This window comes from Cupriavidus sp. 05L411, from assembly GCF_056398045.1.
The window spans coordinates 55,889-113,559 of record NZ_JBFTOQ010000020.1; the positions used below are offsets into that span (position 1 = coordinate 55,889).

46 protein-coding genes and 1 pseudogene are annotated in these 57,671 nt (G+C 66.8%); 22 read left to right on the plus strand and 25 right to left on the minus strand.

The window, feature by feature from the left end; translation table 11 throughout:
* Positions 1-121: 121 nt before the first annotated feature.
* From AC1DQR_RS22925 to AC1DQR_RS22935, 3 genes are all read left to right on the plus strand, one after another.
* The gene (locus AC1DQR_RS22925) at positions 122-811 is read left to right on the plus strand and encodes a helix-turn-helix domain-containing protein (RefSeq protein ID WP_416050774.1); all 690 of its coding nucleotides are present in this window, start codon (positions 122-124) and stop codon (positions 809-811) included.
* 93 nt (positions 812-904) lie between these two features.
* Positions 905-1,534 (plus strand): DJ-1/PfpI family protein, encoded by a 630-nt coding sequence (locus AC1DQR_RS22930; RefSeq protein ID WP_477133852.1) that lies wholly within the window; start codon positions 905-907, stop codon positions 1,532-1,534.
* Between the two features lie 177 nt (positions 1,535-1,711).
* The gene (locus AC1DQR_RS22935) at positions 1,712-2,077 is read left to right on the plus strand and encodes a hypothetical protein (protein ID WP_477133853.1); all 366 of its coding nucleotides are present in this window, start codon (positions 1,712-1,714) and stop codon (positions 2,075-2,077) included.
* 177 nt (positions 2,078-2,254) lie between these two features.
* Here AC1DQR_RS22935 and mdeB read toward each other — a convergent pair whose 3' ends face one another.
* Both mdeB and AC1DQR_RS22945 read right to left on the minus strand, forming a co-directional pair.
* The gene (gene mdeB, locus AC1DQR_RS22940; RefSeq protein WP_477133854.1) at positions 2,255-4,930 is read right to left on the minus strand and encodes an alpha-ketoglutarate dehydrogenase; all 2,676 of its coding nucleotides are present in this window, start codon (positions 4,928-4,930) and stop codon (positions 2,255-2,257) included.
* 366 nt (positions 4,931-5,296) lie between these two features.
* Positions 5,297-6,817: a CoA-acylating methylmalonate-semialdehyde dehydrogenase gene (locus AC1DQR_RS22945; protein WP_416050778.1), complete on the minus strand. Its 1,521-nt coding sequence runs from the start codon at positions 6,815-6,817 to the stop codon at positions 5,297-5,299.
* A 135-nt stretch (positions 6,818-6,952) separates the two neighbouring features.
* Here AC1DQR_RS22945 and AC1DQR_RS22950 point away from each other — a divergent pair, with 135 nt between their 5' ends.
* A complete protein-coding gene (locus AC1DQR_RS22950) occupies positions 6,953-7,888 on the plus strand; it encodes a LysR family transcriptional regulator (protein ID WP_477133855.1) in 936 nt (311 codons plus the stop codon).
* A 9-nt stretch (positions 7,889-7,897) separates the two neighbouring features.
* On the opposite strand, the gene AC1DQR_RS22955 is transcribed toward AC1DQR_RS22950, so the two are convergent.
* Together AC1DQR_RS22955 and AC1DQR_RS22960 are read right to left on the minus strand one after the other, a co-directional pair.
* Positions 7,898-8,395 (minus strand): hypothetical protein, encoded by a 498-nt coding sequence (locus AC1DQR_RS22955; protein WP_477133856.1) that lies wholly within the window; start codon positions 8,393-8,395, stop codon positions 7,898-7,900.
* Positions 8,392-8,940 carry a hypothetical protein gene (locus AC1DQR_RS22960; RefSeq protein WP_477133857.1) on the minus strand — a complete coding sequence of 183 codons (549 nt, stop codon included), beginning with the start codon at positions 8,938-8,940 and terminating at the stop codon, positions 8,392-8,394. The genes AC1DQR_RS22955 and AC1DQR_RS22960 overlap by 4 nt, the downstream gene beginning before the upstream one ends.
* Before the next feature lie 204 nt (positions 8,941-9,144).
* Here AC1DQR_RS22960 and AC1DQR_RS22965 point away from each other — a divergent pair, with 204 nt between their 5' ends.
* Positions 9,145-10,140 carry a 5'-nucleotidase gene (locus tag AC1DQR_RS22965; RefSeq protein ID WP_416050782.1) on the plus strand — a complete coding sequence of 332 codons (996 nt, stop codon included), beginning with the start codon at positions 9,145-9,147 and terminating at the stop codon, positions 10,138-10,140.
* Entirely contained in the window at positions 10,137-10,454 is a 318-nt protein-coding gene (locus tag AC1DQR_RS22970) for a YnfA family protein (protein ID WP_416050783.1), read from the plus strand. The genes AC1DQR_RS22965 and AC1DQR_RS22970 overlap by 4 nt, the downstream gene beginning before the upstream one ends.
* Positions 10,455-10,542: 88 nt before the next feature.
* Here the strand turns inward: AC1DQR_RS22970 and AC1DQR_RS22975 are convergent, their stop codons facing one another.
* A complete protein-coding gene (locus AC1DQR_RS22975) occupies positions 10,543-14,103 on the minus strand; it encodes an indolepyruvate ferredoxin oxidoreductase family protein (protein ID WP_477133858.1) in 3,561 nt (1,186 codons plus the stop codon).
* Positions 14,104-14,219: 116 nt separating this feature from the next.
* Between AC1DQR_RS22975 and AC1DQR_RS22980 the strand changes: the two genes are divergently transcribed.
* The 4 genes from AC1DQR_RS22980 (at position 14,220) to AC1DQR_RS22995 (ending at position 18,484) form a co-directional block, all read left to right on the plus strand.
* The gene (locus AC1DQR_RS22980; RefSeq protein ID WP_477133859.1) at positions 14,220-15,167 is read left to right on the plus strand and encodes a LysR family transcriptional regulator; all 948 of its coding nucleotides are present in this window, start codon (positions 14,220-14,222) and stop codon (positions 15,165-15,167) included.
* Positions 15,168-15,385: 218 nt separating this feature from the next.
* Positions 15,386-16,906, plus strand: a complete 1,521-nt coding sequence (gene adh, locus AC1DQR_RS22985) for an aldehyde dehydrogenase (RefSeq protein WP_477133860.1) — start codon at positions 15,386-15,388, stop codon at positions 16,904-16,906.
* A 112-nt stretch (positions 16,907-17,018) separates the two neighbouring features.
* Positions 17,019-18,047: an alcohol dehydrogenase AdhP gene (adhP, locus tag AC1DQR_RS22990; protein WP_174424598.1), complete on the plus strand. Its 1,029-nt coding sequence runs from the start codon at positions 17,019-17,021 to the stop codon at positions 18,045-18,047.
* A gap of 44 nt (positions 18,048-18,091) precedes the next feature.
* Entirely contained in the window at positions 18,092-18,484 is a 393-nt protein-coding gene (locus AC1DQR_RS22995) for a DUF779 domain-containing protein (RefSeq protein WP_150985023.1), read from the plus strand.
* A gap of 50 nt (positions 18,485-18,534) precedes the next feature.
* Here the strand turns inward: AC1DQR_RS22995 and AC1DQR_RS23000 are convergent, their stop codons facing one another.
* Positions 18,535-20,469: a sigma-54-dependent Fis family transcriptional regulator gene (locus AC1DQR_RS23000; protein ID WP_477133861.1), complete on the minus strand. Its 1,935-nt coding sequence runs from the start codon at positions 20,467-20,469 to the stop codon at positions 18,535-18,537.
* Between the two features lie 216 nt (positions 20,470-20,685).
* Here AC1DQR_RS23000 and AC1DQR_RS23005 point away from each other — a divergent pair, with 216 nt between their 5' ends.
* Positions 20,686-21,093 (plus strand): VOC family protein, encoded by a 408-nt coding sequence (locus AC1DQR_RS23005; protein ID WP_043356554.1) that lies wholly within the window; start codon positions 20,686-20,688, stop codon positions 21,091-21,093.
* Between the two features lie 25 nt (positions 21,094-21,118).
* Here AC1DQR_RS23005 and AC1DQR_RS23010 read toward each other — a convergent pair whose 3' ends face one another.
* Positions 21,119-21,382: a hypothetical protein gene (locus AC1DQR_RS23010; protein ID WP_174424594.1), complete on the minus strand. Its 264-nt coding sequence runs from the start codon at positions 21,380-21,382 to the stop codon at positions 21,119-21,121.
* Positions 21,383-21,595: 213 nt separating this feature from the next.
* Between AC1DQR_RS23010 and AC1DQR_RS23015 the strand changes: the two genes are divergently transcribed.
* Genes AC1DQR_RS23015 through AC1DQR_RS23025 form a run of 3 tightly spaced genes read left to right on the plus strand, consistent with a single transcriptional unit; the run spans position 21,596 to position 25,982 of the window.
* Positions 21,596-22,552 carry an alpha/beta hydrolase gene (locus AC1DQR_RS23015; protein WP_477133862.1) on the plus strand — a complete coding sequence of 319 codons (957 nt, stop codon included), beginning with the start codon at positions 21,596-21,598 and terminating at the stop codon, positions 22,550-22,552.
* A gap of 9 nt (positions 22,553-22,561) precedes the next feature.
* Positions 22,562-24,694, plus strand: a complete 2,133-nt coding sequence (locus tag AC1DQR_RS23020) for a penicillin-binding protein 1A (RefSeq protein ID WP_477133863.1) — start codon at positions 22,562-22,564, stop codon at positions 24,692-24,694.
* 28 nt (positions 24,695-24,722) lie between these two features.
* Positions 24,723-25,982, plus strand: coding sequence for an arsenic transporter (locus tag AC1DQR_RS23025; RefSeq protein ID WP_416050790.1), 1,260 nt, complete (start codon positions 24,723-24,725; stop codon positions 25,980-25,982).
* A gap of 12 nt (positions 25,983-25,994) precedes the next feature.
* Here AC1DQR_RS23025 and AC1DQR_RS23030 read toward each other — a convergent pair whose 3' ends face one another.
* Together AC1DQR_RS23030 and AC1DQR_RS23035 are read right to left on the minus strand one after the other, a co-directional pair.
* Positions 25,995-26,303 carry a nicotinamide mononucleotide transporter gene (locus tag AC1DQR_RS23030; protein ID WP_150985017.1) on the minus strand — a complete coding sequence of 103 codons (309 nt, stop codon included), beginning with the start codon at positions 26,301-26,303 and terminating at the stop codon, positions 25,995-25,997.
* A 354-nt stretch (positions 26,304-26,657) separates the two neighbouring features.
* The gene (locus AC1DQR_RS23035; protein ID WP_477133864.1) at positions 26,658-28,466 is read right to left on the minus strand and encodes a hybrid sensor histidine kinase/response regulator; all 1,809 of its coding nucleotides are present in this window, start codon (positions 28,464-28,466) and stop codon (positions 26,658-26,660) included.
* Positions 28,467-28,787: 321 nt separating this feature from the next.
* Here AC1DQR_RS23035 and arsN2 point away from each other — a divergent pair, with 321 nt between their 5' ends.
* The 5 genes from arsN2 to AC1DQR_RS23060 all read left to right on the plus strand — a co-directional run bounded on the left by arsN2 (position 28,788) and on the right by AC1DQR_RS23060 (position 32,284).
* On the plus strand, positions 28,788-29,216 hold the full coding sequence (gene arsN2 / locus AC1DQR_RS23040) for an arsenic resistance N-acetyltransferase ArsN2 (protein ID WP_416050792.1): 429 nt from the start codon (positions 28,788-28,790) through the stop codon (positions 29,214-29,216).
* 281 nt (positions 29,217-29,497) lie between these two features.
* On the plus strand, positions 29,498-30,223 hold the full coding sequence (folE, locus tag AC1DQR_RS23045) for a GTP cyclohydrolase I (RefSeq protein WP_416050793.1): 726 nt from the start codon (positions 29,498-29,500) through the stop codon (positions 30,221-30,223).
* A 45-nt stretch (positions 30,224-30,268) separates the two neighbouring features.
* Entirely contained in the window at positions 30,269-30,712 is a 444-nt protein-coding gene (locus tag AC1DQR_RS23050; RefSeq protein ID WP_150985014.1) for a BLUF domain-containing protein, read from the plus strand.
* A 79-nt stretch (positions 30,713-30,791) separates the two neighbouring features.
* On the plus strand, positions 30,792-31,589 hold the full coding sequence (locus tag AC1DQR_RS23055) for a fumarylacetoacetate hydrolase family protein (RefSeq protein WP_416050794.1): 798 nt from the start codon (positions 30,792-30,794) through the stop codon (positions 31,587-31,589).
* A 161-nt stretch (positions 31,590-31,750) separates the two neighbouring features.
* Positions 31,751-32,284: a hypothetical protein gene (locus AC1DQR_RS23060; protein ID WP_416050795.1), complete on the plus strand. Its 534-nt coding sequence runs from the start codon at positions 31,751-31,753 to the stop codon at positions 32,282-32,284.
* A gap of 34 nt (positions 32,285-32,318) precedes the next feature.
* On the opposite strand, the gene AC1DQR_RS23065 is transcribed toward AC1DQR_RS23060, so the two are convergent.
* From AC1DQR_RS23065 to AC1DQR_RS23080, 4 genes and pseudogenes are all read right to left on the minus strand, one after another.
* Positions 32,319-32,615: a YciI family protein gene (locus tag AC1DQR_RS23065; RefSeq protein WP_416053306.1), complete on the minus strand. Its 297-nt coding sequence runs from the start codon at positions 32,613-32,615 to the stop codon at positions 32,319-32,321.
* A 426-nt stretch (positions 32,616-33,041) separates the two neighbouring features.
* Positions 33,042-33,125: pseudogene (locus AC1DQR_RS23070) on the minus strand (mechanosensitive ion channel family protein); the annotation flags it as partial.
* A gap of 5 nt (positions 33,126-33,130) precedes the next feature.
* Entirely contained in the window at positions 33,131-34,522 is a 1,392-nt protein-coding gene (locus AC1DQR_RS23075) for a dihydrolipoyl dehydrogenase (protein ID WP_416053307.1), read from the minus strand.
* A 204-nt stretch (positions 34,523-34,726) separates the two neighbouring features.
* Complete coding sequence (locus AC1DQR_RS23080; RefSeq protein WP_150985009.1) at positions 34,727-35,458, minus strand: glutathione peroxidase; 732 nt, start codon at positions 35,456-35,458, stop codon at positions 34,727-34,729.
* Positions 35,459-35,880: 422 nt separating this feature from the next.
* Between AC1DQR_RS23080 and AC1DQR_RS23085 the strand changes: the two genes are divergently transcribed.
* The gene (locus AC1DQR_RS23085; protein WP_416050796.1) at positions 35,881-39,264 is read left to right on the plus strand and encodes an ATP-binding protein; all 3,384 of its coding nucleotides are present in this window, start codon (positions 35,881-35,883) and stop codon (positions 39,262-39,264) included.
* A gap of 73 nt (positions 39,265-39,337) precedes the next feature.
* On the opposite strand, the gene AC1DQR_RS23090 is transcribed toward AC1DQR_RS23085, so the two are convergent.
* Both AC1DQR_RS23090 and AC1DQR_RS23095 read right to left on the minus strand, forming a co-directional pair.
* Positions 39,338-40,033, minus strand: a complete 696-nt coding sequence (locus AC1DQR_RS23090; RefSeq protein ID WP_477133865.1) for an Hpt domain-containing protein — start codon at positions 40,031-40,033, stop codon at positions 39,338-39,340.
* Positions 40,034-40,137: 104 nt separating this feature from the next.
* The gene (locus tag AC1DQR_RS23095) at positions 40,138-40,776 is read right to left on the minus strand and encodes a response regulator (protein ID WP_477133866.1); all 639 of its coding nucleotides are present in this window, start codon (positions 40,774-40,776) and stop codon (positions 40,138-40,140) included.
* Positions 40,777-41,387: 611 nt separating this feature from the next.
* On the opposite strand from AC1DQR_RS23095, the gene AC1DQR_RS23100 reads away from it, so the two are divergent.
* Complete coding sequence (locus AC1DQR_RS23100) at positions 41,388-42,113, plus strand: response regulator (protein ID WP_416050799.1); 726 nt, start codon at positions 41,388-41,390, stop codon at positions 42,111-42,113.
* A gap of 220 nt (positions 42,114-42,333) precedes the next feature.
* Positions 42,334-43,194, plus strand: a complete 861-nt coding sequence (locus AC1DQR_RS23105) for a transglutaminase-like domain-containing protein (RefSeq protein ID WP_416050800.1) — start codon at positions 42,334-42,336, stop codon at positions 43,192-43,194.
* A gap of 15 nt (positions 43,195-43,209) precedes the next feature.
* On the opposite strand, the gene AC1DQR_RS23110 is transcribed toward AC1DQR_RS23105, so the two are convergent.
* From AC1DQR_RS23110 to AC1DQR_RS23155, 10 genes are all read right to left on the minus strand, one after another.
* Positions 43,210-44,163, minus strand: coding sequence for a LysR substrate-binding domain-containing protein (locus AC1DQR_RS23110; RefSeq protein WP_416050801.1), 954 nt, complete (start codon positions 44,161-44,163; stop codon positions 43,210-43,212).
* A gap of 119 nt (positions 44,164-44,282) precedes the next feature.
* On the minus strand, positions 44,283-46,751 hold the full coding sequence (locus AC1DQR_RS23115; RefSeq protein WP_416050802.1) for a polysaccharide biosynthesis tyrosine autokinase: 2,469 nt from the start codon (positions 46,749-46,751) through the stop codon (positions 44,283-44,285).
* Between the two features lie 51 nt (positions 46,752-46,802).
* Positions 46,803-47,588: a Crp/Fnr family transcriptional regulator gene (locus tag AC1DQR_RS23120; protein ID WP_416050803.1), complete on the minus strand. Its 786-nt coding sequence runs from the start codon at positions 47,586-47,588 to the stop codon at positions 46,803-46,805.
* A gap of 58 nt (positions 47,589-47,646) precedes the next feature.
* Positions 47,647-48,807 (minus strand): polysaccharide biosynthesis/export family protein, encoded by a 1,161-nt coding sequence (locus tag AC1DQR_RS23125; protein WP_416050804.1) that lies wholly within the window; start codon positions 48,805-48,807, stop codon positions 47,647-47,649.
* Positions 48,808-48,982: 175 nt separating this feature from the next.
* Positions 48,983-50,725, minus strand: a complete 1,743-nt coding sequence (locus tag AC1DQR_RS23130; protein ID WP_416050805.1) for an FAD-dependent oxidoreductase — start codon at positions 50,723-50,725, stop codon at positions 48,983-48,985.
* A 148-nt stretch (positions 50,726-50,873) separates the two neighbouring features.
* The gene (locus AC1DQR_RS23135; RefSeq protein ID WP_416050806.1) at positions 50,874-52,082 is read right to left on the minus strand and encodes a glycosyltransferase; all 1,209 of its coding nucleotides are present in this window, start codon (positions 52,080-52,082) and stop codon (positions 50,874-50,876) included.
* On the minus strand, positions 52,079-53,581 hold the full coding sequence (locus tag AC1DQR_RS23140) for a hypothetical protein (RefSeq protein WP_477133867.1): 1,503 nt from the start codon (positions 53,579-53,581) through the stop codon (positions 52,079-52,081). Before AC1DQR_RS23140 ends, AC1DQR_RS23135 begins: the two co-directional genes overlap by 4 nt.
* 13 nt (positions 53,582-53,594) lie before the next feature.
* Entirely contained in the window at positions 53,595-54,869 is a 1,275-nt protein-coding gene (locus AC1DQR_RS23145) for an acyltransferase family protein (RefSeq protein ID WP_416050808.1), read from the minus strand.
* Between the two features lie 101 nt (positions 54,870-54,970).
* Positions 54,971-56,275 carry a glycosyltransferase WbuB gene (locus AC1DQR_RS23150; protein WP_416050809.1) on the minus strand — a complete coding sequence of 435 codons (1,305 nt, stop codon included), beginning with the start codon at positions 56,273-56,275 and terminating at the stop codon, positions 54,971-54,973.
* 208 nt (positions 56,276-56,483) lie between these two features.
* Positions 56,484-57,659, minus strand: coding sequence for a glycosyltransferase family 4 protein (locus AC1DQR_RS23155; RefSeq protein ID WP_416050810.1), 1,176 nt, complete (start codon positions 57,657-57,659; stop codon positions 56,484-56,486).
* Positions 57,660-57,671: the final 12 nt, after the last annotated feature.

Below are 57,671 nucleotides of genomic sequence, written 5' to 3' on the forward strand. Positions count from 1 at the left end.
GCGAGCGGCGCCAAAACGGCCTGGGCAACAGACGCCGCGCAACAAGGCTTACAATTCCAACCGGGAAACTTGCCCAAGTTTCCCATTCCCCTACCAGACGGGCGAACGGAACTTGCAAGCCATGACGGCAAAAAAACTCGATAAAACACTGCTCGCATCACGGCAGAAACAAGCCGCTCAGGAAGTGAGCACGGCGCCGATAGATGATGAAGAAGCCGTCTGCCTGCGCCTGCGCACAGCACGCATCGAGCACGGCCTCACGCTTGAAGCCCTTGCGGAGCTATCCGGATTCACAAAAGGCTATCTATCCAAGATCGAGAATGGGAAAAAGGCACCGCCAATTGGTTCGCTGGCTCGCATCGCACGCGCCATGGGCATGGAGCTGAGCTATTTCTTTGTCGACGCGGATGCCGCGGACGCAGTCTCACCCGAAAGTGCCGACGCTCCCGTCTCCGTGGTACATCATTGGGAGCGCAAACCCGTGTTTCGCGGCGGCAGCGCCTACGGGTACGATTATGTGAGCCTGGCGCACAAGAAGCAGCGCAAGCACATGGATCCCTTCATGTTTACCTTCCCCTCCGAGATAAATCTCGACTTCTTCTTCGAGCATGAGGGAGAGGAATTCGTCTTTCTTCTGTCGGGGAAAGTCGAATTCGAGTTCAAAGTCAAAGGCAAGCTTCAACGCTGCATCCTGGAAGCGGGCGACAGCCTTTACTTCGAGTCCAGCACGCCGCATCGAGGCCGCGCCCTGGAGGGCGATGCACAGGCAGTGGTGGTTGTGATGGAGCCTGCCGAGCCAGACCCCAAGTGATACGCAGCAAAACGTCAGGTGTGCGAAGGAAAAAGTTTCCTATTAGGAAATATTGTCATAAGATTGGGAAACAATCCACTCGGAGACAACACCATGCGTGTCGCAGTCGTTTTGTATGAACACATTGAACCCATCGAACTCGCTGTCATCGGGACGCTATCGATGGCGAAACGCGTGGCGCAGACGCTCTCGTACTTCACCGCTTCAGAGCATGGCGGCATGGTCCAGTTGCAGAACGGCCTGCGCGTCGAAACCGACTATGCGTTCGCCGATGCGCCGCCGGCGGATGTCGTGATCGTGACCGGCGGCCCGGGCTGGCGCGAGCAGGTGCATAACGATGGCATGCTTTCGTTTATCCGCCAGCGCCACGCCAGCGGCGAGCGCGTGGCGAGCGTATGCACGGGCGCCATGATCCTCGGGGCCTCCGGCTTGCTCGAAGGCAAGACCGCCACGACAAAGTTTGCCGTCACCGGACCCGAGGAATGCCCGGTCACCACCCTGGCCAGACTACATCCGGACACGCAAGCCGTCCACGCGCTGGTGGTCGACGAGGGCGATGTCATTACCGGCGGCGGCGTGACGCTCGGCATTGACCTGACGCTCTACCTCCTTGAGCGGCACCTCGGCTCCGAAGTAAGCCACGAGACGGCCCGCATCATGGAGTATGACGCGGCGCAGGACGCCAACCGGCGGCGCTTGCGGACGCTCAGGCATGCTGCCTGACCAGCTGCTTCCCAGCGCGCAGCAGCCGTGGGAATAGACACGGTTACGCACAGCCCTTTACCTGCATCGGCATCGGCACATCCTCCTTGGCGTAATCCATTGCGACAGTGCCGAGTTTTGTTGGACCGATGCCGCCTCCGGTATAGTCTGCGCGTTCAATTTCGGCGGAGAGATAGCATGGCTGAGGCAAAGGTGCGGGTGTCGCATGTTGCTGTTCCTGGCAACCTGAGTGTTTTGAAACTCAAATCGTATCTCCGGACTGCGTTTGCCGATGCGGCCAAGACGAAACGTGAGGAGGAGGTCCTGCTGGTCAAGGTGCTTGTCCCTCTCCCGCTCGGCTTGCGTGCGGGGGAAAAGTTCTTTGACAAGGTGCTGCAGGGCATGATCGACAAAGATCCGCGTGTTACCCGCGTCTCGGTTGAGTTCGTCGATGGCGAAGTCACGCCCCAGGCGATTGACGCCAGCATGGCGCGGATCCAGAAGGAGCTGGACGAGTTCGGGCACTTGCTGGATGAGCCCTCAGCGGATGTGGGCCGGGATTGATCCACGCTGCGCGTAGCAGGCTCGGCTGTTGACGCACATGGGGCCATTTGATGGGGCCGTTTGATGGCCCGGTCTCGATGACTCGCCCCCTCCCGCTTCATCGCCATCCTCTGCCTGCCGCGGCCTGCGCACCTTTGCTGTGCAAGCCGGACAGGAGGCTATCGCGCAGGCGCTGCCTTAACGCGCCCAAGGCGCATCCACCTCCGTCCTCACGCCATAGCGCTCCAGCCCCTTGGCATGCAGCGCAGGAGAAATCGACCGCAGCGCGGCGATCGCCACGTGGTAGCGGTCGATCTCGAAGAAGCGGCGCAGCGCGGCGCGCGTATCGCTGCGCCCGAAGCCGTCCGTGCCAAGCGCGGTGAACGGTGCGCGCAGGTACGAGGCGATGAGCTGCGCATAGGCCCGCACGTAGTCGGTGGCGGCGATGACCGGGGTAGCGCCCGGCAGCGAGCGCTGCAAATGGCTTTGCGTTTCGCCGCCGCTGGCGAACAGGCTGGCGCGCTCGCATTCGCGGGCGTCCCTGGCGAGCTCGGAGAAGCTGGTCACGCTCCAGATCTCAGACTTGATATCCCAGTCGCTTGCCAGCAGGTCCGCGGCGGCGATGACTTCGCGCAGGATGGCGCCCGAGCCGAGCAGCCTCACGCTGGTGGCAGCGCCTTCGGGGCCGCGCACACCGAAAAGGTACATGCCCTTGATCACGTCGTCGTGCGCGTCCTCGCGCAGCGGTGCCTGCACGTAGTTCTCGTTGTTGACGGTCAGGTAGTAGAACTCGTCGCGCTGCGCCTCCAGCATGCTGCGCGCGCCGTGGTGGATGATGACCGCGGCTTCGCTGGCGAAGGCCGGATCGTAGGCGCGGCAGTTCGGCACCGTGGCGGCAATCAGCTGGCTGGTGCCATCCTGGTGCTGCAGGCCTTCGCCGGCAAGCGTGGTGCGCCCGGCGGTGGCGCCGATCAGGAAGCCGCGCGCGCGCTGGTCCGCCGCCGCCCAGATCAGGTCGCCGACGCGCTGGAAGCCGAACATCGAGTAGTAGATATAGAACGGCAACATGGCGACGCCGCTCACGCTGTATGACGTTGCCGCGGCCGTCCACGACGCCAGCGCGCCGGCTTCGGTGATGCCTTCTTCCAGCAGTTGCCCTTGCTGGCTCTCCTTGTAGTACAGCATCGAGCCGGCATCTTCCGGCTCGTAGAGCTGCCCTACCGGCGAGTAGATGCCGATCTGCCGGAACAGGTTGGCCATGCCGAAGGTGCGCGCCTCGTCGGCCACGATGGGCACCACGCGCGGGCCGATGTCCTTGTCCTTGATCAGGTTGGTGAACAGGCGCACCACGCCCGTGGTGGTGGAGACGGCGCGCTCGTCCGGCTCCATGGCGAAGCGGCCATACTGCATCAGGTCGGGCATGCGCAGCGCGGGCGCGGTGCGCGCGCGGGCTGGCAGGTAGCCGCCCAGCGCTTGCCGGCGTGCATGGAGGTAGGTCATCTCCGGGCTGTCGTCGGCCGGCTTGTAGAAGCGCAGCTCCGCCACGGCATCGTCGTCCAGCGGCAGCGCAAAGCGGTCGCGGAAGGCACGCAGCGCGTCGATATCGAGCTTCTTCTGCTGGTGCGCCGTCATGCGGGATTCGCCCGCTTCGCCCATGCCGTAGCCCTTCTTGGTCTTGGCGAGGATCACGGTGGGCTTGCCCTTGTGCGCCTGCGCATCCTGGAATGCGGCGTACAGCTTGCGAAAGTCATGGCCGCCCCGGCGCAGCGCATCGATATCCGCGCTGCTCATGCTGGCGACCAGCGCCTTGAGCTCGGGGTCCGTGTTGAAGAAGTGGGCCAGGTTGTAGTCGCCATCCTTGGCCCCGAGGTTCTGGTACTCGCCGTCCACCATCGCAGCAAAGCGCCGCAGCAGCGCGTGATTGGTGTCGCGCGCAAACAGCGCATCCCACTCGGAACCCCAGACCACCTTGACGACGTGCCAGCCGGCGCCGCCAAACAGCGCCTCCAGCTCATGGATCACCTGGCCGTTGCCGCGCACCGGGCCATCGAGCCGCTGCAAGTTGCAGTTGATGACGAAGGTGAGGTTGTCGAGCTTCTCGCGCGCCGCCAGCGAGAGCGCGGCAAGCGACTCCGGCTCGTCCATCTCGCCGTCCCCGAACACGCCCCACACGCGCCGCGCAACGGTATCGGCAATGCCGCGATGCCCGAGATAGCGCAGGAAGCGGGCCTGGTAGATGGCGCTGATCGGGCCGATGCCCATGGAGCCGGTCGGGAATTGCCAGAAATCCGGCATCAGCCAGGGATGCGGATAGGAGGAGAGGCCGCCGCCGCCGGTTTCCTGCCGGTAGCTCGCCAGTTGGGACTCGGACAGCCGTCCCTCCAGGAAGGCGCGTGCATAGACGCCCGGCGCGGAATGCGGCTGGAAGTAGACCAGGTCGCCCTTGTGGTCCCCATCGTCGGCGCGGAAGAAGTGATTGAAACCCACCTCGAAGATCTCGGCGGCGGAGGCATAGCTGGCAAGGTGGCCGCCAAGTTCGCCGTAGGCCTTGTTGGCGCGCACCACCATGGCCAGCGCGTTCCAGCGGATGATCGAGGTCAGCCGCTGCTCCATGGCAAGGTCGCCGGGATAGCGCGGCTGCTCGCCTACGCCGATGCTGTTCTGGTAGGCCGAGTACGGATGCGCCCGTTCGCCAAGGCCGAGATGGCTGGCATGCTCGGCAAGGCGCTCCAGCAGGAAGCGCGCACGCGGCGCGCCGCCGGTGCGAAAGACGCCGGCCAGGGCGTCGAGCCATTCGCCGGTTTCCTCAACGTCGGGGTCGTGCCCTTCGCCAGGGGCAATCTGGATGGCGGCTGTCTTTGGCAGGGCACGCATTGCGGTCTCCGTGGGCTTTGTTCTTCTCTATTGGATTGTAGGGAGGAGACCGCGGCAGAAGCTGCCGAATTGGCAGGCGAAGCCGGCCGCCGGCAGCGTAGCGTGCTGCGGCTGGGCGGCTGGCGGCGCAACGTGCTGTGGGGACGGGCACGCCGGCTGCAAGTGGTGGCAGATGGGCTTGGCGTATCGCCGGCGTGCCTATCGATTGCCCGGGCGCGGCAAAAACCGGCGGGGACGATGATCATGCCGGGTGCTTCCAGCGTGGCTCAACGCAAAGCGCGCCTGATGAGGCGGGTATTCAGCGCCCTCAAACTGCAGCAAGTGGGACTGACCGGACCTGATGCATCCGGTGCAGTTGCCCGAAAATTACTTCGCCGTCGGCATGGCGAACTCGGCGCCCTTGCCGATGCTGTCGGGCCAGCGCTGCATGACCGACTTCTGCTTGGTGTAGAAGCGCACGCCTTCCTCGCCATACGCGTGGGTATCGCCAAACAGGCTGCGCTTCCATCCGCCAAAGCCGTGCCAGGCCATCGGCACCGGGATAGGCACATTGATGCCGACCATGCCGACCTGGATGCGCCGCGCAAACTCACGCGCCACGCCGCCGTCGCTGGTGTAGCAGGCCACGCCGTTGCCGAACTCATGGTCGTTGACCAGTTGCACGGCCTGGGCAAAATCCTTCACGCGTACGCAGCCCAGCACCGGGCCGAAGATTTCTTCCTTGTAGATGCGCATGGCGGGGGTCACGTTGTCAAACAAAGTGCCGCCCGTGAAGAAGCCCGCTTCATGGCCGGGCACGCGGCAATCGCGGCCGTCCACCACCAGCGTGGCGCCTTCCTCCACGCCGAGGCCGACGTAGCCTTCGATCCGCTCCAGGGCCTGGCGCGTGACGATGGGGCCCATCTCGGCCTCGGCGTCCATGCCATTGCCGATCACCAGTGCCTTCACGCGCTCGGCCAGCAGCGGGAGGATCTTGTCCGCGACATCGCCCACCAGCACGGCGATCGAGATCGCCATGCAGCGCTCGCCGGCCGAGCCGTAGCCGGCGCCGATCAGGGCGTCCACGGCTTGTTCGATGTCCGCGTCGGGCATGACCACCAGATGGTTCTTGGCGCCGCCGAGCGCCTGCACGCGCTTGCCGAAATGCGCCGAGCGCTCACTGATGTACTGGGCGATCGGGGTAGAGCCGACAAAGCTCACTGCCTTGACGTCGGGATGTTCGATCAGTGCGTCGACCACGACCTTGTCGCCCTGCACCACGTTGAACACGCCGGCCGGCAAGCCGGCTTCGGTCAGCAGATCCGCCATGAACAGGCTGGCGCTGGGATCGCGCTCGCTGGGCTTGAGCACGAAGGTGTTGCCGGCCGCCAGCGCGATCGGGAACATCCAGCACGGGACCATGCAGGGGAAGTTGAACGGCGTGATCCCAACCACCACGCCCAGCGGCTGGCGCAGCGTCCAGTTGTCCATGCCCGTGCTGACCTGGTCCGTGTAGTCGCCCTTGAGCAACTGGGGGATGCCGCAGGCAAACTCGATGATGTCGATGCCCCGGGAGACTTCGCCCTGCGCGTCGGAAAAGACCTTGCCGTGTTCCGCCGTGATCATCGCCGCGAGCGTGTCGCGATTCTGGTTCATCAGTTGCAGGAAGCGTTGCATGACCCGCGCGCGGCGGATCGGGGGCGTGTCCGCCCAGGCCGGAAAGGCCGCGGCCGCAGCGGCAACCGCGGTGCCGGCTTCGTCAACCGAGCCCAGCGCCACGGTGCGCGCGGCGGCGCCGGTGGCCGGATTGAAGACATCCTGCGTGCGTCCGCTGGCGCTGGCAACCCGGCTGCCGTTGATGTAGTGGCCGAGCTGGCCGCCTTCGGTGTATGCGATGGGAGTCTTCACGTTGCTGCCTTCAAGGAAAGAGAGGGAATGACTGGGAGAGAGGGATTAGCCAATGCGACGAGTGTAGTCACGGCCCCTTCCCCCATCAATGCCGCGCGGCTTGACTCATTGTTTAGCAAAGTAAACAATGCCGCGATGGAAGACGAAAATAAAGAACCCAACTGGGCGCACCTTTACTCGCTGGTCGTGCTGGGTGAGCTTGGCAGCTACACGGCCGCGGCCGTGCGCCTGGGCCTGAGCAAAGGGGCCATGAGCCAGCGCATCGCGGAGCTGGAGCGCAGCGCCGGGGTGCCGCTGGTGCAGCGGACCACCCGCAGCGTCCGGCTGACCGAAGCGGGCCAGCAACTCGCGGACACCACGCGCAACGCCTTCGCGGACATCGAGCGCAGTTTTGCAGGCGTGCGTGATCTTGCCGGCGAGCCGCGCGGCTTGCTGCGGGTCACGGCACCAGTGGCGCTGGGCCGGCAGCAGATCGTCCCGCGCATCCCAGCCTTTCTGAAGGCCTATCCGGAGGTGCGGATCGAGATGGAGTTTTCCGACAAGTTCACCGCGCTGGCGCAGGAAGGCTTCGACCTGGCAATCCGGCATGCCTCGGTAGCGCCGGATACGCATATCGCCTGGACGCTATGCCGCACGAACACGGTGCTGGTGGCAACGCGCAGCTACCTGAAGCGCCATGGCTCGCCCGAAACCCCGGAGGAACTGGCCGAGCATGCCTGTCTGCATTACTTCCGGCGGGGCGAATCGCCCACCTGGAGCTTCGAGCCGCTGCGCGGCGCCGCCCCCCGGCGCAGCGTGGCCATCCACGGCAGCTTTGCCRCCAACAACAGCGAGGCCCTGCGCGAGGCGGCGCTGGGCGGTCTGGGCATCGCCCTGCTGCCGGACTTCACCGCCCAGGCGGACGTGGCCGCCGGCAGGCTGGTCAAGGTCCTGCCCAACTGGCGCCCGGCGGGGGCCTTTGGCGACCACCTGTTCGCCATCCGCCCTTACAGCCCCTACCTGCCGCGCGCCGTGCGCGTGTTTGTGGACTACCTGCGCGAGACGCTGAAGGATGGCTTCACAATGGGCTGACGCCCAGCCTTACTGCAAGTTGCCCCAGCGCGGCACCGCCGGCTCCGCCGCCGCCCATTTCCAGCCCGCGGGCTGCCGGCAGGCGGTGGTCAGGAACCAGGCGCGCTGTTGCCTGGCGTCGTCGTCCACCGAGAACAGCGCCTCCCGGCATTCCGTCAGCGGCGTGCGGATGACGCGCACCACCCGCACCCAGCCATGCTCGTTGGCATAGGGCAAGGGGTGGCGGATTTCCCAGCGCTGCTGCGCATCGACCGGCATGGCGCCGATGGTGGCGGCGATGCTGTCCTGCTCCGCCTGCTGCCAGTTGCGCAAGACGTATTTGGCGCCGGCATCCGCGGCGGCACTGACGCCGATGGCCACGCCGGCGGCCAGGGCCGGGTTGCCGGTGACCGCGCCGGTCGCCACGCCGGCCACCGCGCCGGTCAGGTCGCCGACCGACGAGCAGCCGGTGGCCAGGGCGGCCGCAAGCACGGGCACGATGACCCGCAACCGGTGCGGGCCGCTCATTGCAGCGCCCCCCAGCGCTCGGTGGCCGGCTCCGCCGACGCCCACTTCCACGCCTGGCCGTCCCGGCAGATCGCCGCGATATAGAACGCGCTGGATTTCGCTTCGTCGTCCACCGAGAACACGATTTCCTTGCACTGGAGGGACTTGCCGCCGATCTCCCGGCTGACCGTGACCCGGCCATGCTCCGCAGGCTCGAGCGGCACGGCGTGGTCGGTCTTCCAGTCCGCCACCGCATCCACCGCCAGCGGGCCGGCGGCCATGGCGATGCGGTCTTGCGCCGCCGCGTGGATTTTGCGTTGGCTGTACTGCAAGGCGGCCCTGGCGCCCGCTTGCACACCCAGGCCAATGCCGGTCGCCACCGCCGCGTTGTCGGTCAGCGCACCGGCAATACTGGCGCCGGCAATGCCCGCACCGGCCGCCGTGCCCTCGCTCAGCAAGGAACTGCAGCCCGTGGCGGATAAGCAAAGGGCAATCGCGGCGGCAAGCGCGGCCGGGCCGCGCAGGCCGGTCCCGGGCCGCGCGCGGAGGGAATCAGGAGTGATCATGGGGGATGGAAAATCGGGGAAGGCTATGCCCGGCATGCCCGGCGCATTCGCAAATGCGGGCCAGCATACGCGCGCGCACTTGCGTCGCAAAGCGCAGAAATGTCAAAGATTGTAAGAACGACAGCGTGCGCTGGATGCATCCGGTGAGCGGCGCATCCGCCCGGCGCGTCGCCGGCGCCGAATCGTCTGCCTTTATACTGCAGCATGGCCTACGATCTCACAGACAAACTCGTCATCGGCATCTCGTCCCGGGCGTTGTTCGACCTCGAGCACGAGAACGGCATCTATCAATCCGAGGGGGTGGCGTCCTACTCCGCCTACCAGCGCCAGCATGAGGACGAACCCCTGCTGCCGGGCACGGCCTTTCCGCTGGTGCAGGCGCTGCTCGGACTTAATCACCTGATCCCGGACCGAAGGCTGGTCGAGGTCGTGGTGATCTCGCGCAATTCGCCGGACACCGGGCTGCGCGCGTTCAACGCCATCGAGACCCACCGGCTCGACATCACCCGCGCGGCATTCACCGGCGGCGAACCGATCTCGCGCTACCTGCAAGCCTTCAAGGTGGACCTGTTCCTCTCGCGCGAGGCCACCGACGTGCAGGCCGCCATCGACGGCGGCGTAGCCGCGGCCCAGCTGTACGCCGCGCCCGCCGACTATCACGCCCCCGCCGGCCAGATCCGTATTGCCTTCGACGGCGATGCCGTGCTGTTCTCGCCGGAGTCCGAGCAGATCTTCAAGCAAAAAGGGCTGGAAGCCTTCGTCCGGCATGAGCAGAAACACCGCCACAAGGCCATGGCCGAAGGGCCGTTCGCCAAGCTGCTGCTCCGCCTGGCGGAGATCCAGTCGCACTTCCCGCCCGGGCAATGCCCGGTGCGCATCGCCATCGTGACGGCGCGCAACAGCCCGGCGCACACACGGGTGGTGCATACCCTGCGCGCGTGGAACGTCAGCATCGATGAAGCCTTTTTCCTCGGCGGCTTGCCCAAGGATCAAGTGCTGCAGGCGTTCGGCGCGCATATGTTCTTCGACGACCAGGAAGGGCATGTGGAACTGGCGTCGGCGGTGGTGCCGTCGGGGCGGGTGCCTTACAAAGGTGGAGAACTGGGCGGCGGCAAACGCAGGCCCGCGCGCAAGCGCGCCAGGAACGACGACACCGATGCCGCCAGCCAGGCCGGCAACGCACCCGCCTCCGCCGCATGAAGACCTTCGTCCTTTACCTCATCACGGCCTGCGCGGAAATCCTGGGCTGCTATTTCCCCTACCTGTGGCTGCGCCAGGGTGCCAGCGCGTGGCTGCTGGTGCCAGGCGCGCTGTCGCTGGCGCTGTTCGCCTGGCTGCTGTCGCTGCACCCGGATGCTTCCGGGCGGGTCTATGCGGCCTATGGCGGCATTTATATTGCGGTGGCTATTCTGTGGCTCTGGCTGGTGGATGGGGTGAAGCCTAGCCACTGGGATCTGGCGGGGGTGGCGGTGGCGATCGCCGGGATGGCGATGATTGTCTTTCAGCCGCGTTGAAGCGGCGCGGAGCGTGATGGGGCGCTTGCGCTACGGCTAGCGCCCGCCCTCCCGATCCGCGCCCAGCCAACCATTGCGCCCGCGCCGCTCAGGCCGCGACCCGCGCCGCCGCCCCGCGATACTGCGCCAGCAGCGCCACCCGCCGCGCCGCCGCCTTTTCCATATTGGCTTGCTTGACATGACCGAAGCCGCGGATGTCGTCGGGCAGGCTCGCCAGCGCTACCGCCGTATCCAGCCGGTCCGCATTCAGCGTCGCGCCGAACTCCTCCGCCATCGCGATGTAGTCCTCGATCAGCTTGCGTTCCGCGCGCCGCTCGGCGGTCTTGCCGAACACGTCGAAGGCGGTGCCACGCAAGCCCTTGGCGCGTGCCAGCAGACGGAAGGCGGTCAGCATGGCCGGGCCAAAGCGGCGCTTGACCAGGTGGCCATGCGAGTCCCGCTTGGCCAGCAGCGGGGGGGCCAGGTGGAAACTGAGCTGGTAGTCGCGGCCAGGTTCGCCTTCGAACTGCGCGCGCAGCTTGTCCAGGAAGGCGGGGTCGGCGTACAGGCGGGCGACTTCGTACTCGTCCTTGTAGGCCATCAGCTTGGCGAGGTTGCGCGCCACGGCTTCGGCGAGCGGCAAGCGCGGGTTGGCGCCCACGCGCTTCTCGGCAGCGCGCACGCTTTCGACCGCGGCGCGGTACCGGGCGGCGTACGCCGGGTTCTGGTAGGCCGTGAGCAGGGCTTCGCGCTGGCGGATGACGCTATCGAGCGTTTCCGGCATGGCCACTACCTGGGCACGCGGCGTGATCTGCAATTGCGCTGCGAGCGCAGCCTCGCCGTGATGCGCCAGATAGCGGCCCCAGTCGAAGGCCAGCAGGTTCTTCTCCACCGATACGCCGTTCAGCTCGATGGCGCGCACGAGGCTATCGCGCCGCAACGGGACCCAGCCCTTTTGCCAGGCAAAGCCCAGCAGCAGCGGGTTGGAGTAGATCGAATCTGCCAGCAGCTTCACGGCCCACGCATTGGCGTCGATAAAGGCGCAGGCGTCGCCGACGCTGGCGCGCAGGTCCAGCTCGGCCGAGGCGCCCGGGAATTTCCAGTTCGGGTTCTTGATGAAGTCTGCGGTAGGCGTATTGGCACTGTTGATGGCGGCTGCCGTCACGTCGATCCGGGTCTTGGACAAGACCTCGGGCGAGGCGGAGACGATCGCGTCGCAGCCGATCACCAGCCGTGCCTCGCCGGTGGCGATGCGGGTGGCGTGCAGCGCGGCCGGGGTCGGGGCGATCTGCACATGGCTGATCACCGCGCCGCCCTTCTGCGCCAGGCCGGCCATGTCGAGCACGGTCACGCCCTTTTGCTCCAGGTGGGCAGCCATGCCAAGCAGGCCGCCGATGGTGACCACGCCGGTGCCGCCAACGCCCGTTACCAGCACGCCGTAGGGCCGCTCCAGCGTGGGGAGCGCCGGCTGCGGCAGCGCGCTGAAATCGGCGAGCGCGCCCTTGCCGCCCGCCGCGGCCGGCTTGCGCACTTGTGCGCCCTCAGCCGTGACGAAGCTCGGGCAAAAGCCATTGACGCAGGAGAAGTCCTTGTTGCAGGAGGACTGGTTGATCTTGCGCTTGGTGCCCAGCGGCGTTTCCAGCGGCTCCACTGACAGGCAATTGGACTTGACCGAGCAATCGCCGCAGCCTTCGCAGACCGCGTCGTTGATGAACGCGCGCTTGGCGGGGTCGGCCATGGTGCCGCGCTTGCGGCGGCGGCGCTTYTCGGTGGCGCAGGTCTGGTCGTAGATCAGGATGGTGACGCCGGCGGTATCGCGCAGCTGGACCTGGATCTCATCGAGCTTGTCGCGGTGATGCACGGTCACGCTGGCGGGCAGCATGCCGCCGTCGCCGTATTTCTCGGGCTCGTCGGTGACCACCACGATCTTGCTGGCGCCTTCGGCCAGCACCTGGTGAGCGATCTGCGGCACCGTCAGCACGCCGTCCACCGGCTGGCCGCCGGTCATCGCCACGGCGTCGTTGAACAGGATCTTGTAGGTGATATTGGCCTTGGCCGCGATGGACGCGCGGACCGCCAGCAGTCCCGAGTGGAAATAGGTGCCGTCGCCCAGGTTGACGAATACATGCTTCTCGCCGGTGAAATGCATCTGCCCGGTCCACGCCACGCCCTCGCCGCCCATCTGGCTGAAGGTGTCGGTATTGCGGTCCATCCACATCGCCATATAGTGGCAGCCGATGCCGGCCAGCGCGCGCGAGCCTTCGGGCACGCGGGTGGAGGTGTTATGCGGGCAGCCCGAGCAGAACCAGGGCTTGCGCTCCACCGAGATGCGCGGGCGCGCGGCTTCGCGCTCCTTGGCCTCGATCAGCGCCACGCGCGCAGCGATGCGCTCGCGCACGTCGGTGGGCAGGTCGCTCTTTTCCAGCCGGGTGGCGATGGCCTTGGCGATCAGCGCAGGCGATAGCTCGTAGTGCGCGGGCAGCAGCCAGTTGCCGCGCGGCAACGACCATTCGCCGCCGTGGTTGCCGCGCTCGTCGAACTTGCCGTAGACCTTGGGGCGCACGTCGTCGCGCCAGTTGTAGAGTTCTTCCTTGAGCGCGTATTCGAGGATCTGGCGCTTTTCTTCCACCACCAGGATTTCTTCCAGGCCGGTGGCGAACTCGCGCGCGTCGTGTGCGTCCAGGGGCCACACGCAGCCCACCTTGAACACGCGGATGCCGATGCGCAGGCAGGTATCGTCGTCAAGGCCCAGGTCAGACAGCGCCTGGCGCACGTCGAGGTAGGCCTTGCCGGCGGTCATGATGCCGAAGCGCGCATTGGGCGAATCCAGCACCACGCGGTTGAGCTTGTTGGCGCGGATATAGGCCAGCGCCGCATACCATTTGTGGTCGAGCAGGCGGGCTTCCTGCGCCAGCGGCGGATCTGGCCAGCGGATATTGAGGCCGCCCTCGGGCATGGCGAAGTCCTCCGGCAGCACGATCTGCACGCGATCCGGGTCGACCTCCACCGAGGCGGTGGATTCCACCACGTCGGTCACGCATTTCATCGATACCCACAGGCCGGAGTAACGGCTCATGGCCCAGCCATGCAGGCCGTAGTCGAGGTACTCCTGCACATTGGACGGGTACAGCACCGGAATGCCGGAGGCCAGCAGCACATGCTCGGACTGGTGCGCCACCGAGGACGATTTGGCGGCGTGGTCGTCGCCCGCCAGCAGCAGCACGCCGCCGTGCTTGGCGGAGCCGGCCGAGTTGGCGTGCTTGAGCACGTCGATGGAGCGGTCCACCCCCGGGCCCTTGCCGTACCACATCGAGAACACACCATCGCGGGTCGCGTCCGGGAACAGGTTGACCTGCTGGGTGCCCCACACGGCGGTGGCGGCCAGGTCTTCGTTCACGCCGGGCTGGAACACCACGTCGCTGGCGGTCAGGTGTTTCTTGGCCTTCCACAGCGCCTGGTCCACGCCGCCCAGCGGGGAGCCGCGGTAGCCGGAGATAAAGCCCGCCGTATTCAGTCCGGCGGCAAGGTCGCGCGCCTTTTGCAGCATGGGCAGGCGCACCAGCGCCTGGGTGCCGCTGAGATACACGCGGCCTTTTGCCAGGGTGTATTTATCGTCAAGGGAAACCGACGCTAGCGCATCTTGCTGGGCTGAGGATAGGGGGGCATTCATCGATGCTGTCTCCGGGTGCTCTTGTGGGCTGTCACTGAGTGTAGGAAGGCTGGTCGATATCGTAAAATCATGAATTCAGAGAGCTGGTATCCGAAAAACGCATAGCGGAGTGGCATATGGCGAAAGAGCGGCGCGGGAAGGAAGACGGCGGGCAGCGCATCGCCAAGGAAATCACCCTGCGGCAGTTCCGTTATTTCGCCGCGGCGGCGGAGACCGGCCAGTTCTCCATGGCCGCCACCGCCGAGCATGTGTCGCAATCGGCCATTACCAATGCCGTGCTGATGCTGGAGCAGCAGCTTGGCGTGCGCCTCTTTGACCGCCTGCCGCACGGCGTGGCCCTGACGGCGGAGGGCCACCGGCTGCATCAGCGCGCCCGGCAGATCCTGGATGCCGTGCAGGACACGTTGCGCGAGCCGCGCTTCCAGGCGCACAACCTGAGCGGCACGGTGCGCCTGGCGGCTTCATACACGGTATTGGGCTACCTGCTGCCGGGCCTGCTGGCGCGGTTTCGCACCAACTATCCGGATATCGATTTCGACCTGCACGACATGGACCGCCCCGGCATCGAGCGCGCGGTGCTGGCCGGGGAGATCGAGCTTGGCATCGGGCTGYTGTCCAATATCGAGAGGCTGCAACGCTTTGCCCACCACACGCTGATCCGCTCGCGGCGCCAGCTATGGGCATCCCCGTCGCATCCCCTGCTGGCGTTGCCCAGGCTGACGCTGAAGGACATCGCGGCGCATCCCTACATCCTGCTGACGGTGGATGAAGGCGAGCGCTCCACGCTGCGCTACTGGCGCAGCAAGCGGCTGGCGCCATCGATCGCGTTTCGCACCAGTTCGATGGAAGGGCTGCGCGGGCTGGTGGCGCACAGCTTTGGCGTGACCGTGCTGTCCGACATGGTGTACCGCCCGTGGTCGCTGGAAGGCAAGCAGATCGAGGCGCGGCCGATCGCCGAAGGCGTGCCGGACATGGAACTGGGGCTGCTGTGGCAACCGGGGCGCAAGCTGGACAAGCCCGCCGATGCGCTGCGCGAGTTCCTGATCCATGCCAGCGGCAGCTAGGCGGCAATCCCCTGTGCCAAGGCGCCACACGCTGCTCCAGATTGGTACACCTTGGCGCACCGCGGCACACTGGAGGCCGCCTGCATAGCCCCCTGCTTGCCAGGTTTTACGTGGTTTCGCCGTTCTCGCTGCGCCGTGTCCGCCAGGCACAGCTTTTGCGGATGGATGCTTGTGCGCGAACAACGCGGCACGACAGACATCACGAGACGGAGACAGACATGAACATGGCGGAAATCGCCCAGCTGGGCGTTGCGTATCCCTACAAGGAACAGTACGAAAACTATATCGGCGGCGCCTGGGTGGCCCCGGCCGATGGCCAGTACTTTGAAGCGATCTCGCCGGTCACCGGCAAGCCCTTCACGCGCGTGCCGCGCTCCAACCAGAAGGACGTGGACGCCGCGCTGGACGCCGCGCACCGCGCCAAGGGCGCCTGGGGCCGTACCTCCACCACCGAGCGCGCCAACATCCTGAACCGCATCGCCGATCGCATCGAGGCCAACCTGGTCACGCTGGCGGTGGCCGAGACCATCGACAACGGCAAGCCCATCCGCGAAACCACGGCGGCCGACCTGCCGCTGGCGGTGGACCATTTCCGCTATTTCGCCGGCTGCATCCGTGCGCAGGAAGGCGGCATTTCCGAGATCGACCACGACACCGTGGCCTATCACTTCCATGAGCCCCTGGGCGTGGTCGGCCAGATCATCCCGTGGAATTTCCCGCTCCTGATGGCCACGTGGAAGCTCGCGCCCGCGCTGGCCGCCGGCAACTGCGTGGTGCTCAAGCCCGCGGAACAGACTCCGGCCTCGATCCTGGTGCTGATGGAAATCATCGGCGACCTGCTGCCGCCGGGCGTGCTCAATGTGATCAACGGCTTCGGCCTCGAGGCGGGCAAGCCGCTCGCCTCCAGCTCGCGCATCAGCAAGATCGCCTTYACCGGSGARACCACCACCGGCCGGCTGATCATGCAGTACGCCWSSCAGAACCTSATCCCGGTCACGCTGGAACTGGGTGGCAAGTCGCCCAACATCTTCTTCGAAGACGTGCTGTCCGCCGACGACGCCTACTTCGACAAGGCRSTGGAAGGYTTCGYCATGTTCGCGYTGAACCAGGGCGAGGTCTGCACCTGCCCGTCGCGCGCGCTGATCCAGGAGTCGATCTACGAGCGCTTCATGGAGCGCGCGCTCAAGCGCGTGGCGGCGATCAAGCAAGGCCACCCGCTCGACAAGGCCACCATGATCGGCGCGCAGGCTTCGCAGGAGCAGCTTGAGAAGATCCTGTCGTATATCGACCTGGGCAAGCAGGAAGGCGCGCAATGCCTGATCGGCGGAGAGCGCAACGCGCTGGGCGGCGACCTTGCGAGCGGCTACTACGTCAAGCCCACGGTGTTCTCCGGCCATAACAAGATGCGCATCTTCCAGGAAGAGATCTTTGGCCCTGTGGTGTCGGTGACCACGTTCAAGGACGAGGAGGAAGCGCTGGAAATCGCCAACGACACGCTCTACGGGCTAGGCGCCGGCGTATGGACGCGAGACGGCGCGCGCGCGCACCGCATGGGCCGCGGCATCCAGGCCGGCCGCGTGTGGACCAACTGCTATCACGCCTACCCGGCGCATGCGGCATTTGGCGGCTACAAGCAATCCGGCATCGGGCGCGAGAACCATCGCATGATGCTGGACCACTACCAGCAGACCAAGAACCTGCTGGTGAGCTACAGCCCGAACGCGCTCGGCTTCTTTTGATACAGCGCAAGAATGGGCGCTCGCGCCCATGACATGATCGACATGGCGCCCGCCCCCGCCGGCTTACCGCCGCGCGGCGCGGGCGTCCTTGCCAACAGAATCAGGAGTCGAGATGACAGCGATGATGAAAGCCGCCGTGGTGCGCGAGTTCGGCGCCCCGCTCACGATCGATGAAGTGCCCGTGCCGCAGCCCGGGCGCGGCCAGATCCAGGTCAAGATTGAAGCTTCCGGCGTATGCCACACCGACCTGCATGCCGCCGAAGGCGACTGGCCCGTCAAGCCGACCCTGCCCTTTATTCCCGGCCACGAAGGCGTGGGCTATGTCTCGGCGGTAGGCGCGGGCGTGAGCCGCGTGAAGGAAGGCGACCGCGTCGGCGTGCCCTGGCTGTATAGCGCCTGCGGCTACTGCGAGCACTGCCTGCAAGGCTGGGAAACCCTGTGCGAGAAGCAGCAAAACACCGGTTACTCGGTCAACGGCGGCTATGGCGAATACGTGGTAGCCGATCCTAACTACGTGGGGCTGCTGCCGGACAGCGTGGGCTTCGTGGAGATCGCGCCAATCCTTTGCGCGGGCGTGACCGTCTACAAGGGCTTGAAAGTGACCGACACGCGGCCCGGCCAATGGGTCGTGATCTCCGGCATCGGCGGGCTGGGCCATGTGGCGGTGCAATATGCGCGCGCCATGGGGCTGCGCGTGGCGGCGGTGGATATCGACGACAAGAAGCTCGAACTCGCCCGCAAGCTCGGCGCCGAGGTCACGGTCAATGCGCGCACCACCGATCCCGTGGCGTTCCTGCAGAAGGAAATCGGCGGCGCGCACGGCGCGCTGGTGACGGCGGTTTCGCCCAAGGCATTCGGCCAGGCGATCGGCATGGTCCGGCGCGGTGGCACGGTCGCGCTCAACGGCCTGCCGCCGGGAGACTTCCCCACCCCGATCTTCGACGTGGTGCTCAAGGGCATTACCATCCGCGGCTCCATCGTCGGCACCCGCAGCGACCTGCAGGAGTCGCTTGACTTCGCCGCGCATGGGGCGGTCAAGGCGACCGTGTCCACCGCGCCGCTGGAGAAGATCAACGAGATCTTCACGCGCATGCGCGCCGGCGATATCGAAGGCCGGGTCGTGATGGACTTTGCTGCTTGACGTTAGCTATCTGAAGTTGCCACCTGAAGGCAAGGAGCCGCCCGATGCCCGCCCCCCAGTCACCTGACGCCGTGCAGCGCGTCGTCGCCACGCCTGCCGCGCTGGCGCTGATCGAGCGCCTGCGCGCGCAGCACGGTGCGTTGATGTTCCACCAGTCGGGTGGCTGCTGCGACGGCAGCGCGCCGATGTGCTACCCGGACGGCGATCTGATCATTGGCGAGGCCGATGTCTGCCTCGGCGAGATCGGTGGCGCGAAGTTCTACATGACGCGCGCGCAGTTCGAGTACTGGCAGCACACACGGCTGGTGATCGACGTGGTGCCCGGATCGGGCGGGATGTTTTCGCTGGAAGGGCCGACCGGGTTGCGGTTCCTGACGCGCTCCGAATTGTTCAGCGATGAAGAGGCGGCGCGGCTGGAGCGGGAGCCGGCGCCGTGAAGCGCCGGCATGACGTGAAACCGGCGCTTTAGCCACGCTTTAGCCACGCTTTAGTCACGCTTTAGCCGCCGGTAAATCGTATTGCGCGACAGGCCAAGCTCGCGCGCGGCCAGGCTGACATTGCCGCCGTGGCGCGCCAGCGCCTGGTGGATCATGGCGGCTTCCCGATCGCGCAAGCGCTCGGGGGTACCGGCGGGCGTCACGGGCATCACCGGCGTCGGGGGCATGAAGGCTGGCGCGGCGTCCCTGTCCTGCGCGAACATCGGCTCGCACTCAAAATCCTCCGGCAGATGCTCCGCGCGAATCTCTTCTTCGCCTTCGGCCATGATGGCCGCCGTGCGCAGCACGTTGACCATCTGGCGCAGGTTGCCCGGCCAGGGATGGCGCTGAAAATGCGCCAGCACGTCCGCGGCAACGCGGGTTGGATGCGCGTCACCGTGCTCGCCATGCTCCGCCTGCGCGAGTTGCTGCGTCAGGATGCGCTCCACCAGCACCGGCAAGTCCGTGCGGTCGCGCAGCGCCGGCAGCGTCACCGATAGCGCATTGATGCGGTAGTACAGATCCTCGCGGAAGGTGCCTGCCTCGATCATCGCGCGCAGGTCGCGGTGGGTGGCGCAGATGATGCGCAAATCCACGGGAATCGCGTGGGCGCCGCCCAGCGGGGTCACCGCGCGCTCCTGCAGCACGCGCATCAGCCGCACCTGCTGCGCCAGCGGCATGTCGCCAATCTCGTCAAGGAACAAGGTGCCGCCGTGCGCCTGCACCAGCTTGCCCGGGCTGCCGCGCCGCCGCGCGCCGGTGAAGGCCCCGTCCTCGTAACCGAACAGCTCCGCCTCGATCAGGGACTCCGGGATCGACGCGCAATTCACGGCCACGAATGGCGCGGCGCCGCGTGGCGAATCGCGATGGATGGCGCGCGCCAGCCACTCCTTGCCAGTACCGGTGCGGCCCAGCACCAGGATGGGAATATCGCGCCCGCGCACCTTGTCGACCCGCTGCAGCACGGCGGCCATGCGGGCGTCCCCGGTATCGAGAGCGGCCAGCGCCGAGGTGGTTGCCGATTTGGGTGCACGCGCGGCCTGCGCGCGGCGCAGCGGCGCAAGCAGCGACATCCGCGCGAACACCAGCACACGGCTTGGCAGGGTCAGTGTCAACAACTGGCCCGACGCATCGACGCCCTGCTTGAGCGCGGTGCCCAGCGGCATGCCGAACAAGGCGGCAAAACTCTGGTGGTTCAGCGCATCGGGCGACAAGCCGAGCTGGAACAGCCCGCTACGGTTGGCCGCCAGAAAGGTGCCATCGGCCGCGAACGCCGCCATGCCTTCGAACAGCGTGCCGACGAACTCCGGCCGCGCGTGAAAGCGCACCAGCGCGGCATCGGTGAAATGCGTGGAAAACAGATGGTTCTCGATCATCTGCGCCGACATGCGCACCAGCGCCATGGTGTGCTTGTGGAAGCCGCGATGATCGCCGCTGACGTCGAGCGCCCCCAGCACCTGGCCAAACGGCCCGGAGATCGGCACGCAGGAACAGGTCAGTGTGCGGTTGGCGCGCAGGAAATGCTCGTCGGCATGGACCACTGCTGGCCGGGCCTCGGCCAGCGCCGTGCCGATGGCGTTGGTGCCCTTGCTCGACTCCGCCCACGAGACGCCCGGCGCCAAGGCCACGCGCCTGGCCCGGTCGGCAAAATCGCCGTCGCCCAGGCTGTGCAGGATCACGCCGCCGCTGTCGGTCAGCAGCACCATGCTCTCGGTATTGGCGATCTGCGCGTGCAGGGTTTCCATGACCGGCAGCGCGTGCTTGTACAGCATCTGGTTGGCGTCGACCAGTTCGTGCAGCGCGCGCATGCCCAGCGATTGATAGTCCGCCGCATGGGTGGCTTCGAGGCCGAAACTGGTGGAGCGCGCGTGCGCGCGGGCAATCAGGATGCGGCGCTCCGGATCGGCGTCCGGCGTTGCGGCGTGGCTGGCAAGCGTGCTGCTCATGGCGGCAGGTCTCCTGTTCTGGATCCCGGCGTGGCCGGGTCAGGCCGTCTTTCGTGCCGGCCTGTCTGGCGGCATGGCGACCTTGCCGCCAAACCTTATCACATGCCGGCCGCGCAACGCGCACGCACCACCCGGAAGTCGGGTGTAAAGTACACGATTGCCGCATGCGCGCTGCGCGCCCGGCCTCTCCCGTTTCACTCCCTCGAAAGGCGCACGATGAGCATTGTGATAGATCGCTTCGACCATATCGTCCTGAATGTGAAGGACGTGGAGACCAGCGCGGCGTGGTACGAGAGCGTGCTGGGCATGCGGCGCGAGGACTTCGAATCGCGCACCGGCAAGCGGGTCTCGGTGCGCTTCGGCCAGCAGAAGATCAACCTGCGCCCGATCGATACGGACACCGTGGCGTGGTTCACCGGCGTTCACCCGACCACCGGCAGCGACGATCTCTGCTTTATCACCCACAACACGCTGGAAAGCGTGATCGCGCACTGGATTGCGCACCATGTGCCGATCGAGGCAGGACCGGCGGCGCGCACCGGCGCGCTCGGCCCGATGACCTCGGTCTATTGCCGGGACCCGGACGGGAACCTGATCGAAGTGGCGGCCTATCCAGCACACTGAGCGCCGCAGGCGGCGCCCACCGGAATCAACGCTTGCCGTCGAGCAGGTCGTTCAGCACGTCGTCAAATGCCGCTTGCGCATCTTCCAGCGCCTGCAGCGACGCATCGAAGGTCTGCAGCGCCATCTTTGACGGCTTGCCGCTGCCCTGCGGCGCAAACTGCCCCTGCAGCGCGGTAAAGGCCACCTGCACCTGGCGGGTGGCGTTGACGACGCGCTCCATCGCCTGGGCTTCTTCCGCGCGGTTATCTACGTCGTTTTGCTGGTCTTTCTGGTCGTTTTGTTCGGTCATGCCCTTGGCTCCGTGCGCGGCCGCACCGGCCGCCGTTGATGTGAGGCGTATCGTACAAGAATCGGACAAGAACTTGCGCACGGGTTGCCCGGTCGAATGCCGTGCCCCCCCCCCGGAAAATGATCCGGGAGACGCCAGGAAACACCAAGAAACACCAGGAAACGCCCCCACGCATTGCGCTGTAAAGCCAGGCAGAACAAACCCTCCGAACCCATGCCACCCCATTCACGCAAGGCCCTCGCCGCCGTCCTGCTGACCGCAGGCGGCTTCACCTGCTACTGGACCTACCTCACGCTGAACCAGGACAGGCTGCTGTTCGACGCCCGCCGCCGCCCGCCGCGGGACCTGCCCGAGGGCATTTCCGCTTACTCGCACGAAGTGCCGGGCGGTTTCCTGCGCGGCTATGTCTACGGCGCCCAAGGCGTCCAGGACGCAGAAACCGGGGAAACCGTGCGAAACGCACAAACCGCGCGCGACCTGCTGTTCTACCTGCCAGGGCGCGGCGAGGATGTACTGGACACCATGCAATACCTGGCCTGGCTGCCGCCGGGCGTGGGCTTTGCCACCATGGACTACCGCGGCCTGGGCCACTCGGACGGCCAGCCCTCCGAGGCAGCCGCCGTGGCGGACGCCAGCCAGTTCCTGCTGCACCTGCGCCGCATGTTCCCCGGCACGCGCGTGCATGTGGTCGGCCGCAGCCTCGGCACCGGCGTAGCTATCCAGTTGGCGGACCTGCAGGATTTCGAGAGCCTGCAGCTGATCACGCCTTACGACTCCTTGCTGGAGATCGTGCGCAAGCGCTTCCCGCTGGTGCCGCTGCGGCAACTGATGCGCCATCACTTCGACTCGATCTCCCACTGCAAGAAGGTGGTGCAGAGCACCAAGGTGCTGCTGGCCGAGGTCGACGAGGTGGTGCCCCACGAATGCTCGGAGCGCCTGATCGCGGCCTGGCCCGGCCACGTAGCGCAGCAGATGATGCCGGGCACCAACCATTTCACCATCATCGAGCAGCCCGAGACCTGGCGCGCGCTGGCGGAGTTCGCACAGCAGGTGGGCCGGCCCGGCACCCGGCCGGTTGCGCCGGAAGTGCCCCGGGCCGATGGCGTGGAACCGGCAGCGGCGCAAGCCCCGGATGGCATGCCCGGCTTCCCGATCTTCGCCCCAAGGTAGAATGCGCGCATGAAAAGAGTCGTTGTAAAGGCAGCAAGCGTCACTCTGGCGCTGGCTGCAGCCTCCACCCTGTTAGTTGGGTTCGCCGCCGTGGTGAGCCTTCGTCAACTCCCCGCTGTCGATGCGCTGCGGGACTACCGCCCCGACCTGCCGCTGCGGATCTTTACCAGCGACAACGTGCTGATTGGCGAGTTTGGCACCGAGCACCGCGAATTCGTCCCGCTGGAGCGCATGCCCAAGCAGATGTCCAACGCGCTGCTGGCGGCGGAAGACGATCAGTTCTATCAGCACGCCGGCGTGGATATCCCCGGGATCTTCCGCGCCGCGCTCGCCAATATCGGCGAGGGCTACGCCCAGGGCGCCTCCACCATCACCATGCAGGTGGCGCGCAACTTCTACCTGTCGCGCGAGAAAACGCTCTCGCGCAAATGGTATGAAATCCTGCTGGCCTGGAAGATCGACCGCTCCCTGCCGAAAGACCGCATCCTCGAGCTGTACATGAACCAGGTCTACCTGGGCGAGCATGCCTATGGCTTTGGCAGCGCGGCGCAGGCGTACTTCGGCAAGCCGCTGGATGCGCTGTCGCTGGCGCAAACCGCGATGCTGGCCGGCCTGCCCAAGGCGCCGTCGACCATGAATCCCGTGGTCAATTTCCCGCGCGCCAAGCTGCGCCAGCAATATGTGCTGGGGCGCATGCAGGCGCTCGGCATGATCTCGCACCAGCAATACCAGGCGGCCCGCGCGGAAACGCTGAAGGTGGCCGGCTCGCATAACGGCCGCTTTGACGGGCACGCCGAGTACGTGGCGGAGCTGGCCCGCCAGCTCGCCTACGACCGCTTTGGCGAGGCCGCCTATACCCGCGGCCTCAATGTCTACACCACGGTATCGTCGGTGCGGCAAAGCCTGGCCTACGAGGCCGTGCACGCGGGCCTGGACCAGTATGGCAAGCGCCATGGCCAGCAAGCAGCGCCGCAGGCCGCGCTGGTCTCGCTGGACAGCAAATCGGGCGCCATCGAAGCCATGATCGGCGGCGCGGACTTTGCCACCAGCCGCTTCAACCATGCCACGCAGGCGCTGCGCCAGCCGGGCTCGACGTTCAAGCCGTTCATCTATTCCGCCGCGCTCGAGCGCGGCGTGTCGGCCACCACGCTGATCAACGATGCGCCGCTGGATGCCTCGTCGCGCTGGCAGCCGGGCAACGACGATGGCCGCTTCCTGGGCGCCGTGAGCGTGCGCCAGGCGCTGGCGGAGTCGCGCAACCTGCCTGCCATCCGGACCTTGCAGACAATCGGCATTCCCTATGCGGTTGACTATGCTGGCAAGTTCGGCTTCTCCGAGCAGCGCCTGCCGCGCTACCTGCCGATGGCCCTGGGCACCGGCACCACCACGCCGCTGCGGCTGGCCGCCGCCTATGGCGTCTTCGCCAGCGAAGGCTATCGCACCGAGCCCTACCTGATCGAGCGCATCAGCGACGGCGCGGGCAACGTGCTGTTTACCGCCGACAGCGAACCCCAGCCACACCGCGTGATTCCCGAGCGCAATGCCTATGTGATGAACAGCCTGCTGCGCAGCGTGGTGACCAGCGGCACCGGCGCAGGCCTGCAACGCTACCTGCGGCGCGCGGACGTGGCCGGCAAGACCGGCACCACCAACGATTCGGTCGATGGCTGGTTTGCCGGCTACGCATCTGGCATTGTCACGGTGGCGTGGATGGGGTTCGACGACAACCGCAGCCTGGGCCGGCACGAGTTCGGCGCCACCACGGCCCTGCCGATCTGGGCCAGTTACATGGAAGGCCGCCTGGCGGGCCAGCCCGAGGCGGAATTCGTTGCGCCCAAGAACCTCGTGCGCAACGGCGACGACTGGGTCTACCCGGAATACGCCGACGGCAGCCACGGCATTGCCGCGCTTGGCTTCCCGTCCGCGCCGGCGGACGCCGATCCGGGGGCGGCGACGGCACTGACCGACACTAGCGGCGGTGGTGGCACTAGCGGCACTAGCGGCACTACCGCCGCGACCGGTGCAACCAGCGCGACCGGCGTGACAAGCACCGCGGGCACCACCGGCGGCGCCGAGTCCGTCAGAGCGTTGAGCCCTGCTCCGGCCGGCGTGCCGCCCCGCGCATCGCAGCCCACAACCTGAACCACCACCCGCCCCTCGCAAGGCTCCGATGCAAATCTCCCAGTACAGCGGCCCCTTGATCTGGGCAGTGGCAGCCGCCACCACCGTTGGCGTCATCACACGGCCGTTCCGGCTGCCGGAAGCCTTCTGGGCGGTAGCTGGCGCCCTGCTGCTATGCGTCACCGGCCTGCTTGCCGTGCCCGATGCCATGGCCGCCGTGGCGCGCGGCTATGATGTCTACCTTTTTCTCGGCGGCATGATGCTGGTGTCGGAACTGGCGCGCAAGACCGGGCTGTTCGACCATGTAGCGGCCGTGGCGGTGCGCCAGGCCGGCGGATCGGCACGGCGGCTCTTCCTGCTGGTCTATGGCTTCGGCACCCTGGTCACCGTGTTCATGTCCAACGATGCCACCGCCGTGGTGCTCACGCCGGCGGTGCTGGCCGCCACCCGCGCCGCCAAGGTCAAGCATCCGCTGCCCTACCTGTACAGCTGCGCGTTCATCGCCAACGCCGCCAGCTTCGTGCTGCCGATCTCGAACCCCGCCAACCTGGTCATCTTCGGCGAGCACATGCCGTCGCTGATGGGCTGGCTGGCTCGCTTCACGCTGCCGTCGCTGGTGGCCATCGCGGCCACCTTCGCCGCGCTCTACTGGACCCAGCGCGACGCGCTGCGCGAGCGCATCGCGACCGAGGTGGCGGTGCCGCCGCTGTCGCTGGAGGCCAAGCTGACCGCCGCCGGCATTGTGGTCATGGGCCTGGTGCTGCTGACGGCCTCGCTGCTGGGCGCGGACCTGGGCTGGCCGACCTGCCTGGCCGGCGTGGCGACGCTGCTGCTGGTCTGCGCCTGCCGGCCCGGCTTGTGCCTGCCGGCGCTGCGCGAGATTTCCTGGGGCGTGCTGCCGCTGGTGGCAGGGCTGTTCGTGCTGGTGGCGGGCCTGGAGCAGACCGGCCTGATCGGCAAGCTCGCCCACTTCGTGCAGGCGCTGTCGCAACACTCGCCCACGGCCGGCGTCTGGGTAACCGGCGGCACGGTGGCGCTGGTGTCCAACGTGGTCAACAACCTGCCGGCCGGGCTGTTCGCGTCCTCGGCGCTGGCGGCCAGCCATGCCTCCACGCAGGTCACCGACGCGGTGCTGATCGGCATCGACCTCGGGCCCAACCTGTCGGTGACCGGCTCGCTGGCTACCCTGCTATGGCTGACCGCGCTGCGGCGCGAGGGCCATCACGTCGGCGCGCTGCAGTTCCTGCGCATCGGCGCGCTGGTGATGCCACTGGCGTTGGTGCCGGCCCTGGCCACGCTGCTGCTTTAGGCGCCGCCGGCCTCAGGCCGGATCAGGCGTGGGCTGCCCGGCACCTTGCCCGCTCTCTTGCTGCCGGTGAAATTGCGTGTGGCGGTACAGGCCGTAGATGCTGGTCGCGGTAAAGCCCAGTTGCTGCACGAACAGGCCGTACGTGCCGGTCACCAGGGCGAACACACTCCACACGATGTTGGAGCACAGATAAGCGATCCAGCCCCAGCGCGACGCCTTGTTGTGCAAGGCCACCAGCAAAGAGCCGCTCATCGCCAGCGCGCAGCCGGACCACTCCAGGCCATTGAGCAGATTGGGAATGTACTGTTGCGCCAGATCCATCGCGCTTGTCTCCTGATTGGGTTCAGATTTTTTTGTGTTCACATTTTGCATACAATGCAGGGCGAAGCTTAGCGTGACAGATCGGGCGGAGCAAGGGGTTTGCGGGGATAGTTGGCGCTGATGATGCGCTTGGCTTACTTGGTCAGGCAGATGACGATCACGATGACCCCGAAGCCAGCTAGGGTGAGCAGCAGGAAGGCAAGCATTCGACGGCAAATAGCGTTAGCGTATCTCCAGTATGGGGTGGCTGGCACGACACTGCCGTAGGGGGAATTCTGATTCGGGCGGGGTGATGTCCTACAGGGAGAGCGGCGGGATGCAGGGGGGCCTTGCATCCCGCGCCGTGGCTACTTGCTACTGCCGCGACAGGACCTGCGCCAGGGCTTCCAGTGCCAGTGGCTTGGTCAGGTGGGAATCAAAGCCGGCTGCCGCGCCCCGGGCCTTGTCGGCTTCCGAGGCGTAGCCGCTCAATGCCACCAGGCGGGTGCACGCGAAGGCGGGTAGCTCGCGCAGGTGTTGCGCAAGCTGGAAGCCGTCGATGCCTGGCAGGCCGATATCGATCAGCGCCACGTCGGGCGTGAACCCTTGCGCGATCTCCAGCGCGTCTTCGCCACTGACGGCAAGCTTGACCTCATGCCCGTCCATCTCCAGCAACATGCCTAGCGCCCGCAGGGCTTCGGTGTTGTCGTCCACCAGCAGGATGCGCATCGCCGCGAGCGTGCCTGCCTGCCCGACGTTGGGCGCCCCCGCATGGGCGCAGACCACGGGCAGGCGCGCCTGCACCGTCGTGCCCTGGCCCTTGCCATCGCTGTGCACCGTCACCGTGCCATTGTGCAGCTCCACCATGCGCTTGACGATGGCCAGCCCCACGCCAAGGCCGCCTTGCGATTCGCTTGCGTACTGGCTGAACATATCCAGCACATTGGGCAGGAACGCCGGATCGATGCCGATGCCATTGTCCTTGACGGTGATCACCAGGGTGCCCATGCGATCGGCATCGATCTCCGGCGCCGACGCGCCGCCAGCGTTGCCGGCGTTGTGTTCTGCCGGCACCTCGCCATGAGGCGATGGCTCTACCCGGACCGACAGGTCCATGGCGCCGCCGCGCGGCGTGTATTTGATCGCGTTGGACAACAGGTTGGTGACCACCTGCGTCAGCCGTGCCGTATCCGCGTACACCATGACGGGCGTCTCGGGCAGGTCCGTGGTCAGCACGTTGCCGTGCCATTCGATATCCGAGGCTACGGAGGAAAGAGCATCGGCCACGATGTCCTGCATATTGCCGTGGGTGCGCACGATCGGCACCTTGCCTTGCTTGATGCGCGAGGCATCGAGCAGGTCGTCGGTGAGGCGCTTGAGCTGGCGCATCTGCCGCTCGGCGATATCCAGCATGCTGGAGCCAGCCTGCTGCACCTGCGCGAGCCGCTTGCTGACCTTGATCGCGCTGTCGATGGCAGCGATCGGGTTGCGCAGTTCATGCCCCAGCATGGCGAGGAATTCGTCCTTGCGCTTGTCCGACAATTGCAGCGCTTCGCGCGCGGCCCGGGCCTGGGCGGCTTCCGCAATCGCGGCATCCTTGCTGCGCGACATGCTGAGCACCGCGCCGGCAAAGCTGGCCAGGCTCTCCAGCAGGCGGGCATCCTCTTCGTCAAACACGCGCCCGTGCTCATGCGTCATGACCCAGATGGTGCCCCAGGGCTCGCCATCGCCGGGAATCGGGACGACGAGCTCCTCGACCACCTCGGGTGACAGCGGCGGCATGCAGCTGAAATGGCGTTGCGGGTAGGCCAGCAGTTGCGGGCTGCCAAGTTCCAGCGCAATGCCCGACGGGCTATCGTCGTATGGCACGGCATGCCCGACCAGGTCATGGCAAAGGCCGGCCGTGGCGGTCCAGTGCAATGTCTGCGCACCATCGCCGGCGGCCTCAGGCAGGCTGATGCCGGCGCTGCCGGCGCCGCAGAGCTTCAGCGCCGAATTGGCCAGGGATTGCAATAGCGCCAGGTCAGACGACACCAGCGCCCTTGCCAGGCGCCGCAAGGCCACGCATTCCGCCCCATAGTCGGGAGAACGGCCGGCGCGCTGGCCAAGCTCATCAGTCTTCAGGATGCCCGCGCTGCGGGCCCGCAGCAGCGAAGCGGAAGGGGAAGCAGGTGCCGCAGCCATGGAGTGTCGCTTTTGCCTTGTTTTGCCTTTGGAACGCAGGACCGGTTGCCTGCAAGGCATGGTAGCGGATTTCCGCATCCGACCGTACGGGGGATCGCGCAGCCGCAAGCACGGCGGGCGCGCGACGATCGCTATCCCACATCCAAGGCGATAGTGCACCAGTGAAAACCCGCATCCGCAGACCCCAGGTGTGGCTTTTCAGGACGGAATCGACGATGCCGGCTGCCCAGTACGCGAATCTACTTAAGAACTATCCCTAGGCACCGTAAAGCCAGTCTGAACTTAAGATACGAATAACAGCCCGAAGGGCAGGAGGGCAACATGCGCCCGCACTATGCAAACGAAAAAGACAGTAAGGAAGTACAGGATCTGCTCCAGGCTTGCGGCTTGCCGGTGGACGGCGTAGCCGAGCAAATCGGCAATTTCCTGGTGGTACGCGACAACGCTGGCCTGCTCGGTTGCGCCGGCGTGGAGAACTATGGGCAAGTGGCCGTGCTGCGCTCGGTCGCCGTGGCCGAGCGCGCGCGCTCGGCTGGCCTTGGCGAATTGCTGGTGGCTGCGATGCTGGCCGAGGCCCGCACGCGCGGCGTGCAGTCCGTGGTGTTGCAAACCACCACCGCCGTCGACTATTTTGCCCGGCTGGGCTTTGAGCGCGTGGAGCGCGCCTGCATGCCCCCGGAACTGCTCAATACCGCGCTGTGCCGCGAAGCCTGCCCGCCGTCCGCCACCTTGATGCAAGCCGCGCTGTAGCCATCCCTGCCAAGGGCCTGCGCCTGCGATGCGGCCCAGCCACATCGCGACCTGGCCGGCCCCTCTTCCCATCCCCCGCGCTGTTGCGTGCCGTGCACCCATGGCTAGCCGGTGCCGGCGCAGGATATTGTTGTAAAGTAAGCGCAAAGAGGCGATCAAAGGCGATCAAAGGCAACCAGATGCGGCCAGAGGCCTTCCGGGCCGGATGTGGATCGGCACGCCATGCCCGCCTGCTCGCCTCCCTTCAACGATCCTTCAACGACAGCCACGAACCGCACGATATGGAATCCGACCACCAAGCACCCGCCCCCGGCCTTGACGAGGCCTTGGGTAGTGTGTCGACCCGCATACGGTCGCGTTTGCAGGCGGCGCGCGAGCGCTTCCACGCCAACGACAATATCTCCGCGTATGTCGAGCCCGGCGAACTGGACGAGCTGCTCGATGAAGTGCAGTCGCGCATGGAAGAGGTGCTGCGCAGCCTGGTGATCGATATCGACCACGATCACAACACCCGCGAGACCGCACGCCGCGTGGCCAAGATGTACCTGAAGGAGATCTTCGCTGGCCGCTACGTCAACCAGCCCAATGTGACCGAATTCCCCAACGCGGAGCGCATCAACGAGTTGATGATCGTGGGCCCGCTGCGCGTGCGCAGCGCCTGCTCGCATCATCTGTGCCCGATCATCGGCAAGCTGTGGGTGGGTGTGATGCCCAACCAGCATTCCAACCTGATCGGCTTGTCCAAGTATGCGCGCCTGGCCGAATGGATCATGTGCCGCCCGCAGATCCAGGAAGAAGCCGTGACCCAGGTGGCCGACCTGCTGCAGGAAAAGATGAGCCCGGACGGGCTGGCCATCGTCATGGAAGCCGAGCATTTCTGCATGCACTGGCGCGGCGTGCGCGACACCGATGCAAAGATGACCAACAGCGTGATGCGCGGCTCGTTCCTCAAGGATGACAGCCTGCGCCGCGAGTTCCTGACCCTGCTGAACCGGACGCGCGACTAAGCCAGCGCGATTCACCGGCTCGCACGCAAACCCAGTGGAGACAACATGCTCGTACGCCTGCTCTACGCCAGCCGCGCATGCCAGCCGGCCGATCCCGCGCTGGTAGACGCCATCGTCGCTACCAGCGTGGCGAATAACCCGAAGCACGGCATCACCGGCGTGCTGTGCTACGGCAACGGCATCTTCATGCAGGCGCTCGAAGGCGGCCGCACGGAAGTCTCGCGCCTGTACCAGCTAATCGGCCGGGACGCACGCCACGAGGACGTGGTGCTGCTGCACTACGAAGAAATCCTCGAGCGCGAGTTCGCCGGCTGGGCAATGGGCCTGGTCAATACCGGCAAGGTCAATATGGCCACCATCCTGAAGTATTCCGCCCACGGCGAGCTCGATCCCTACCGCACCAGCGGCCACGCCTCGCAAGCGCTGCTCAAGGAACTGATCGCGGGTGCGTCGATCGTGGGACGCACCTCGGAGCGGCATCGCTTCTGAACGCGTTCGTGCAGTGGCCCGGCCAGCCCCCCCGTTATTCAACAACCCATCATCCATCACCGATCACCCAGGAGAATTCGTGAGCGAACCCTTCAACCCCGGCCCCGCGGCGATGCTGCTGACCGACGCCTGCCGGCGCGGCGTGCAATTCGCTGACCTGCCCGTCGACGCCAAGCCGGCAACGCTCGGCAGCGGTTATGACGTGCAGGATCGTTTCATCGCCGCGCTCGGCGATCCGGTGGTGGGATGGAAGCTGGGTGTCGGCAGTGCCAACGCCATGCGGCGCGCAAAGCTGGCGCGCCCGCTGGTGGGCCAGGTGGGGGCATCGCGCTGTTATGCCTCGGGCGACACCGTGCCGGTCCCCACGGGTGCGGTGGTGACCATCGAATTCGAGATTGCCGTGCGGCTGGCGCGCGACGTCGCGCCGCAGCGGGCTGAACTCGCGCCGGCAGCGCTGGCCGAGCTGATCGAAAGCGCGCAGGTTGCCGTCGAGGTGGTGCTGTCGCGCTATGAAGACCGCATTGCGGTGGGCATGCCGGCTTTTGCCGGCGATAACGTGGGTTTCCATGCGCTGGTACTGGGCGCGAAGATCGACACCGACAGCATGGAAGACGTGCGCGCAAGCGCCAGCGTGGCGCTTGACGGCGTGGCGTGCGCGCAACCGCTTGCCGGCGACGATGCGGTCTACCCGCTGGAAGCCCTGCAATCGCTGCTGGCGCATGCCGCCGAGCGCGGCGTCACCTTGCGCAAAGGCACCGTGGTGACCACCGGCACGCTGACGCGCCCGTTCGACGTGCCGCCCGGCGCGCATACGATCCAGGCTACCTATGGCGGCGGCGAACTGGTGGTAAAACTCGCGCCGCAAGCCGCGGGCTGAAACCGGGGCCCTTGCGGCCCAATTCTTCGCGCTTCTTTCTCGTCACCCAGGCTGCCGCCCGAGGCGCTTCGCGCGCACTCGCGGCCTTGGCATTTCCTGCGGATAGGCTAGAACTATCACAAGGGCCTGGCTTTCAGGCCGCTGGTGAGAAGGAGCCGTTCATGGAACTCCATTTGCATATGCAGCCGCACCATTTCGCCCGCCGCGCGCCGGACTGGCGCGCCGCTGCGATTGCGGGGCTGGTCGCGGGCACGCTTTACGTCGTACTGGAGCTGCTGACGGCGCGCTTTGTGCTGTACCAGGGGGCGTGGGGCACGGTAAAGATGGTGGCTGCCCTCATGCTCGGCCGGCAGGCGCTGGCCTCCGCCGACGCGTTCAGCTGGACCATCGTGCTGGCCGCGGGCATCGTGCACTTTGGCCTGTCGATCGTGCTGGCGACGATCCTGGCCATGCTCATTGCCTCGTTCCGCTTTGATTCCAGCATCGGCATGGCCACGCTGGCGGGCGCGGTGTTCGGGGTGCTGGTCTACCTGGTGAACTTCTACGTGATGGGCCGGTACTTCAACTGGTTTGACGAGGCGCGCGGGTGGGAAAGCCTGTTTGCCCACATCATGTTCGGCGTGATCGCGGCGGATGCCTACGCCAACCTGGAACGGCGTGAGCCGGATGCGCCGGGGATGACACGGGGCGGCTGAGCGCGCCCCGGGCGAGACACATCGCACCCGCTGGCTACAGGTAGCATTCACCACCCAGATAGGCCTTGCGCCAGCGCGTGATGCGCACCTCGGCAAACAGGCCGGCCTGTGTGAACGGGTCGGCATCGATGAATTGCTGCGCCGCGTCGCGGGTGTCGAGGTCGACGATATAGAAGCCGCCGCCGGCATCGCTGCCGTCATCGTTGAGCTTGGCCCCGCAGGCCAGCAGCAGGGCCTTCTGGGCGTCCAGGAACGCCAGGTGCCCCGCTCGGGCCGCTTGCCGCACTTGCTGGTGCTGTGGCTTGTCCCAGGTTTCGATCAGGAATGGCATGGTGTTGTCCTCGGGTGATGGCGGGTTGGAATAGGGCATGGGGTATCGCGGGATGGGGTATCGCGGCATGGGCATGGCGGCAGCCAGTGCCATGCCCATCACTCCCGGCGACGAGTTTCGCCGATTCCGCGCTGGCAGCACAAGCCGGCGGGAGCTGCGCACCGGACGCCATCGCGCCCACCGCCGCCAGCAAAAACCTGGACCCGGGGCTTGACAAACCCGCCGGACCTCACATCCCCCCCTGCTGCTGCCCGACAGTGTTATCCACACTTTATGTGGATAACACTGTCAACAAGCTCCGCAAATGGCTCTAGCACGCGGACCCCATCGGACTGCCCACAAAACGGGCAACTGCAAGCCGGCCAGGCAGGCAAGTCCGTCATCCGCGCTGCCTACAACGGAATCACAGCGTCGTCAATGGGGCGCCAGCGCAACGAAGCGGGTGGTCTGGATGCCGAAGTTGTCAAGGATGCCGATCACCAGCACCACGTTCAGCGTGACCGTGATGACCGGGCTCAGCCGGCCAGCTTCGCGGCCGCATCGCGCAGCGCGGTGCGCAGGCCCTCTTCCACCACCGGGTGGTAGTACGGCATGGCCAGCATCTGCTCGATGGTGAGCGCTTGCTGGTAAGCCCAGGCCAGCAAGTGCGCGATATTCTCGGCGCGCGGGCCGGTCCATTCCGCACCGAGAAAGCGCCCGCTATCCTTGTCGGCATAGACGTGCATCAGCCCACGGTTCTTGAGCATGACGCGGCTGCGGCCCTGGTCCTCGAAACTCACCTCGCCGGTGACAAAGCTGTCGGGCTCAAGGTCGGCATGGCGCTGGCCCACCATGGCGATCTGCGGGTCGGTGAAGACCACGCCGATCGGGGCGCGGCGCGACAAGGGGCGCACCTCGGGATAGGCCGCGGCGTTCTCGCCGGCGGCCTTGCCTTCGTCGGCAGCTTCGTGCAGCAGCGGCAGGACATCGTTGGCGTCGCCGGCGATGAAAACCGGCGCCGTGCCGCATTGCAGGGTGGCCGGGTCGAATACCGGCACGCCGCGCCAATCCAATGCCAGGCCGGTGTGCTCAAGCCCGAGGCCGCGCACATTGGGCTGGCGGCCGGTGGCGGCGAGCACGTAGTCAAAGCGCTCCGTCACGGTGTTGCCCGAGAGATCGGTAAAGCTGATCACCGCCTCGTCGCCATCGCGATGCATCGCGGCAAGCCTGGCGTCCGGATCGAGGTAGAACTCCTCGCGGTAGCTAGCCACCGCATTGGCCTTGATGGCCGGATCGGTCAGCGGGCCCACGCCGCCGCGCAAGCCGAACACGCGCACCTGCACGCCCAGGCGGGACAGTGCCTGGCCAAGTTCCAGCCCGATCACGCCAGGGCCGAACACGGCGACGCGGCGCGGCAGGTCATCCCAGGCGAAGACATCGTCGTTGACCACCAGGCGATCGCCGAACACCTTGAACGGCGGCGGGATCACCGGGCTGGAGCCGGTGGCGATCACCACACGGCTGGCACGCACGGTGGTGTGCTCGCCAACCTGCAGCACGGTGTTGTCGATGAAGCGGGCATAGCCGCTCACCTTGTCCTCGGCGGGAATGCCGTCCACGCCGCGCACCACGAAGCCGACAAAGCGGTCGCGCTCGCGCTTGACGCGCGCCATGACTTCGCGCCCGTCGATGCGGATCTCGCCATCCACATGCACGCCGAAGGCAGCCGTGTGGCGCAGCTCATGCGCGGCCTCGGCCGCGGCGATCAGCAGCTTGGAGGGCATGCAGCCCACGCGGGCGCAGGTGGTGCCATAGGGGCCGCCTTCGACGATGACGGCGCGCTTGCCGGCAGCGCGGGCCGCGCGGTATGCGGCCAGGCCCGCCGTGCCGGCGCCGATCACGGCGACATCGGTCTGGATGGTTTGCACGGTCTTCACGTTCTGCAAGTTCTGCGCGTTTTGCACGTTCTGCGGGGTGGTCATGTCGGCGTTCCTGGTAAAGGCTGTGTCAATCAACGGACCGGATGGCACCGGGTGGCGCTGCCATCGGGTCCGCCGACTGGGGCACGTCTGCCGGCCTTGCCGGCGGCCGTGCCCTGCGGCGATCAAGCGTGTTGCGTGGCGGGCTAAGGCTTAGCGAACCAGGTAGGTCTCAAGCGCGTCGGCGCCGCCGATCAGCTTGCCGTTGATGAAGATCTGCGGCGCGGTCATGTCGCCCGACAAGGCGCCCAGCACCTTGCCGCGGATCTTGTGTTCCAGCGGCACGTCGATGTACTCGAAGCCGTGGTCCGACAGCATCTGCTTGGCCTTGGCGCAGAACGAGCAACCCACCTTGGAGAACACCACGACCTGGTCGGGCTTCTTGGCGTTGGGGGCAATGTAGTTGAGCATGGTGTCGGCGTCCGACACCTTGAACGGGTCGCCCGGCTCTTCCGGCTCGATGAACATCTTGTCGACCACGCCGTCCTTGACCAGCATCGAATAGCGCCAGCTGCGCTTGCCGAACCCGAGGTCAGCCTTGTCGACCAGCATGCCCATGCCTTCGGTGAATTCGCCGTTGCCATCGGGAATCATCACGATGTTCTCCGACTCCTGGTCTTTCGCCCACTCGTTCATCACGAACGTGTCGTTGACCGAGACGCACAGGATCGCGTCCACGCCGTGCTTGGCGAACACCGGCGCCAGCTCGTTGTAGCGCGGCAGGTGGGTGGACGAACAGGTCGGGGTGAATGCGCCCGGCAGCGAGAACAGCGCGATGGTCTTGCCTTCGAACAAGTCGGCCGTGGTCACGGTCTTCCATTCGTTGTTCTCGCGAACACGGAACGTGACATTGGGAACGCGTTGACCTTCACGGGATTGCAGCATGGGTTAGCTCCTGGATGACTTGGGGGTGGATGGCCGCGTGTTGCAGCGAAGACCCGATTCTGTCCGCGCCCAGGTGATTTGTACAATTCATCATTACAAAGACAATGATTGCTTTTTACTATGGTCCGTGGATAGCCTGGCCCTATCACGATATAAGAAGCCTCCTAAACCGGCCTCTAGCGACCTAAACATCTCTTTTATGTGACGGCGTCACTGGATGTGATCTGCCCGCATCGCATTTTCAGCGCGCTAGCCTCGGAAAGTTCTGCAGGTCTTTTCAGACATTTCTCAAATCTGTGCGCAAGCGCGGCCCGTACATTTGGGCCAAGGCATGCACTTCCTGGCTGGCGTCCTGCGTCGCCAGGAGGCTGCAACCCCATGCGTGCGCAGATCCGGCACGCCTCCCTCCACGAGAATCCCTTATGTGCATCTGCAGTTCCCCGCATCCGGCGGACGGCTCGCCCACCGCGAGCCGGCGCGTGCCGGCCAACTGGTGGCGCCGACAACTGTTTGTGCTGCTGCTGGCGCTTTGCCAGGGCGCGCCGGCGCTGGCCGCCCTGCCTGCCGAGCCCCTGCGCACGTTGCGCCTGAACGCCCAGGTGCGCCTGGACCCCGCCGGCACAAGCGATGCCATCGACCGTGCCGCATCGGCCCGGGGCGACGATACGGCGTTGCATGCATGGCGGCGCGCGCACAAGGCCTTGCGGGTGGGCGTGGTTGGCAACTACCTGCCCCCGTTCGACCTGGTCGACCTGAATGGGAACTACCGCGGGATTTCCGCCGACTACCTTGCCGTGGTGGTGGCCCGGCTTGGCGTGCCGGCGCAGATCCAGCGCTACCCCTCGCACGAACTGGCACGCAGCCATCTGGCCGGCGGCGCCATCGACCTGATCACCACCTCGCTGGACAGCCCGGGCACCGGCGTGCGAACCGCGCCGTACCACGACCAGCGCCTGATCGAGGTCGTGTCCCGGCGAGACGGCGCGCGCAACCAGGCCAGCCGCACCATCGGCTACCTGGCGGGCGAAGTCTCGCCGGCCTTGCTGCAGCGAGCCTACCCTGACGCGCGGCTGCTGCCGTTCGAGAACCTGCTCGGCGCACTCGACCAGCTCTCCCGGGATGGGGACTTCGTCATGGTCACCAACGCCACCGCGGCCGGCTACCTCGTCGAGCAATACCGCTACGACGAACTGACGGCACGCAACTTCGCGCCGCTGGCGCACGAGGGCATCACGTTCGCCGTGAGCGACCCCGCGCTGGGCCGGATCATCGACCAGGTGCTGGCGCAGATGCCCGCGGCGCTCAAGCACGAGATCGACGCCTTCTGGACGCCCAGCTCGCTCGAGTTCGATATCACCGACAAGCTCAATCTCTCCGCGGCGGAGCGCGCGTGGACAGCCCTGCATCCGGAGGTGCGCTACCTGGCGGCACGCGACCTGGTTCCCTTCCAGTTCGTCAACGCCAGGCAACGCCTGGGCGGGCTCACCGAGCAAGTGCTGCAACTGATCGCGCAGCGCACCGGGCTGCGTTTCGTCCCTTACTGGCCGGCCAGCGCCGCGGACGTGACTGCCGCGATCAAGAACGGCACGCTGGACGTGGTGCCCATCCTGCCGCTGAACCATGCCGCCACCGGCAACGCCCCGCTCTCGGTCAGCGCGCCCTATTTTTCCGGCAACTGGGTCGTTGTCACGCGCGCCGGCGACGACAGCATCAAGAGCCTGCCCGACCTTGCCAACAAGGTCATCGCGGGGCCGCCGCTCAACGGGTTCTACGATCTCGTGCGGGCCAGCTATCCGGTGAGCCAGCGCGAGACCAACTCGTACGATGAGGCGTTCCGCATGGTCGCCACGGGACGCGCGGATGCCACCATCTCCAGCGCCTTCATGGCCGACCAGATGCTCAGGCAAACCTATGCCGGCCGGCTCAAGGTCGCTGCCGCCGCGGGCGGCGTGCCGCTGGAAGTCGGCGTGGGTGTCAACAACCGGCACCCGGAATTGCTGGGCATCATCAACAAGGCCATCCTGGGCATCTCGCGCGACGAGCTTGGCGCCATGCGCGCGCATTGGACGGAACCCAGGGCGACGGGCTTCGCCTGGCGCCGGTTCATGCCATGGTTGATGGCTGGCGCGGCCGCCCTGCTGCTGGTCGGCCTGCTGTTTCTGGCTTGGGTGACCTCGCTGCGCCGGCAGGTGACCCAGCGCGCCGCGGCCGAGCGTGCCTTGCAGGACCAGGTCGCGTTCCAGACGGCAGTGCTCGACGGCATTCCCCAGCCCATCTACCTGCGTGACAACCAGTTCCGCATGATTACCTGCAATACCGCCTACGAAGCGGCGCTGGGCACGACGCGGCGGGCGCTGGCCGGGACCGGGCCGGCCTTCGTGCACTCCGCCTTCAACCCCGATATCAGCCACCCGGAACTGATGGCCGTTTATCAGCGCGTGCTGCGCACCGGCCTGCCGTTCAGCGCCGATCGCCAACTGACCATCGGCAACGCGCCGTGCAGCGTGATCAGCTGGGTGGTGCCACTGCGCCGCGCCAATGGCAGCACGGCGGGCATCGTCGGGGGCTGGATCGATGTGACGGAACGCCAGCAGATGCTGGCCGAACTGGCTGCCGCCAAGAACCGCGCCGAGGCCGCCAACCGCGCCAAGTCGACATTCCTGGCATCGATCAGCCATGAGATACGCACGCCGATGAACGCCATCCTCGGGATGCTGGAACTGGTGCTGACGCGCCGGCACGCCCGGCACGAGGATCGCGAGCAACTCGACACGGCGCATGGCGCGGCCACGTCGCTGCTGTCGCTGCTGGACGATATCCTGGACCTCTCCAAGATGGAGGCCGGCAAGTTCACGCTGCAACCCCGTGCCGCCAGCCTGCGCCAGGGCCTGCATGAAGTCACGCAGATGTTCGGTCCCGTCGCCGCGCAGAAGGGCGTGGCCTTGAACGTCTGCGTGAGCGATGCCGTGGCGCCGGCGCATCGCGTGGATATCCTTCGCATGAAGCAGGTCATCAGCAACTTTCTCTCCAATGCCATCCGCTTTACCGAGCGCGGCAGCGTGGATATCCGGCTCGACGGCTCTGCCGCGCCGGGGGCCTCGCAAGCGCTGTGCCTCAGCATCAAGGACACCGGCATCGGCATTCCCGCGGAGGCGATCGGCAAGCTGTTCCGGCCGTTTTCCCAGGTGGAGTCAACCGGGCGCGCGAACACCGGCGGCACCGGGCTCGGCCTGTCCATCGCACAAAACCTGGTACGCAGGATGGGAGGCGAGATCACCCTGGAGAGCGAACCGGGACGCGGCACGCAGGTGCTGGTGCGCCTCAGCCTGGAGGTTTCGGCCTCGCCGCCCCCGGCAGACGCGCCGCCTGCCGGCAACGCGGGCATCGCGCTGTTTGCGCCAGGCACCCGCGTGCTCATCGTGGACGACCACGCACCCAACCGGTTGTTGATGGCGCGCCAGCTGGAGCGGCTTGGCATTACCGTGGCGACAGCGGAGAACGGCGCCGTTGCCTTGCAGGACCTGCAGCGGTGCCCCGCGGACCTGATCATCTGCGACTGCATGATGCCGGTGATGGATGGCTTCAGCCTGGCCCAGGCAATACGCGCACGCAAGGATGCGCTCGGCCGCATCCCCATCATCGGCTGCACGGCGAGCGCGCAGAGCGAGGATCACCTGCATGCGCTGGCCGCGGGCATGAGCGAAGTGATGGTCAAGCCGGTGGGCCTGGCCACGCTGGAACGCGCGTTGCGCGGGCATCTGCGCAGTGGCGCTCGCACAGCCAAGGGCGACGCTCAACCGGGCTAGCTGCCGGGAACCCCGTCATGGGGCGCGGTAGCGATTGGGATCGCAGTTAGGGTCGAGATAGCGCACAGGCTGCTCAGGCTGCCCGGGGGGGCAGGCGCGGCGCCGCCAGCGATGCGTCGAGATGCGCCAGCGTTGGGGCAAGAATCGGCAGCAAGGCTTGCGCGGTGGCGAGGTCGCCGAACTGGGCAACGGATTCGAGCCGGCCGCAAAGCGTGACCAGCGCCCCGCACTCCAGGATCCGGGCCGAGCCCTTGATGCGGTGAGCCCCGCTGCCAAACCGCTGCCAGGCGCCATCCGCCAGCGCCGTGCGCATCATCTCGAGGTCAATGCGGTTGGTCTCGACCAGGCTGTCCACCAGGTCCCTGACGATATCCGCGTCACCGCCCGCGAGCGTATCGAGCAGCGTGCCGACGGCCGCGCATTCGCCGGGCGACACCGCGACAAACCCGTGCTCGGCCAGCGCGTGCGCCAGCGCGCCGACGTTGACCGGCGCGCTCAGCGTTGCATCGAAGGCGGCGCCATGGGCTGCATCAACCACGCTCGCATCCGCGCCGGCCTGCACCACCGAAAACAACAGACTGTCCGGGGACAGGCCGAAGTCGCTGCGCGCGAGCTCGCCGGCATGGTCATGGGCCAGCCAGACCAGCACCAGCCTGGGCGGCTCGCTTTGGACGCGCCCCGGATCCGGGCTGGCCAGGCCCACGTGCTCGACGGAAAAGCCCAGGCCCGCAAGCACGGTCGTCAGCCCGCTGATTTGCAACGCTTGCACGCCACTCTCGGTAGTGCTGAGTAATAGCGCACGGATCATGTATTTGCCTCTGTGAACAACTGCATATTGTTACCCCACTGCCGATGAGCGGCCACTGGCTGGCGTCATTGCGAAGGCGTCAGGCGGCAACGCCGCGCTAAGTCGACCAGGTCCACCAGCGAGGTAGCCCGCAGCTTGCCCATGATGCGGGTCTTGTGGCTGCTCACCGTTTTGTTGCTGATAAATAAGAGGTCTCCGATCGCCTTGTTGGACAAGCCCCTGACCAGCATCTGCAGGATGACGATCTCTTTGTCCGAGAGCAACGCGAGCCGCTCTTCATCCGGCCGCTGGTTGAGCTGCGGCAGCTCGCGCTCATAACGCATTTCGGGAAACACCGTGTAGCCGGCCATCACCCACTCGACGCAGCGCACGATTTCCTTCATGTCCTGCATCTTGCTGACGAAGCCCTGGGCGCCCGCCCGCCGCACCCGCGGCGCGAAGACGGCCTGGTCCTGACCCGAAATCACCAGGATCCGGATCGGCGGATAAATCCGCTTCAGGCGCGGGATCACATCCAGCCCGCTGATACGGGGAATATCCAGGTCCAGCACGGCAACATCGGGCTCGAACTGCCGTGCGGCTTCAATTGCAGTCTGGCCGTTGTCGGCTTCCAGAATATGGCTGACCCCAAGCACTTGCGACAACTGGGCCTTGATCACCAGGCGCAGTGCGGGATGATCGTCGACGATCAGGATAGTTGCCACTCACGCTCTCCCCCAAGGCTGCCAAGAAACGAACTCGCCTGCGTCGGGCGACAGCCGGCAATCGGCAATCGGCAGGTGAAGCGCGGATTATGTGGTGAAGTTGCCCCCGAACCGGCGTGAAACTTCCGAATCAGCCACCGGAAATTTCCCAAAGGAGGGGGAGACTCAACCCTGCAGCGTGCGCTGACACATCGTGCCGGCAGGTTGGAATGCCTGAAAAAGTGCGAAAGAATCACTTTTCAACATTGGACCGCCCAACGGATGGCGACGTCGCTCGGCCTTCCGTTGGGAATCTTCCTAGGCAATCGGGAGAAAGACCTGGGGAGTGGGACGCTGATGAAGCGCCTCGGGCTGCCGCGCGGTTCCCGGCTCGCCCCCCGCAATTGCGGCGAAATGAGGAAATTTCTCAAACCAGCATGGCGTTCCCGGCGATACAGTCAGCAGTCACAAATTCAGTACTTTCTTCGGCGCGCCGCGCCGCCATTTCAGGAGCGCAAGGAACTCTGCCATGAGCGACGTCACCCCTCTTTGCCCACGCCAGTTGCCGGGGCCGATGGAGCGGCCCCGGCAATGCATGCGCTGCCGCAGTTCGTCGTCGTGGACCCATGACCATGCCGGCTAACCGCTCGCTCTCCAAATCCCACATCGTCATCGCCGACGACCATCCCGTCATGCTGCTGGGCTTGCGAGGCTTGCTGGCGCAGTTCGAGGGCATAGAGATTGCCGGCATCGCGCGGAACTCGACCGAAATCCTCGCCGCGCTCAGCCGGCAACCGTGCGACATCCTGCTGACGGACTATGCGATGCCAGGCGGCGTGCATGGAGACGGCCTGCACATGATCGAGTTCGTGCGGCGCCGCTATCCCGCGCTGTCGATCCTGGTGGTCACCATGCTGGAAAACCCCACGCAGATCGGCAGGCTGGTCCGGTTCGAGCGCTTGTCGGTGGTCAGCAAGCTCGACGATGCCTCGCATATCGCGGTTGGCCTGTCGCAGGTGCTCGACGGCGCGCGCTACCTGTCGCCGACGATCCGGCAACTGCTGGACAGCACCGGACCGGACGTGGACGTGCGCTCCCGGTTCAGCGCGCTCAGCCCGCGCGAGACCGACGTGATCCGGCTTTACCTGTCGGGCATGTCCGTCAGCGAGATCGGCGTGAGTCTCGGGCGCAGCGTCAAGACCATCAGCACCCAGAAGGTGTCCGCCATGCGCAAGCTCGGGCTGCGCGGCGACCTGGATCTTTTCAGCTACGCCGTCTCCGTTGGCCTGCTCGGCCAGCCCCGCAAGCAAGCCGCGGGCAAGCTGGTGCCACGGCCAAAGAACAGCGGCCCGCGATAGCGGATAGCGGATAGAGGAGCGTGGGCGCCCAGGCGTTGGGGGGAACAAGGGACACCCGCAAAGGGCGTTCAACGGATTCACTGGACTTTCCCATGAGGGACGGCGACCATGGACGGGCACGCATCCCCGCTTGACGGCTGCCGTGGCGATCCGTTGAGCCCTGTCACGAACCATTCATCCAGCAAGCGCCTGTCATGCCGCGCGGGCAAGGGGGCATCAAATGAATCGTCTTCGATACTCGGTGGACCTGTCGTACGAAGTCCTGGATGCCGAGGCTGACTTCCTGTTCAACATCGAAGCCGCCCGTACCGCCCGCCAGCGCATTGTTTCCGAGCGCCTGACAGTGCCGCCCGTGCTGCGCATGGACCAGTACACCGATGCCGTGCTATGCAACCGGCTGATCCGGCTGCGCGCCCCCAAGGGGCATCTGGCGATCCACTATGACGCCGTGGTCGATATCGACCATCGCCTCGACGATCCTTCGACCTTGCACGAAGTGCCGATCGCGCAACTGCCCTTCGAGGTGCTGCCCTACCTGGCGCCTAGCCGCTACTGCGAATCCGACCGCCTGATGGAGTTTGCCCTGCGGGAGTTCGGCAGGGTGCCATGGGGCTACTCGCGCATCGTCGCAATCCGGGAATGGGCGCGCAACCATGTGCGTTTCCTCTCGACGTCCACCAATGAGCGCACCTCGGCCGTGGACACGATCGTCGAGCGCATCGGCGTGTGCCGGGATTTCGCGCACCTGATGATTGCCATCTGCCGGGCGCTGAGCATTCCCGCGCGCATCTCCAGCAGCCTGGACTACGGCGCGGATCCCGCGCTCGGGCCGCCGGATTTCCATGCCTTCGTGGAAGTCTTCCTGTCGGGCAGGTGGTATCTCGTCGACCCCTCCGGCACCTCCATTCCCACGGGCCTGCTGCGCATCGGCACGGGACGCGATGCGGGTGAGATCCCGTTCGCGGCGATCTTTGGCAAAGTGGAGTCCGAGCGGCCCTTCGTGCAGATCCATGCGGTGACAGATACGGCGCTCGGCCTGGAAATGCCGCTGTACACCGACTGGGGCATCTGCACCTGGTAAGGCATGGCGGCCGGCCTATTCACTCCCGGCTGGCATCTGGGGGGGCATTTCCGGCGATATGCAGGGTGGCGTATCCGCCGCCACCTCCGCCAGCAGCCAGGACACGAAGACCCCAACCAACGGGCTATGCCACTTGTCCTCAAGGCAAACAAAGTAATAGGACTTGGGCGAGACATAAGTGGCGTCCAGCAAGCGCACCAACCGCCCCGCCTTCAGGTCCTCCCTCACCACGTAATCGGGCAGCAGGGCGATCCCCATGCCGCTGAGCGCCGCCTGCAGCCCCATGGCCAGCGAGGCATAGCGCGGCCCGCGCAGGGCCCTGCGCGCCGCCATGCCGATCACGTCGAAGTAGCCCGCCCATGCCTCCAGCGCCTCCGCCTGGTGCAGCAGCGGCAGGTGCTCCAGCGCAGCCTGGGCGGACTCCGCCTGCGCCAGCAGTTCGGGCACGCACACCGGAAACAAGGCCAGTGGCATCACCTTGACGCCGACATGCCCTTCGGGCGGGCCCGTGCAAACCTGGATCGCGCCGTCCAGGCCGGACGCACGCAGATCCACCGTGCCTGCCTTGGCGGTGACGTTGACCTGGATCTGGGGATAGGCCTTGGCAAACCCCGCCAGCCTCGGCAGCAACCAGATATTGCCTAGCGAAGCCGGCACGCGCAGATCGAGCCGGCCACCGCTGCCCCTGCTTGTCAGCACCTCCAGCGTGGCTTCCTCCAGTTCGGCAATCACCTTGCGGACCGCGCGCAGATATTGCTCGCCGGCCTGGGTGGGCGAGACCGCGCCCTTGCGGCGGGTCAGCATGGGCACGCCGAGGTACTCTTCGAGCTCGGTCAACTGCTTGCTGACCGCGCTCTGCGTCAGGCATAGCTCGTCGGCCGCGCCCGTCACGCTGGCTAGCCTGACGGTAGCTTCTAGCGCCACCAGGTGGGACAGCGCGGGCAGGTGCCTGCCGTTCGTGCTTCTCATGAGGCCGTTATGGTCGATAAGGGTGGAGAAGATGGCAGGCATGCCGCGTGCCCGCACGCACGCGCGGGCACGCAGCGGCGCCCATGGCCGCTACGCAGGGAAAAGTCGAAGACGGCGGGTCAGCCGATGCGCCAGGCCGGCACCGTGCCATCCTCCGGCGCGCTCGCGCGCAGGTAGTCGCTGGTCTCGGCGCAGCGCTCCCGGTTGCTCCGGCGCACCTGCAAGCCATTAAGCACGCCGCCGATCACGTTGGCGTGGGCCCGGTCCAGGTACTTGAGCGCCTCCACCACCTTCTCCTGCGGGGTGTTCTCAGCGCGCACGAACAGCAGCGTGGCGCCGGCAACGCGGCTGACCAGCGCGGCGTCGGCCACCGCGAGGATGGGGGGCGTATCCACGAGGACCAGGTCAAAGCCCGCGGCGCAGGTGAGCAGCACCTCGCGCAGGGCGGGCAGCATCAGCAGCTCGGATGGATTCGCCGGCCGCGTGCCGGCCGAGAGCAGCCACAGCCCGCCGACGGCGGTGGGCTGGATCGCATCATGCAGCGTGAGGGCCCCGCCCAGCAGGTCGGCCAGCCCCAGCGTGCCCTCCAGGCCGAACTGCCCGGCCACGCGGGCACGGCGCAGGTCGGCGTCGACCACCAGCACGCGCATGCCGGCCTCCGCCGCCAGCACGGCCAGGTTGACCGCGCCAAAGGTCTTGCCCGCCCCCACGGAGGCGCTGGTAATGGCCACGATGTGGTTGGCAGCGCCGTCCATGGCGAAGTGCAGCGACGCGCGCAAGGTGCGCAGCCCCTCAACGGCCGGGGCATGCGGATACTGCCGCGCGAGCAGGTACCGGTCGTGCAGCACCGTGTCATCATGCACCGCGCCCGGGCGCACCGAAGCGGTGGACACGCAGTGGCGCAGGCTTGCCCGCGCCGCGTCGTCCGTGCCGCGGGCGAGCCGTACCGTCTGGCCCGGCTCGCACACGGACAAGACCGGTGCGCGCAAGGGCCGCGGCTGCGCCAGGCTCTTGCGCTCCAGCTCAAGCTGCTCGGGGCTGAACACGACCTCGCCCACCATCGGCAGCGCCAGGCTCCCTTCGATCGCGGCCGCGCTCTCCATGCCCCGGGACGCGCGGCTCTTGAGTGCCGCCAGCCCGGAGCCCGCCAACAGGCCCAGCAGCGCCGCCAGGCCCGTCACCAGCGCCCGATTCGGTCCGACCGGCAGCGCAGGCGCCACCGCAAGGTCCACGAGCCGCACATCGCTGCTCTGGTCGGACTGCGCCAGCGCCAGCAGCTGTGCCTGCCGGCGCAAGGACATGTACATGTCCTCGGCCACCTTCACATCGCGGCTGAGCGCGCCCGACTCCCGCTCCGCCTCGGACAGCCCCTGGCGCCGGCTATCCATGCTGCGCCTGTCGCCGCGCAGCTGCTCGATCTGCTCGTCGATCGCCCGCACTTCCTGGCTCTGCGGCATGAAATTGCGCAGCAGGCGCGCGCGCTCTAGCCGCAGCCCGGAGATCTGCCGCTGGTACTCGATGCTGCCGCTGAGGTAGGACTGCGACTCCTGGGAAGGCTGCAATGACCCGGCGCGCGCGCGGTACCGGGCCAGGGCTGCCTCGGCCGCCTCCAGTTCGGCCTTCACGCGCGGCAGCTCGCTGGAGACGAAATCCAGCTGCTGGTTGTCCTGCTCGCGCCGATGGCCAACCTGCGTATCGACAATCGAGCGCGCCACGGCATTGACCACGGCGGCGGCATGCTCCCGATCGGCGTCACGCCAGACGATGCGCACCGCGTCGGCGGCTGCACCAGCGGCCGCGCCAGCCGCGCCGCCCGCCGCTGCGCCATTCGGCCCGGTTGCCGTGGCCGTGCCACGCTGCGGCTCCAGCTTGAGCCCGCGCGCCAGCAGCTCGACGGCTGTGATGGCGTCGCGGCGCATCACCACGAACTCGGTCCCCGCGCGCGCGGTGAGCTGCGCCAGCTTGAGCGAAACGCCATTGCCCCGCGCGATGTCGCCGACCTTGCCCGTCAGCAGCAACGCACCGTCCTCGCCCAGCAGGCGAAAGCGCTGGTCGCCCTGCGCCACCAGCGTCAGTGGCTGGTTGAGCAGCGCGTCGGGCACGTTGAGGGCGATCAGGTCGATCCGCTCACCACCCCAGGCGTAGGCGGACAGGCTCTCCAGCGGCGCAGCTAGCGGTGTAGAGAGTGGTCCTGCCTGCGCGCCACCGGCAAACCGCGCCCATAGCGCGCCAACCACGGGCACCGTGCGCGGGGCCGCGGCGATATCGAGCCGGGTTTCCCGCACCACCGGCGCCAGCACCGCGCGGCTGGTCATCGCATCCGGCCGCAGTGCGTCGGCGGGCTGCCCCGCGTTGGCCGTGCCCTGCGCATTCAGCGCAAGCCGCCGGGCAGACTCCGGGCGCACCAGTACGTCCGCCTCGTACATGGCAGGCAGCGACCACGCATACAGCGCGCCGCACAGCGCGCCGAACAGCATGGCGGCAAGGATCCAGCCGGCATGGTCAAGCAGTGCCCGGGCCGCGCCCCAGCGCGCGCGGGAACCCGGCTGCCGCGATGCCGCAGACAAGCCCACTTCGGTAAAGGTCATCACGCTCAGCTCCCCCGCATGCACTCCATGCACTCCATGCCCTTCATGCGCTCAGTGCGCGTGATGCGCGCACACAGCCAGCGCGCGGGCGTGTCCCACCCGTTCCGGCAAGGCTGGCCCGTCATCCCCGGTGGACAGCAAGCGCCCGTATTCGCGCCTGACGAGGCCATAGCACTCGCAGACGTGCAGCTCCAGCCGGACCCGGTCGATCACCGTGATGTGGCCGCGGCTGTAGTGGATCAACCCGAGATCCGCCAGTTTCCTGGCGGCTTCGGTCACGCCCTCGCGGCGCACGCCCAGCTTGGTGGCGATGACCTGCTGGGTGATGGCGATCTCGTTCGAGCAGAGGCGGTCGACGGCGAGCAGCAGCCAGCGGCAAACCTGCTGGTTAAGCGAGTGATAGCGGTTGCACACCGCGGTCTGCGCGATCTGCGTGAGCAATGCCTGTACGTACAGCAGCGTCAGCCGCAGGATTGCCGGCGAGCGCAGCAGTTCTTGCCGCAGCTTGTTCGCCGCGAGCCGGTAGCCGAACCCGGGCGTGTGCACCTCCAGCCGGTAGGGCATGGCATTGCCCCCCGTCACCACCGGGATGCCGACCATGCCTTCGTTGCCTACCGTGGCGATCTCGACGGTGGTGGCGTCCTCCAGGAAGGACAGCATGGAGACGACCGCCGTGGTCGGGAAATACACATGATTGGTATGCTGCCCGCAATCGGTCAGCAGTTGCCCGGGGCGCAGGCGCACCAGTTCGAGGTGGTTGGAGATGGCCTCCCAGTCATCGCGCGGCAAGCCGCGCAGGAGGTGATTGACGTCCGGAGCTAATCGCTGGCTGTGCATCACGTGTTTCCCCCTGCAAGACCCCAACTGCCCAACTGCCTGCCCCGCCAGCCCTGGTTTATTTGCCCAGTTGCTTGGTGAAGAACAGGGTCTGGATGGTCGGCGTAATCTGCTCGAGCACCCGGTTAAAGCGCACGGCATCCGACGTGCCCACATACACCACGTCGAGCGGCTCCATGCGGAACTGCGTCGACAGCAGCAAAGCATCCACCTGTGTCATGTCAAGCCGGTACACGGCTGGCTGTGTCGGGTTTTCGCGCGCGCCGCGGATCACGAAGACCTGGCGCGGGTCGGCAGCGCGGATGTCGATGCTGTTGACGCCGGCGAGCGCGTCAGCCAGCGTGAGGCGGCCCTTGTTCATCAGCAGCGAGGTCGGCTTGACCACTTCGCCCATCACGAAGATCCGGCTGGAGAGCCGGTCGGGCACGTTGATGATGTCGCCGCCCTGCAAGAGGAAATCGCCAACGCCATTGCGCCGCTCGGTCAGCGTATCGAGGTCCAGCTCGTAGACCTTGTCGCCGCGCGTCAGCCTGACCTTCTGCACGTCAGCATCGGGCAACGTGCCGCCCGTGCGCGCAATGGCGTTGATCATCGAGAGCGGCACATCGGTGACCTGCAGCGATCCGGGGTTTTTCACCAATCCCGTGACGTCGATCCGGCTGTTGCGGTACGACACCACGCGCACGTCGACCCGGGGGTCCCGGATCTCCTTGGACAGCGCCGTGGAAATCATGCTGCGCACCTGCTCCACGGTCTTTCCACCAACCCGCAGCATGCCCACGGGCGGATAGTAGACCTCGCCATTGGCGCCGACGCGAAACCCGTTCTGCTCCAGTGGCGCCTGCTGCTGCGCGCCGTCGGCGGCGCCGGGCGCGATCGGAATGGGCTGCATGTTCGCCGCGCTGGAGCTCAGCTGCGGGTTGTACAGCACCGTGACGCCCAGCAGGTCCTGCGGGCCGATGCGGTACTCGTACTTCGCGATGCTCTGGGCAAGGTCCGCGCCCGTGGCGGGCGTCACCTGGCTGTTGGTCGTGGCGACCGCGTCGATCTGGCGGGAGATCACCGCCGAGTTGATCAGTTGCACCGGGTACGCTTGCGTGCCAGTCTTGGCGCCGATGTCGTCATGCAGGCGACTCGAGTCCAGTGCCGGACCCGGCGCCCACGCGCATCCGCCAAGAGCGGCAACGAATGCAAGAGTGGGAAAGATCCTGGTTGCCATGGCAGCGTCTCCTTGTCGTGAACCGCATTCAAGTCGTTTGAGGGCGCTGTGCCTGCAACGATCCATCTGGGGCTCGGCCCCCGGATAGCCGCAAGATTCGCGCCAATACCTGGTCTTTATGTACGCTGGGCCACAGTGGCGCAGGCACGCCCGCACCCAGGCGCGGCCCCCGAAATCACTCCTCCCGCAAGGGCGCCAGGCCCTGCGCCGCAGCCCCCATGCCGGCGCCCGCCAGCGTCATCGCTTGCTCAGGCTCGCGCGCAGGCGCCTTGCGCTGCGGCGTGCCGTCGCTCGCGTAGGTCGCGCACGGCATGCCGAGCTCCCGTGCGATGTGGCCGCCCAGGCGCAATGCCAGCGCGGCAATGGTGATGGTGGGAAAATTCGCGCCGACGGTCGGGAACACCGAACTGCCGGCCACGTAGAGATTCGAGATGCCGTGGACGCGGCTATTGCGGTCCACCACTCCCATTGTTGGCGAATCATGCATGCGTGTGGTGCCCATGTGGTGCCAGGTACCTTCGAGCGCGGCCGGCCAGGGCTGGCCCTCCACGGGTGGATCCAGCGTGACTTGCGCCACGCCGCTGCTTTGCAGCTCCTGCGCCAGCAGCGCGAAGGTGCGGTCGAAGGTACGCTGCACCAGGCTGCCCACGCGCCAGTGCACGCGCACTCGCGGCACGCCGAGCCGGTCGCGGTGTTCGGACAGCGTCACCCGGCTGTCCGGATCGGGATCGGCCTCCACGATCGCCTGCATCTTGACGTCGGTGATCAGCGAGCGCGGCTGCATCAGCCGCGTCAGCCCGAAGCCCACGGTGTCGACCGGATGTGCGGCCATGGTCAGCAGGTCCCGGGTGAGGCTGTGGCCTGGCTGGTCCTTCTTCAACAGTGCCTGCTTGGTGCGGAACAGCGCCTCCGCGCCTTTGCTGCCTTCGCCGTAGAACATCGAGAAGAACCACACCCGCGCATTGAGCAGGCCTTCGCGCTCCAGCACGGCGGGCTTGAGCGCGAACTGCGAGGAGACATAGGTGCCGTTGGCACTCACCGCCGCGTTCTGGTAGTGGTACTTGATGTCATAGAGCTTGTTGCGCGCCCATCCTTTGTTGAAGCGGACACTGCCGGACATCAGCCGCGGATGGTCCATGAAATAGCGGCCCACCAGGTCTGCGCCATTGCCCAGGCCGGCAGGCTGCACCTTGTTCGATGCCAGCAGCAGGCGCGCGTTCTCGATGCCGCCCGTGGCCAGCACGAACAAGCGCGCCGCCACCTTGATGTGCCGCCCGCTGAGCGTGGCGACCGAGACCTCCGTCACTGACGTGGCATCGGCATTGGTGCCGATGTCGACCACGTTGGCGTAGAGATACACCTTGACGCGATGCGACTGTTCCAGCGGCTCGCGGTACAGCTTGCCAAAGCGGGCCGGCGGGCTGAACTGCGAGATCGTGTCGCGGATATGCTCGCCGATCAGCGGCAGGCGCCGCACGTCGGGACGGCGGATGGCAGCCTCCCAGTAAGCGGGATCGAAGTTGTTGGGCCCGAGCTTGAGCAGTGCATGGGTGCGCTCGTAGTATGGGGTGAGCTCATCGAGCCCGAACGGCCAGCCGCTGTGCGCCACCCAGCTGCGCTTTTCCAGGTCCCACGGGTCCAGCGGGCGGCACCAGCCGCCCCAGCAATTGCTGCTGCCGCCGAGAAAGCGGCTGCGGCTGCCATCGGCGAAGGTATAGGGCAGCCCGATGTTCTCGCCGCGATAGAGGTCGCGCGTGTCGTCGTCGGCCTTGTAGCCGCCACTCTCCAGCAAGCAGGCATCGATGCCAAGCCGCTGCATCTCCAGCGCCAGCGTGATGCCGGCCACCCCGGCGCCAATGATGCAGACGGTGGTGTGCACCACGGCGTCCTCTTCGAGCTTTCTGGTGTCGATAAACATCTACTGCTCCCCCTGTTGGCCGGTTTCAAGACGGATTGCCGCTACCCTTCCCGCTTCCATCTTCGTACGACGCCCTCGCTCGCGTGCGCCAACATTGCGCCAACCGCGGCCAAGCGCGTGCGTTGCCGGACGCATCGCGCATCCCGCATCAGGCATCGCGGCCCAGCCACTCGGGCTCCATCTCGGCCTGCGCCGGCTCGCCGGACTGCAGCACGCGCAGCAGGTCGCGAGCCATGCTTTCCACGGTGAAGCGCCGGTTGAACGTTGCCTTGGCGCAGGCGCGCATCTGCACGCGCTGGGCGTCGTCCATGGAGAGCCAGCGCCGCAGCAGCGCCTCGCATCCCTCGACGGTGTCGGGCGCGGCAAGGCCCGCGCCGTCACGCTCGATCTCGCGCCAGATGTTGACCTTGTCGGAGATCAGCGCGGGCACGGCACAACCCAGCGCCTCGGCCACCGCGATGCCGAAGTTCTCCTGGTGCGAGGGCAGCGCGAACACATCGCTGGCATAGAACGCGCCCCACTTCATTTCCGCGCGCAGCATGCCGGGCCAGCTCACGCGTGCGCCAATGCCACGCGCTGCGGCCTGCGACTGCAGCCGCGGCACCCATCCCGCGCTATCGGGGCCCGCGATCACGAGGTGCGCCTGCGGGTCTAGCGCCGCCACGCGGGCAAAGGCGTCGATCAGCAGGTCGCAGCCCTTCTTCTCGTGCACGCGGCCAAGAAACAAGACGATGCGCTTGCCGCGCAGCTCGGGGTATGCCGCCAGGAAGCGCTCGCGCAACGCCACGCCGTCGGCGTCGTGTTCCGGGGGCGGCGACTGCGTGCCAAGGCTCACGACCGATTCCCTGGCGCGGTACAGCCAGAAGGACTGGCTGGCCAGGCGCCGCTCTTCCTCGGCGGTAAACAACACGGCTCGCGCATCGCGCAATACGCGGTACTCGGCCCACGGCCAGTAGAGCCACTTCTTCAGGTGCTTGCGCGGGTAGGCGCGCTTGAACCAGGGATCGAGCATGCCGTGCGGGTAGACGTAGTACGGCACCTGCAGCTTGCGCAGCGCGCGCCATGCGCCAAAGCCATGGTATTGCCACAGGCCGTTGATGATGACCGCGTCGAACTCCTGCGCATGTTCGCGCAGCCAGGGCACCAGCCGGGGCGAGTAGTGGTAGTAGCCGCGCGCGGGCCCCAGCACGTGCAAAGGCAAGGGGAAGTCGGCCAGGTAGGGCGCATCCGGCGGATCGAGCGACAGCACCTCCACGCGATGGCCCTGCGCGACAAGCTGGGCGCTGCCCTGGCGCACGCATTCCACGGGTCCGCCCAGCCTGGGATCGATCGATGAAAGCAGGTGAAGGATGTTCATCGGTCAACTCCTTGCGGGGCAAATCGCAGACGCTTGGGCGCGCGCTCGGATTGGTCGTCGCCGGCCGCGTTGGCAGCCGGCGCGTGGGCTATCGTTGTGAGCATTGGCGCATAGGGCCCGGGCGCCCCCGCCAGCGGGGCTCGCCTGGGCCTTCCCTGTTTTGCCTGTTGTGCCTGCCGCGCGCGTTCGGCCGCCGCCGCGCCCTGCGCGGCGAGCTTCGCGGCCGTCGAGCGGGCCAGCTGCGCGTGCGTGGCCACCAGCAGGCCCAGCGCCACGCCGTACACCACGCCGGAAAAGCGCGGGCCCAGCGGATTGCCGCCGATCGACGTGGCCGGCAGCGCCGCCAGCACCAGCAAGGCGCGGCCCATCACGGCCAGGTTGGGCGCGTTCGGCGCCACGCGCCGCCAGTGGCGATAGGCCATGCTGCCGCGATAGAGCGAGAACAGCACGATGGCGGGAAACGCGATGCCAAACAGCAAGCCGCCCGCGAACAACTGGTAGACCCAGAAGTTGTGTCCCGCCGTCCACTCGTTGATCGCATAGAACTCTTTCTCGCTCATCTGCCCGGCGAGCGCCTTCAGGTATGCGGGCGAATAGCGATAGAAGTGCCCGTAGCCTTTGCCGACCACGAGCGACGTCGTGTTCGAGGTGACCTGGTCATACTGGTCCTTGAGCTCGGCGAGCCGGGTGGCGGTTGTCGGGTCGATGCCGGAAGCGGTGGCCTTGCCCGCCGCAATCCGCTGGGTCCAGTGCGCGGCGACGCTCGGAAACAGCTCCGAGCCAATCAACGCGGTGCCGCCTACCAGCACCGTCGTGATGACGACCGCGCGCAGCACCGCCTTGAGCAGATGGCGCAGCGACGCCGCGCTCAGCCAAGTGGCAAAGCAGAACAGCAACGCCGTGCCGACCAGCAAGCTGCGCGTAACGCTGAGCATCTCGATGGTCACGGTGCCGATGAACAGCAGCACGGTGAACTTGGTCACGCGCCTGGCAATGACGAACTCATGCAGCAGCACGCCCTGCGTCGCCAGGAAGACCACCGAGACAATGCGAAAGCGCACCGTCTCCAGCCCGCCCCCCACCGCCATGCCGTAGGCAAAGCTGAACAGCAGCGACGTCACCATGGCGGCGAACATCGCCGACTCGATCTGCCTCAGGCGCTCTTGCGGCCACGGATGGCGCGCGGCCAGGTAGCCGATCAGGAACAGCATGAACGGCAACAACACGCGCAGGTAATTGCCAACGTCGTTGCCCTGGATCCATTGCGGGACGATGCTGCCCGGCACGGTCAGCAGCAACGCCGCCATGACCACCGAGCTCAGCCGGGTACGCGTGACAAAGCGCGGCGCGATCAAGGCCAGGGCAATGCCCGCTGCGATCACCGGCAGGGTCAGCAGGATCTGCGTCAGGCGGCTGCCGTTTTCATCGACGCTTTTGAAATCCACTGCCAGCGGGCATAGCATCAGCCATATCCAGATGGTCGCGAAGCGGTTGCGCATGGCGGGCCCTCCTTCATCCGTTGGAGGCTTGCACCGGCACGGCCGGTGCCTGGGCCGCCGATGCGGCCGGCGCCACAGGCGGCACCACGGACAGCACTGCGGGCAGCACTGCGCGCGGGCGCGCCAGCCGGCGCCGCAGCTGCCGGCGCATCGGTTCCTCGACATAGCGGTAGATGGCCAGGCTCAGCAAGATGGCCAGCGCCACCGCCAGCCAGCCGGCCTGCTGGCGCCAGCCGGCCAGGTAAGCCATGCGCGCCAGCGGTACGTGAATCAGGTAGAGCGCGAAGCTGGCTTCGCCAAGCGACACCAGCCAGCGCCGGTGCAGCACGCCTGCCACCGGCCGCTCCAGCAAGGCAAGGCCAAGGATCAGCGCGCCAAAGAACGGCGCCTGCAGGTAGAAGGCGGGACTGAGCGGGCGCAGCACCGCCAGCGTGCCGACCGCGCAAACCGCCACGGCCACCAGGGCCATGCCGAGCGCGTGCCTGCTGCCGCCGGCACCACGCAGCCGCGCGTAGGCAATGCCCGCGCAGACACCGAGCACGAACTCGAAAAGATGGGTCAGCGGAAACTGCGCCACCAGGAAGCCATGCCGCGACGGCGGCAGCACCGCCAGCAGCAACGCGATCCAGGCACCTTGCAACAGCCACAGCGCCAGGCACAGCAGCGCCAGCGCGCCGCTGCCACGCTTTTCCAGCCGGCGTAGCAGCAACGGAAACAAGGCGTAGAAGAAGGCCTCGCAGGAGATGCTCCAGGCCGGTCCGTTCCATGGCTGGTTGAGCGCCGAGAACGGCAGCCACGCGGTCAGCGCCAGCAACTGGGCCACGAGGCTCACCGCCAGCATCGCGACGTACGCCCCCTTGAGCCCATACCACTCGCGCAACAGCTCGCTGTCGCCCGTATGCAAGAGCCACACCGTCACCGGCAGCGACAACAGCAGCGACAGCACCAGCACCGGGTAGATCCGGGCGAAGCGCGCGGCGTAGAACGCGGCGGCGCCGCCTGGCAGGCCGATCTTGTCCCGATAGGTGAAGGTCAGCACAAAGCCGGACAGCACGAAGAACAGCGAGACAGCCGGCCGGCCGCCGTCGGCCAGCTGCAGGAACCACACCGGGCCGTTGAGCACGCCGATCTCGGTGAAGTGGCAGAGCACGACGGTCACGGCCGCCAGGAAGCGGATGCTGGTGAGCGCGGGCAATGTCCCCACGGCGTGGCTTGCCGTCGCCGTGCCATAGGGCCGCGCTGCCGCTCGGCCTTGTGCTGACGCCGCGCCTGGTTGTGTCGCTGACATGCTTCACCTCCCCTGTCTTTTTTTGCACTTGGTTCTGCGCCTGCTTTCTTGTTGTTGCGTGCGCGACGCCCGGCCTACGCCGCCTACAGCACCTGCAGCACCTACTCCACCTTCTCCGGCTGCAATACATTGGCCGGGAGTTCGTCCCCAACGCGGGGCTCCCCCGCCGCGGGCCGGGCCGCGCCTTCGCCGCACAAGGCGCGCAGCCTGGCGTCGAAGCGGGACAGCACGGCGGCGGCGGACAGCGTGGCCTCGGCGTGGCCGCGCGCCGCGGCCCCCAGCTCCGCACGCAGCGCGGGCGATGCCGCGAGCCGCTTGATGGCGCCCGCCAGGGCCTCGACGTCGTCCGGGGGCACCGCAACCCCGCGCGGCGATACCGCCGCGAACAGCTCGGTCCCCGGCAGCGCCATGGCAACAATGGCGCGGCCGCTGGCAAACATGCCGGTCAGCTTGGAGGGCATGACCAGGTCGGCCGCATCGCCGCGCTGGGGCAGCACATGGATGTCCGCCAGGTTCAACAGCTCGTTAAGCCGGTCGACGGGCTGCAACGGCAGGAAGCGGCAGTTGTCCAGCCCGGCGCAGTGGGTTTCCAGCATGGCCCTGGCCGGGCCGTTGCCGCAGAAGACAAAGGAGATGCCGGCATTGCCGGCCAGTGCGGCAACCGCGCACACCAGGATTTCCAGGCCTTGCTTCTCGCCCATGTTGCCCGCGTAGAGCACGACCTTCTGGTCCGGCGGGATGCCGAGTTCCTCGCGATAGGTGCTGGGCCGCTCCAGCGGGTAGATGGCGCTGGTGTCCACCCAGTTGGGCAGGCGGAACACGCGCGTGCTGGCCACGCCCTTGCGCACCGCATGCTCGGCCATCTTCTCCGAGATGGTGGACACCACGTCGAAGCGGCGCATCAGGAGGCGCTCCGTGGCAAGCGCCGCGCGCCGCAGCCTTGCGCCTTTGAGCATGCCCAGACCGAAGGCAGCATCGACTTCATAGTCCTGCACGTGGAGCCAGGTCCTGGCGCCGGCCAGGCGCGCCACCATCCATGTGGCGGGCACGCTCATCAGGCTGGGCGCGATCGCCATCACGGCGTCCGGGCGCCATAGCACCTGCCTGAGCAAGGACGGCAGCGCGCCAAGCGCGAAGCTGGCGAGGTGCAGCAGGCGCGTGGCGCCGGTCGGGCGCGCAGGCACCCACAACGGCGCGCGATGCACCTGGACGCCGCCGCGCAGCTCGCGGGTGTAGCGCCAGGCAGAATATCCCTCGCCCACGCGCCAGCCGGGGTAGTAAGGGGGCGCGCAGACCACGCGGACCTCATGCCCGCTGGCGGCCAGCGCTTCGGCCATCTCGGCGGTGTATTTGCCGATTCCGGTCAGCTCCGGCGCATAGTTCTGTCCGCAGATCAGGATTCTCACGGGACTCTCCATTCGGTTCTGCGTGTGTCATTCCGGCAACTTGACGCCTTCCTCCCGGGCAGCCGGCCGACCGGGGAACGCCGCGCATGCAGCGAACGCGCGCAACCCTCCCTGCATTGGCCGCATAGGCCATCGCACGGTCAAGACACGCGGCAGGAAGAAAGGCGGGCTGGGCCCGGGTCCTGGGTTCTGGCTTCCGGGTTCTGGCTTAGGTCTGCACGCCCGTTCGCTGATGCACTTCCGGCTCGCTCAGCATCGCGGCGCAGCCACGCGCGATATTCGACGCGGCGTTCGCCGGATCGAAGCGCCGGATCACGGACAGGCAACGCTCCGCGGTGGCCTGGGTATCCGCGAACGCCGCCAGCGCGCGGGTCATGCCGGCCTGCAGCGCAGCGGCACTGCGCGCCGGCACCGCAAACCCGGTCTCGCCCTCGAGCACCAGCTCCGGCACGCAGCCGCAGTTCTCGCTAACCACCGCCGGGCAGCCATGGGCGAGCGCCTCGTTGACCACCAGGCCCCACGGCTCGCTATGGCTGGGCAAGACCATGCAGGCCGCCCGGTAGTACTCCTTGGACAGGCCCTCGTCCTGCAGGCTGCCGACCTGGCATACCGCAGCCTCAAGGCCAAGCTCCGCCGCCATCTGGCGCAGGGTGCCTGCCATCGGCCCGGTGCCGACCAGCCGCAGCGTTGCCGACGGCATCGACTTGTGCAAGCCAGCGAAGGCTTCCAGCAGCGTGTCCAGCCCCTTTTCTTCCGACAGGCGGCCCACATACAGGAACACGGGCGCACTGTCGGCACGATGCTTCAGGCGCTCCTGCAGGGCTTGCTCCGGCTTGTAGGTGGCCGGCATGGCGGCCGCCTGGCAGGGCGTGAAGATCCGCTCCGGCTTGGCGCCGAGCGACATCAGGTACTCGCGGCTGCGCTCGCCAAAGCCGAAGTAGCCGTGGCACAGCGAGAAGAACACGCGCTTGGGAATGGAGGTCAGCATGCGCCGCGGCCGGTCCCGCCCGGTGGAGTCGCAAAACACCGCGCGCCGCTTGCCGGTGAGGATGCAGGCCAGCAGCATCGCCCAGTATTCCGGGCGGTGGTAGCCCGGCAGCACCACCAGCTCGCCCTTGGCCTTGAGCACTTCCCAGGTCAGGCGCGCAGTCATCTTCCAGCGCGGCACATCCTCATAGCAGCCGGCGTACAGCTGATGCATGGGATAGTTGTGAAACGAGTAGTCGACGTCCGAGAAGCCGAGCCGGAAGTGCTCCGTCTCCGCGATCTGCACCATGTCGTAATGGATCGAGCTTGCCGCAGACTGGCTGTGCAACGCCGAGAACACCGCGCCCTTGTGGCGCGACCAGACTACGTTGTGGAATATCGTGACTGAGCCTGACATTGTTATCTCCTG

Excerpts from the sequence above, each read along its gene's own strand:
- AC1DQR_RS22925 (WP_416050774.1), top strand. The coding sequence starts at position 122 with ATGACGGCAAAAAAACTCGATAAAACACTGCTCGCATCACGGCAGAAA.
- AC1DQR_RS22930 (WP_477133852.1), top strand. The coding sequence starts at position 905 with ATGCGTGTCGCAGTCGTTTTGTATGAACACATTGAACCCATCGAACTC.
- AC1DQR_RS22935 (WP_477133853.1), top strand. The coding sequence starts at position 1,712 with ATGGCTGAGGCAAAGGTGCGGGTGTCGCATGTTGCTGTTCCTGGCAAC.
- mdeB (WP_477133854.1), bottom strand. The coding sequence starts at position 4,930 with ATGCGTGCCCTGCCAAAGACAGCCGCCATCCAGATTGCCCCTGGCGAA.
- AC1DQR_RS22955 (WP_477133856.1), bottom strand. The coding sequence starts at position 8,395 with ATGAGCGGCCCGCACCGGTTGCGGGTCATCGTGCCCGTGCTTGCGGCC.
- AC1DQR_RS22960 (WP_477133857.1), bottom strand. The coding sequence starts at position 8,940 with ATGATCACTCCTGATTCCCTCCGCGCGCGGCCCGGGACCGGCCTGCGC.
- AC1DQR_RS22965 (WP_416050782.1), top strand. The coding sequence starts at position 9,145 with ATGGCCTACGATCTCACAGACAAACTCGTCATCGGCATCTCGTCCCGG.
- AC1DQR_RS22970 (WP_416050783.1), top strand. The coding sequence starts at position 10,137 with ATGAAGACCTTCGTCCTTTACCTCATCACGGCCTGCGCGGAAATCCTG.
- adhP (WP_174424598.1), top strand. The coding sequence starts at position 17,019 with ATGACAGCGATGATGAAAGCCGCCGTGGTGCGCGAGTTCGGCGCCCCG.
- AC1DQR_RS22995 (WP_150985023.1), top strand. The coding sequence starts at position 18,092 with ATGCCCGCCCCCCAGTCACCTGACGCCGTGCAGCGCGTCGTCGCCACG.
- AC1DQR_RS23000 (WP_477133861.1), bottom strand. The coding sequence starts at position 20,469 with ATGAGCAGCACGCTTGCCAGCCACGCCGCAACGCCGGACGCCGATCCG.
- AC1DQR_RS23005 (WP_043356554.1), top strand. The coding sequence starts at position 20,686 with ATGAGCATTGTGATAGATCGCTTCGACCATATCGTCCTGAATGTGAAG.
- AC1DQR_RS23010 (WP_174424594.1), bottom strand. The coding sequence starts at position 21,382 with ATGACCGAACAAAACGACCAGAAAGACCAGCAAAACGACGTAGATAAC.
- AC1DQR_RS23015 (WP_477133862.1), top strand. The coding sequence starts at position 21,596 with ATGCCACCCCATTCACGCAAGGCCCTCGCCGCCGTCCTGCTGACCGCA.
- AC1DQR_RS23020 (WP_477133863.1), top strand. The coding sequence starts at position 22,562 with ATGAAAAGAGTCGTTGTAAAGGCAGCAAGCGTCACTCTGGCGCTGGCT.
- AC1DQR_RS23025 (WP_416050790.1), top strand. The coding sequence starts at position 24,723 with ATGCAAATCTCCCAGTACAGCGGCCCCTTGATCTGGGCAGTGGCAGCC.
- AC1DQR_RS23030 (WP_150985017.1), bottom strand. The coding sequence starts at position 26,303 with ATGGATCTGGCGCAACAGTACATTCCCAATCTGCTCAATGGCCTGGAG.
- AC1DQR_RS23035 (WP_477133864.1), bottom strand. The coding sequence starts at position 28,466 with ATGGCTGCGGCACCTGCTTCCCCTTCCGCTTCGCTGCTGCGGGCCCGC.
- arsN2 (WP_416050792.1), top strand. The coding sequence starts at position 28,788 with ATGCGCCCGCACTATGCAAACGAAAAAGACAGTAAGGAAGTACAGGAT.
- folE (WP_416050793.1), top strand. The coding sequence starts at position 29,498 with ATGGAATCCGACCACCAAGCACCCGCCCCCGGCCTTGACGAGGCCTTG.
- AC1DQR_RS23050 (WP_150985014.1), top strand. The coding sequence starts at position 30,269 with ATGCTCGTACGCCTGCTCTACGCCAGCCGCGCATGCCAGCCGGCCGAT.
- AC1DQR_RS23060 (WP_416050795.1), top strand. The coding sequence starts at position 31,751 with ATGGAACTCCATTTGCATATGCAGCCGCACCATTTCGCCCGCCGCGCG.
- AC1DQR_RS23065 (WP_416053306.1), bottom strand. The coding sequence starts at position 32,615 with ATGCCATTCCTGATCGAAACCTGGGACAAGCCACAGCACCAGCAAGTG.
- AC1DQR_RS23080 (WP_150985009.1), bottom strand. The coding sequence starts at position 35,458 with ATGCTGCAATCCCGTGAAGGTCAACGCGTTCCCAATGTCACGTTCCGT.
- AC1DQR_RS23085 (WP_416050796.1), top strand. The coding sequence starts at position 35,881 with ATGTGCATCTGCAGTTCCCCGCATCCGGCGGACGGCTCGCCCACCGCG.
- AC1DQR_RS23100 (WP_416050799.1), top strand. The coding sequence starts at position 41,388 with ATGCCGGCTAACCGCTCGCTCTCCAAATCCCACATCGTCATCGCCGAC.
- AC1DQR_RS23105 (WP_416050800.1), top strand. The coding sequence starts at position 42,334 with ATGAATCGTCTTCGATACTCGGTGGACCTGTCGTACGAAGTCCTGGAT.
- AC1DQR_RS23110 (WP_416050801.1), bottom strand. The coding sequence starts at position 44,163 with ATGAGAAGCACGAACGGCAGGCACCTGCCCGCGCTGTCCCACCTGGTG.
- AC1DQR_RS23115 (WP_416050802.1), bottom strand. The coding sequence starts at position 46,751 with ATGACCTTTACCGAAGTGGGCTTGTCTGCGGCATCGCGGCAGCCGGGT.
- AC1DQR_RS23120 (WP_416050803.1), bottom strand. The coding sequence starts at position 47,588 with ATGCACAGCCAGCGATTAGCTCCGGACGTCAATCACCTCCTGCGCGGC.
- AC1DQR_RS23125 (WP_416050804.1), bottom strand. The coding sequence starts at position 48,807 with ATGGCAACCAGGATCTTTCCCACTCTTGCATTCGTTGCCGCTCTTGGC.
- AC1DQR_RS23130 (WP_416050805.1), bottom strand. The coding sequence starts at position 50,725 with ATGTTTATCGACACCAGAAAGCTCGAAGAGGACGCCGTGGTGCACACC.
- AC1DQR_RS23135 (WP_416050806.1), bottom strand. The coding sequence starts at position 52,082 with ATGAACATCCTTCACCTGCTTTCATCGATCGATCCCAGGCTGGGCGGA.
- AC1DQR_RS23140 (WP_477133867.1), bottom strand. The coding sequence starts at position 53,581 with ATGCGCAACCGCTTCGCGACCATCTGGATATGGCTGATGCTATGCCCG.
- AC1DQR_RS23145 (WP_416050808.1), bottom strand. The coding sequence starts at position 54,869 with ATGTCAGCGACACAACCAGGCGCGGCGTCAGCACAAGGCCGAGCGGCA.
- AC1DQR_RS23155 (WP_416050810.1), bottom strand. The coding sequence starts at position 57,659 with ATGTCAGGCTCAGTCACGATATTCCACAACGTAGTCTGGTCGCGCCAC.